This window comes from Bacillus sp. JJ1773, from assembly GCF_036962035.1.
Classification (GTDB): Bacteria; Bacillota; Bacilli; order Bacillales; family Cytobacillaceae; genus Cytobacillus.
Genome location: NZ_JBALNX010000044.1, coordinates 41,671 through 99,341, shown reverse-complemented (window position 1 = coordinate 99,341; position 57,671 = coordinate 41,671). Strand labels below are relative to the sequence as shown.

The 57,671-nt window shown below is 39.2% G+C and carries 58 protein-coding genes, 1 pseudogene, 1 riboswitch and 1 other annotated feature; of the genes and pseudogenes, 43 read left to right on the top strand and 16 right to left on the bottom strand.

The features are described 5' to 3' along the window. Window positions 1-49: 49 nt before the first annotated feature. Window positions 50-208 (bottom strand): DUF1540 domain-containing protein, encoded by a 159-nt coding sequence (locus V7127_RS13270; RefSeq protein WP_335347445.1) that lies wholly within the window; start codon window positions 206-208, stop codon window positions 50-52. Between the two features lie 141 nt (window positions 209-349). Beyond that, the gene (locus V7127_RS13265; protein ID WP_335486738.1) at window positions 350-1,330 is read right to left on the bottom strand and encodes a metal ABC transporter solute-binding protein, Zn/Mn family; all 981 of its coding nucleotides are present in this window, start codon (window positions 1,328-1,330) and stop codon (window positions 350-352) included. Window positions 1,331-1,530: 200 nt separating this feature from the next. Between V7127_RS13265 and V7127_RS13260 the strand changes: the two genes are divergently transcribed. Next, window positions 1,531-2,106, top strand: a complete 576-nt coding sequence (locus V7127_RS13260) for a beta-class carbonic anhydrase (protein WP_335347447.1) — start codon at window positions 1,531-1,533, stop codon at window positions 2,104-2,106. A gap of 43 nt (window positions 2,107-2,149) precedes the next feature. Here the strand turns inward: V7127_RS13260 and yidD are convergent, their stop codons facing one another. Continuing rightward, window positions 2,150-2,392, bottom strand: a complete 243-nt coding sequence (yidD, locus tag V7127_RS13255; RefSeq protein WP_335347448.1) for a membrane protein insertion efficiency factor YidD — start codon at window positions 2,390-2,392, stop codon at window positions 2,150-2,152. Window positions 2,393-2,555: 163 nt separating this feature from the next. Here yidD and V7127_RS13250 point away from each other — a divergent pair, with 163 nt between their 5' ends. Next, window positions 2,556-3,029: an S-ribosylhomocysteine lyase gene (locus V7127_RS13250; RefSeq protein ID WP_335353308.1), complete on the top strand. Its 474-nt coding sequence runs from the start codon at window positions 2,556-2,558 to the stop codon at window positions 3,027-3,029. An 85-nt stretch (window positions 3,030-3,114) separates the two neighbouring features. Here V7127_RS13250 and ytzI read toward each other — a convergent pair whose 3' ends face one another. Both ytzI and V7127_RS13240 read right to left on the bottom strand, forming a co-directional pair. Further along, on the bottom strand, window positions 3,115-3,273 hold the full coding sequence (gene ytzI / locus V7127_RS13245; RefSeq protein ID WP_335347450.1) for a YtzI protein: 159 nt from the start codon (window positions 3,271-3,273) through the stop codon (window positions 3,115-3,117). A gap of 232 nt (window positions 3,274-3,505) precedes the next feature. Then, entirely contained in the window at window positions 3,506-3,763 is a 258-nt protein-coding gene (locus V7127_RS13240) for a DUF6154 family protein (RefSeq protein ID WP_335347458.1), read from the bottom strand. 245 nt (window positions 3,764-4,008) lie between these two features. Here V7127_RS13240 and V7127_RS13235 point away from each other — a divergent pair, with 245 nt between their 5' ends. Next, the gene (locus V7127_RS13235; protein ID WP_438824007.1) at window positions 4,009-4,338 is read left to right on the top strand and encodes a hydrolase; all 330 of its coding nucleotides are present in this window, start codon (window positions 4,009-4,011) and stop codon (window positions 4,336-4,338) included. Between the two features lie 67 nt (window positions 4,339-4,405). Here V7127_RS13235 and V7127_RS13230 read toward each other — a convergent pair whose 3' ends face one another. Next, entirely contained in the window at window positions 4,406-5,278 is an 873-nt protein-coding gene (locus V7127_RS13230; RefSeq protein ID WP_335486735.1) for a DUF6612 family protein, read from the bottom strand. A 159-nt stretch (window positions 5,279-5,437) separates the two neighbouring features. Between V7127_RS13230 and ytkD the strand changes: the two genes are divergently transcribed. The 17 genes from ytkD to asnB (V7127_RS13150) all read left to right on the top strand — a co-directional run bounded on the left by ytkD (window position 5,438) and on the right by asnB (V7127_RS13150) (window position 24,947). Further along, window positions 5,438-5,905 carry an RNA deprotection pyrophosphohydrolase gene (gene ytkD, locus V7127_RS13225; RefSeq protein ID WP_335353310.1) on the top strand — a complete coding sequence of 156 codons (468 nt, stop codon included), beginning with the start codon at window positions 5,438-5,440 and terminating at the stop codon, window positions 5,903-5,905. 44 nt (window positions 5,906-5,949) lie between these two features. Beyond that, the gene (locus tag V7127_RS13220; protein WP_335486732.1) at window positions 5,950-6,738 is read left to right on the top strand and encodes an AraC family transcriptional regulator; all 789 of its coding nucleotides are present in this window, start codon (window positions 5,950-5,952) and stop codon (window positions 6,736-6,738) included. A gap of 502 nt (window positions 6,739-7,240) precedes the next feature. Next, window positions 7,241-7,450, top strand: coding sequence for a hypothetical protein (locus V7127_RS25905; RefSeq protein ID WP_438824006.1), 210 nt, complete (start codon window positions 7,241-7,243; stop codon window positions 7,448-7,450). 3 nt (window positions 7,451-7,453) lie between these two features. After that, window positions 7,454-8,284 carry a transposase gene (locus tag V7127_RS25900; protein WP_438824005.1) on the top strand — a complete coding sequence of 277 codons (831 nt, stop codon included), beginning with the start codon at window positions 7,454-7,456 and terminating at the stop codon, window positions 8,282-8,284. Window positions 8,285-8,500: 216 nt separating this feature from the next. After that, on the top strand, window positions 8,501-9,238 hold the full coding sequence (locus V7127_RS13210) for a GntR family transcriptional regulator (protein ID WP_335347454.1): 738 nt from the start codon (window positions 8,501-8,503) through the stop codon (window positions 9,236-9,238). Between the two features lie 418 nt (window positions 9,239-9,656). Next, window positions 9,657-10,445 carry an SDR family NAD(P)-dependent oxidoreductase gene (locus tag V7127_RS13205; RefSeq protein ID WP_335347455.1) on the top strand — a complete coding sequence of 263 codons (789 nt, stop codon included), beginning with the start codon at window positions 9,657-9,659 and terminating at the stop codon, window positions 10,443-10,445. Between the two features lie 53 nt (window positions 10,446-10,498). Then, on the top strand, window positions 10,499-11,851 hold the full coding sequence (locus V7127_RS13200) for an MFS transporter (RefSeq protein WP_335486729.1): 1,353 nt from the start codon (window positions 10,499-10,501) through the stop codon (window positions 11,849-11,851). 79 nt (window positions 11,852-11,930) lie between these two features. Then, entirely contained in the window at window positions 11,931-12,911 is a 981-nt protein-coding gene (locus V7127_RS13195) for a thiamine pyrophosphate-dependent dehydrogenase E1 component subunit alpha (RefSeq protein WP_438824004.1), read from the top strand. Between the two features lie 23 nt (window positions 12,912-12,934). After that, window positions 12,935-13,918 (top strand): alpha-ketoacid dehydrogenase subunit beta, encoded by a 984-nt coding sequence (locus V7127_RS13190; protein WP_335344409.1) that lies wholly within the window; start codon window positions 12,935-12,937, stop codon window positions 13,916-13,918. Window positions 13,919-13,933: 15 nt separating this feature from the next. Beyond that, window positions 13,934-15,205 carry a dihydrolipoamide acetyltransferase family protein gene (locus tag V7127_RS13185; RefSeq protein ID WP_335486726.1) on the top strand — a complete coding sequence of 424 codons (1,272 nt, stop codon included), beginning with the start codon at window positions 13,934-13,936 and terminating at the stop codon, window positions 15,203-15,205. 10 nt (window positions 15,206-15,215) lie between these two features. Further along, the gene (gene lpdA, locus V7127_RS13180; RefSeq protein WP_335486722.1) at window positions 15,216-16,598 is read left to right on the top strand and encodes a dihydrolipoyl dehydrogenase; all 1,383 of its coding nucleotides are present in this window, start codon (window positions 15,216-15,218) and stop codon (window positions 16,596-16,598) included. Between the two features lie 27 nt (window positions 16,599-16,625). Continuing rightward, window positions 16,626-17,393: an SDR family NAD(P)-dependent oxidoreductase gene (locus tag V7127_RS13175; RefSeq protein WP_335344387.1), complete on the top strand. Its 768-nt coding sequence runs from the start codon at window positions 16,626-16,628 to the stop codon at window positions 17,391-17,393. A gap of 40 nt (window positions 17,394-17,433) precedes the next feature. Beyond that, on the top strand, window positions 17,434-19,203 hold the full coding sequence (gene xsc / locus V7127_RS13170) for a sulfoacetaldehyde acetyltransferase (protein WP_335344388.1): 1,770 nt from the start codon (window positions 17,434-17,436) through the stop codon (window positions 19,201-19,203). A 348-nt stretch (window positions 19,204-19,551) separates the two neighbouring features. Next, window positions 19,552-20,814 carry an LL-diaminopimelate aminotransferase gene (locus tag V7127_RS13165; RefSeq protein WP_438824003.1) on the top strand — a complete coding sequence of 421 codons (1,263 nt, stop codon included), beginning with the start codon at window positions 19,552-19,554 and terminating at the stop codon, window positions 20,812-20,814. Then, window positions 20,801-21,661: a diaminopimelate epimerase gene (gene dapF / locus V7127_RS13160; protein WP_335486719.1), complete on the top strand. Its 861-nt coding sequence runs from the start codon at window positions 20,801-20,803 to the stop codon at window positions 21,659-21,661. The genes V7127_RS13165 and dapF overlap by 14 nt, the downstream gene beginning before the upstream one ends. Window positions 21,662-21,707: 46 nt before the next feature. Continuing rightward, the gene (gene glnA / locus V7127_RS13155) at window positions 21,708-23,045 is read left to right on the top strand and encodes a type I glutamate--ammonia ligase (protein WP_335486716.1); all 1,338 of its coding nucleotides are present in this window, start codon (window positions 21,708-21,710) and stop codon (window positions 23,043-23,045) included. A 51-nt stretch (window positions 23,046-23,096) separates the two neighbouring features. Beyond that, window positions 23,097-24,947, top strand: a complete 1,851-nt coding sequence (gene asnB / locus V7127_RS13150; protein WP_335486768.1) for an asparagine synthase (glutamine-hydrolyzing) — start codon at window positions 23,097-23,099, stop codon at window positions 24,945-24,947. A gap of 78 nt (window positions 24,948-25,025) precedes the next feature. Here asnB (V7127_RS13150) and V7127_RS13145 read toward each other — a convergent pair whose 3' ends face one another. The 3 genes from V7127_RS13145 to V7127_RS13135 are packed head-to-tail and all read right to left on the bottom strand — an operon-like array spanning window position 25,026 to window position 27,618. Beyond that, complete coding sequence (locus V7127_RS13145; RefSeq protein WP_335486713.1) at window positions 25,026-25,835, bottom strand: ABC transporter permease; 810 nt, start codon at window positions 25,833-25,835, stop codon at window positions 25,026-25,028. Beyond that, window positions 25,813-26,592 carry an ABC transporter ATP-binding protein gene (locus tag V7127_RS13140; RefSeq protein WP_335486710.1) on the bottom strand — a complete coding sequence of 260 codons (780 nt, stop codon included), beginning with the start codon at window positions 26,590-26,592 and terminating at the stop codon, window positions 25,813-25,815. Before V7127_RS13140 ends, V7127_RS13145 begins: the two co-directional genes overlap by 23 nt. Before the next feature lie 27 nt (window positions 26,593-26,619). Then, window positions 26,620-27,618, bottom strand: a complete 999-nt coding sequence (locus V7127_RS13135) for an ABC transporter substrate-binding protein (protein ID WP_335486707.1) — start codon at window positions 27,616-27,618, stop codon at window positions 26,620-26,622. 243 nt (window positions 27,619-27,861) lie between these two features. Between V7127_RS13135 and V7127_RS13130 the strand changes: the two genes are divergently transcribed. Then, the gene (locus tag V7127_RS13130; protein ID WP_335486704.1) at window positions 27,862-28,635 is read left to right on the top strand and encodes an alpha/beta hydrolase family protein; all 774 of its coding nucleotides are present in this window, start codon (window positions 27,862-27,864) and stop codon (window positions 28,633-28,635) included. Window positions 28,636-28,679: 44 nt separating this feature from the next. Here the strand turns inward: V7127_RS13130 and pckA are convergent, their stop codons facing one another. Then, window positions 28,680-30,266 carry a phosphoenolpyruvate carboxykinase (ATP) gene (gene pckA / locus V7127_RS13125; RefSeq protein WP_335486701.1) on the bottom strand — a complete coding sequence of 529 codons (1,587 nt, stop codon included), beginning with the start codon at window positions 30,264-30,266 and terminating at the stop codon, window positions 28,680-28,682. A gap of 237 nt (window positions 30,267-30,503) precedes the next feature. On the opposite strand from pckA, the gene V7127_RS13120 reads away from it, so the two are divergent. The 3 genes from V7127_RS13120 to asnB (V7127_RS13110) all read left to right on the top strand — a co-directional run bounded on the left by V7127_RS13120 (window position 30,504) and on the right by asnB (V7127_RS13110) (window position 34,575). Next, window positions 30,504-30,878, top strand: a complete 375-nt coding sequence (locus V7127_RS13120; RefSeq protein WP_335344398.1) for a thiol-disulfide oxidoreductase DCC family protein — start codon at window positions 30,504-30,506, stop codon at window positions 30,876-30,878. Window positions 30,879-30,972: 94 nt separating this feature from the next. Next, window positions 30,973-31,199, top strand: a riboswitch (SAM riboswitch). A 179-nt stretch (window positions 31,200-31,378) separates the two neighbouring features. After that, window positions 31,379-32,578, top strand: coding sequence for a methionine adenosyltransferase (metK, locus tag V7127_RS13115; RefSeq protein WP_335486698.1), 1,200 nt, complete (start codon window positions 31,379-31,381; stop codon window positions 32,576-32,578). 191 nt (window positions 32,579-32,769) lie between these two features. Next, entirely contained in the window at window positions 32,770-34,575 is a 1,806-nt protein-coding gene (gene asnB, locus V7127_RS13110; RefSeq protein ID WP_335486695.1) for an asparagine synthase (glutamine-hydrolyzing), read from the top strand. A 54-nt stretch (window positions 34,576-34,629) separates the two neighbouring features. On the opposite strand, the gene V7127_RS13105 is transcribed toward asnB (V7127_RS13110), so the two are convergent. Then, on the bottom strand, window positions 34,630-35,142 hold the full coding sequence (locus tag V7127_RS13105; RefSeq protein ID WP_335486692.1) for a gamma carbonic anhydrase: 513 nt from the start codon (window positions 35,140-35,142) through the stop codon (window positions 34,630-34,632). A 162-nt stretch (window positions 35,143-35,304) separates the two neighbouring features. Here V7127_RS13105 and V7127_RS13100 point away from each other — a divergent pair, with 162 nt between their 5' ends. Beyond that, window positions 35,305-36,108, top strand: a complete 804-nt coding sequence (locus V7127_RS13100) for an alpha/beta hydrolase (RefSeq protein ID WP_335486688.1) — start codon at window positions 35,305-35,307, stop codon at window positions 36,106-36,108. 250 nt (window positions 36,109-36,358) lie between these two features. Further along, window positions 36,359-37,453 (top strand): tetraprenyl-beta-curcumene synthase family protein, encoded by a 1,095-nt coding sequence (locus V7127_RS13095; RefSeq protein WP_335486685.1) that lies wholly within the window; start codon window positions 36,359-36,361, stop codon window positions 37,451-37,453. A gap of 246 nt (window positions 37,454-37,699) precedes the next feature. Here V7127_RS13095 and V7127_RS13090 read toward each other — a convergent pair whose 3' ends face one another. Next, the gene (locus V7127_RS13090; protein WP_335486682.1) at window positions 37,700-38,272 is read right to left on the bottom strand and encodes a class I SAM-dependent methyltransferase; all 573 of its coding nucleotides are present in this window, start codon (window positions 38,270-38,272) and stop codon (window positions 37,700-37,702) included. Beyond that, complete coding sequence (locus V7127_RS13085; protein WP_335486765.1) at window positions 38,269-39,237, bottom strand: TIGR01212 family radical SAM protein; 969 nt, start codon at window positions 39,235-39,237, stop codon at window positions 38,269-38,271. The genes V7127_RS13090 and V7127_RS13085 overlap by 4 nt, the downstream gene beginning before the upstream one ends. A 170-nt stretch (window positions 39,238-39,407) precedes the next feature. Here V7127_RS13085 and V7127_RS13080 point away from each other — a divergent pair, with 170 nt between their 5' ends. The 3 genes from V7127_RS13080 to V7127_RS13070 all read left to right on the top strand — a co-directional run bounded on the left by V7127_RS13080 (window position 39,408) and on the right by V7127_RS13070 (window position 41,234). Continuing rightward, window positions 39,408-39,671, top strand: a complete 264-nt coding sequence (locus V7127_RS13080) for a YtzC family protein (RefSeq protein ID WP_335486679.1) — start codon at window positions 39,408-39,410, stop codon at window positions 39,669-39,671. A 15-nt stretch (window positions 39,672-39,686) separates the two neighbouring features. Then, window positions 39,687-39,848 (top strand): glycogen biosynthesis protein GlgD, encoded by a 162-nt coding sequence (locus V7127_RS13075; RefSeq protein ID WP_335486676.1) that lies wholly within the window; start codon window positions 39,687-39,689, stop codon window positions 39,846-39,848. A gap of 204 nt (window positions 39,849-40,052) precedes the next feature. Continuing rightward, complete coding sequence (locus tag V7127_RS13070) at window positions 40,053-41,234, top strand: MDR family MFS transporter (RefSeq protein WP_335344406.1); 1,182 nt, start codon at window positions 40,053-40,055, stop codon at window positions 41,232-41,234. Window positions 41,235-41,270: 36 nt separating this feature from the next. On the opposite strand, the gene V7127_RS13065 is transcribed toward V7127_RS13070, so the two are convergent. Beyond that, window positions 41,271-41,594, bottom strand: coding sequence for a hypothetical protein (locus V7127_RS13065; protein WP_335486672.1), 324 nt, complete (start codon window positions 41,592-41,594; stop codon window positions 41,271-41,273). A gap of 162 nt (window positions 41,595-41,756) precedes the next feature. Here V7127_RS13065 and V7127_RS13060 point away from each other — a divergent pair. From V7127_RS13060 to V7127_RS13040, 5 genes and pseudogenes are all read left to right on the top strand, one after another. Beyond that, window positions 41,757-41,898: pseudogene (locus V7127_RS13060) on the top strand (SDR family oxidoreductase); the annotation flags it as partial. 154 nt (window positions 41,899-42,052) lie between these two features. Further along, window positions 42,053-42,274, top strand: a binding site (T-box leader). A 67-nt stretch (window positions 42,275-42,341) separates the two neighbouring features. Continuing rightward, the gene (gene leuS, locus V7127_RS13055; protein ID WP_335486669.1) at window positions 42,342-44,762 is read left to right on the top strand and encodes a leucine--tRNA ligase; all 2,421 of its coding nucleotides are present in this window, start codon (window positions 42,342-42,344) and stop codon (window positions 44,760-44,762) included. Window positions 44,763-44,895: 133 nt separating this feature from the next. Then, window positions 44,896-45,204: a rhodanese-like domain-containing protein gene (locus V7127_RS13050; protein ID WP_438824002.1), complete on the top strand. Its 309-nt coding sequence runs from the start codon at window positions 44,896-44,898 to the stop codon at window positions 45,202-45,204. Between the two features lie 370 nt (window positions 45,205-45,574). Beyond that, the gene (locus V7127_RS13045) at window positions 45,575-46,261 is read left to right on the top strand and encodes a phosphoribosylaminoimidazolesuccinocarboxamide synthase (RefSeq protein WP_335345149.1); all 687 of its coding nucleotides are present in this window, start codon (window positions 45,575-45,577) and stop codon (window positions 46,259-46,261) included. Between the two features lie 123 nt (window positions 46,262-46,384). Then, window positions 46,385-46,567: a sporulation protein Cse60 gene (locus V7127_RS13040; protein ID WP_335345150.1), complete on the top strand. Its 183-nt coding sequence runs from the start codon at window positions 46,385-46,387 to the stop codon at window positions 46,565-46,567. 23 nt (window positions 46,568-46,590) lie between these two features. Here V7127_RS13040 and V7127_RS13035 read toward each other — a convergent pair whose 3' ends face one another. After that, window positions 46,591-47,859: an NAD(P)/FAD-dependent oxidoreductase gene (locus V7127_RS13035; RefSeq protein ID WP_335486663.1), complete on the bottom strand. Its 1,269-nt coding sequence runs from the start codon at window positions 47,857-47,859 to the stop codon at window positions 46,591-46,593. A gap of 214 nt (window positions 47,860-48,073) precedes the next feature. Here V7127_RS13035 and V7127_RS13030 point away from each other — a divergent pair, with 214 nt between their 5' ends. Both V7127_RS13030 and V7127_RS13025 read left to right on the top strand, forming a co-directional pair. Then, on the top strand, window positions 48,074-49,684 hold the full coding sequence (locus V7127_RS13030) for a putative polysaccharide biosynthesis protein (protein WP_335345152.1): 1,611 nt from the start codon (window positions 48,074-48,076) through the stop codon (window positions 49,682-49,684). Window positions 49,685-49,699: 15 nt separating this feature from the next. Beyond that, the gene (locus V7127_RS13025) at window positions 49,700-50,419 is read left to right on the top strand and encodes a pseudouridine synthase (RefSeq protein ID WP_335486660.1); all 720 of its coding nucleotides are present in this window, start codon (window positions 49,700-49,702) and stop codon (window positions 50,417-50,419) included. Window positions 50,420-50,458: 39 nt separating this feature from the next. On the opposite strand, the gene V7127_RS13020 is transcribed toward V7127_RS13025, so the two are convergent. Continuing rightward, a complete protein-coding gene (locus V7127_RS13020) occupies window positions 50,459-50,680 on the bottom strand; it encodes a DeoR family transcriptional regulator (RefSeq protein WP_066294579.1) in 222 nt (73 codons plus the stop codon). 416 nt (window positions 50,681-51,096) lie between these two features. On the opposite strand from V7127_RS13020, the gene V7127_RS13015 reads away from it, so the two are divergent. The 7 genes from V7127_RS13015 to thpR all read left to right on the top strand — a co-directional run bounded on the left by V7127_RS13015 (window position 51,097) and on the right by thpR (window position 57,559). Next, window positions 51,097-52,371 carry a M48 family metallopeptidase gene (locus V7127_RS13015; protein ID WP_335486657.1) on the top strand — a complete coding sequence of 425 codons (1,275 nt, stop codon included), beginning with the start codon at window positions 51,097-51,099 and terminating at the stop codon, window positions 52,369-52,371. Window positions 52,372-52,468: 97 nt separating this feature from the next. After that, window positions 52,469-53,182, top strand: coding sequence for an ABC transporter ATP-binding protein (locus tag V7127_RS13010; protein WP_335486654.1), 714 nt, complete (start codon window positions 52,469-52,471; stop codon window positions 53,180-53,182). Continuing rightward, complete coding sequence (locus V7127_RS13005) at window positions 53,175-54,056, top strand: ABC transporter permease (RefSeq protein ID WP_335486651.1); 882 nt, start codon at window positions 53,175-53,177, stop codon at window positions 54,054-54,056. Before V7127_RS13010 ends, V7127_RS13005 begins: the two co-directional genes overlap by 8 nt. 23 nt (window positions 54,057-54,079) lie before the next feature. After that, entirely contained in the window at window positions 54,080-54,367 is a 288-nt protein-coding gene (locus V7127_RS13000) for a hypothetical protein (protein ID WP_335486648.1), read from the top strand. 93 nt (window positions 54,368-54,460) lie between these two features. Then, window positions 54,461-55,876 carry a dipeptidase PepV gene (pepV, locus tag V7127_RS12995; RefSeq protein WP_335486645.1) on the top strand — a complete coding sequence of 472 codons (1,416 nt, stop codon included), beginning with the start codon at window positions 54,461-54,463 and terminating at the stop codon, window positions 55,874-55,876. Window positions 55,877-55,940: 64 nt separating this feature from the next. Further along, the gene (dat, locus tag V7127_RS12990; RefSeq protein ID WP_335486642.1) at window positions 55,941-56,795 is read left to right on the top strand and encodes a D-amino-acid transaminase; all 855 of its coding nucleotides are present in this window, start codon (window positions 55,941-55,943) and stop codon (window positions 56,793-56,795) included. Between the two features lie 74 nt (window positions 56,796-56,869). Then, entirely contained in the window at window positions 56,870-57,559 is a 690-nt protein-coding gene (gene thpR, locus V7127_RS12985; protein ID WP_335486639.1) for an RNA 2',3'-cyclic phosphodiesterase, read from the top strand. Window positions 57,560-57,671 lie beyond the last annotated feature (112 nt).

The following is a 57,671-nucleotide window of genomic DNA, read 5'->3' as shown; positions in this document are numbered from 1 at the left end:
TTAAAGGAAAGAGGCGCTTCCCAATGATTGCGCCTCTTAATGCAAAGTGTTATCCAAATGATGGTTCAAATGTTTTACAATCGGTTTCTTTACTATTATCAGCTGTTTTCCCCTTATGGCTGACTACATAAATCTGCTCTGCTGCACATTTATTTCCTTTTTCCCAAAATGAACAGTTATTGACTTCGCATAAAACGTCTTTTGCCATTAGGATCCACTCCTTCTAAGTTCAAAAAATAGGGTCCTTTTTTGTAACCCTAATTTAGGTTGTGGAACTGGCTTCTCCTTCATTCCTGCCATATGAAGGAATTACAATAAAAGAAAAACCCTCCAAATGGAGGGAGAATGGCTAATTTAGTGCTTTTTCAAGTGCCTTCAAATTTTCATTCATAATGGAAAAATAGGTTGAATCATTGTTAATATCATGTTCTGTTAGCACAGATAGATTGTGTAAATATAGAGGCTCTGCACCGAGCTCTTTCTGAATGATTTCCGTTAATTTAGAGCTTACATTTTGTTCAAAGAATACATATTTTAAATCATGTTCTTTAGCTTCAGTAATAATTTTCTCCAGCTGCTTTTGTGTAGGCTCACTAGACGAATTTAAGCCTGAAACACTGATTTGCTCGATCCCATAGCGCTTTTCCCAGTAGCCAAATGCTGCATGCGAAACAATTATTTCTTTATGCTTCGATTGATCAACGATTGTCTTAAAGTCATTATTTAATTGATCGAGCTCTTTAATAAGTTCATCATAATTCGCGTTAAAGACATCCTTGTGTTTTGGCATCTTTTCAATTAGTCCATTTTTTGTTGCTTCAGCTAGATCCTTTGCATAAATAGGATCAATCCATATATGTGGATCAATGTCTCCATGGTTATGACCATCATCTTCTTGGTGTTCTTCTTCATGGCTTCCTTCATCATCATGGTGGTCTTCTTCCTCATGAGCGCTATCTTTTTCGATATTTGTATCCAAGTGCACATTTTCTCCGGCTGCGATCATTTGAACGTCTTCGCCTTTTAAAATTTCCTTTGCCTTTTCGACAAAGCCCTCTAAGCCAAGGCCGATAAAAATAAATAAGTCTGCATCAGCTAATTTCATCATATCCTTTTGTGTAGGTTCAAATGAGTGTTCATCAGCCCCAGGAGGATACACTGTTTTAGTTTCAACATACTTTCCGCCAATCCGTTCAGCAAAGTATTGCAAAGGATAGACAGTCGTATAAACAGTTAATGTATCGTTGTTCTTTTCTTTTTCTTCTTCCCCAGCAGCACAGCCTGTTAAAAACAAACTAAGCATTAAGAACAAAATAAATATCTTTTTCATGTTTTCTCCCCTTAAAGTAAAGCGTACTCGTTACGATTTGTATTATAAAAAAATTTTTAATATTGCGCAATTCGTAATCATTACGATTACAAATGTAATTTTACAAGAGAAAGAAATAAAAATCAATCAAAAATATTTGGTTATGTTATTAGTTATTTGTTATGCTTAAAATGGAATTAAAATTTTGAGGTGTAAATCAAATGAAATTAATTGATGAAATTTTAACCTTTAATCAGCAATTTGTAGAAGAAAAACAGTATGAAGAATTTACGACAACTAAGTTTCCCAATAAACGCATGGTATTATTAACATGTATGGATACTCGCCTCGTAGAACTATTGCCAAGAGCGATGAATTTGCGAAATGGCGATGTAAAAATTGTTAAAAATGCGGGAGCGCTCGTTACCCATCCGTTTGGGAGTATTATGAGAAGCTTGCTCGTAGCAGTCTATGAGCTTCAAGCTGAGGAAGTTTTAATTATTGGGCATCATGATTGCGGTATGAGCGGAATGAAACCCGATCATATCCTTGAAAGCATGAGAAAGCGTGGTAAGTCAGAAGCGGCTCTTGACACGATTACTTATTCTGGTGTGGATGTTAAGGAGTGGCTAAAAGGCTTCGATAATGTCGAGGAAAGTGTTGCTCACAGCGTCAAGATGGTAAAGAAACACCCGTTAATGCCAAATGATGTGCCTGTACATGGGTTAGTTATTGAACCGCGTACAGGTAAATTGGATGTCGTTGTGAACGGCTACGAAGATATAAAATTTTTATAAAATAACTCCTATACAACTTGTCATGAAAAAGTGACAAGTTGTTTTATTTTTCAAAAAGTGTCTTCTCTTGCTTTTGCGGAACGGGATCAAAGCCACCCGGGTGAAAAGGATGACATTTCATAATTCTTTTTATTGTAAGCCAGCCGCCCTTTAATGCACCAAATCGTTTGACGGCTTCAAGGCCGTAATGAGAGCATGTAGGGTAAAATCGGCATGTGGGCGGTTTTAATGGCGAAATGACTATTTGGTAAAATCGAATCAGGCCAAGCAATATTTTTTTCAACATGAACAACAATCCATTCTTTCATTTTGATAAAAAGATAGCATATTCTATTGCAATTGTCGAAAGTAAGGTTTCAGCACTTAAGCAATAAGCATATTATATAAAATTGATGAATATACTCGGAATATAAGTTACAATGGAAGAAATAGCTTAGGAGTGATTTGTGATGCCTTCAGTAGAAAGCTTTGAATTGGATCATAACGCTGTAAAAGCACCATTTGTAAGACATTGTGGAGTACATAAGGTCGGTTCAGATGGTGTCGTTAATAAATACGATATACGATTTTGCCAGCCGAATAAACAGGCGATGAAGCCAGATGCTATCCATACATTGGAACATCTTCTTGCCTTTAATATTCGCAAGCATTCAGAGAAATATGATCACTTTGATATTATTGATATTTCCCCTATGGGCTGCCAGACAGGGTATTATTTAGTTGTAAGCGGAGAGCCGACTGTAGAGGAAATCATTGATTTGCTGGAAGATACAATGAAGGATGCGGTTGAAATTACTGAAATTCCTGCAGCCAATGAGAAGCAATGCGGCCAAGCAAAGTTGCATGATTTAGAAGGAGCTAAACGATTAATGCGTTTTTGGCTTGAACAATCGAAGGAAGACTTGAAGCAGGTTTTTGCATAAGTATTGATAAACAAAAAGCTAAGTGTACGCTGCTGATTATGTGTACTCTTAGCTTTTTTATATTAGAATAGATTTTTTAGGAAAATTAATTATCTGACTTATTTTCCAATTCCTCTTGGTCAGCGGGAATGGAATCTATAGAATCAACTGTGTGCTTAAACATATAAGCTTTAGAAGTTGTGACAACTGCCAAAACAATAACAATGGCAACAATAATCACCGATATGGCTAAAACAGTAATCATGAAAAATCCCCCCTCTTCTTAATTAGTTTAACATGAAATTCAACGAGAAGGAGGAAGGGAATTCGAAAAATTTGCTGAGAAGCGAATCGCAAGAAAATAAGGATTTGCTATGGGGAAAAGCCTGTGCAAAAAAATAAAAGCAGGGAGCATAAACAAATCGCTCAACTGCATTTTACTTTTTATAAATGAAAACGCTCTCATTTACCTGGTGGAATTATGTATTAAAAATAAGTCAGTGTATATTGCGATGTTGAATATTGGTGCTTCGCTGTGGCCTATAGTCTTCACTTGCAAATTTTCCTTTTAAGCTTTCGATTAAATAAAGCCCCATCAGATCATAAAGCTCTTGATTATTTAATTCATGAATAATATTTAATAAATCTTCCCTGCTCATTTCCTCTAGAAAAGCGAAGGTCAGCATATCAATATCTTCCTCATCACCAGTAAGCTTATGCCGATAAAGCTCATACAGTTCATCTACGATTTTCATCATGACACCCCCAACCTAAATTGTTTTTACTGTTATTTCTTATATTTTATACTTATTGAATCCCCTTGATGATAAAAAATATTCACCATTTGTCATTAAGGTTCCTTCTTTTTGAGAATAATATGTGACTTTAAGAAGAATAATGCATTTCGGCATTATTTTTAAACTGAATATGGAAAAGATAAGAATGAATATTAGCGTAAGGCACCCGCCTGCGGCTATTTTATCATAAGGGGCTGACTACTTTGGATGAAATGAAGAAAACGTATTATATAAAGGTAAATACTGGCGAAATTACAAAAAGTGTAACTGATTCGGCTTGGGATTTTAAAATAGAAGCAACAGATGAAGAGATTATTTCATTAAGGGAATTTTTTGATAACAATTATTCGATGGAATGGAAAAACTTCTACAGAGCCCATATTCCATTCATGGAATATCATAATGATAAAGAAAATGATGCGTATGATGATACACTAAGAAAAGTATATGGAATGATTTATCAGCTTGGAGATGAGGAAGCAAAAAGCCATATTGCAAGCATGGGGATTTTAGACGAAGATCAAAACAATTAATAGATCATAAGAAGGTCAGACCCTTCACTTGGAGTGCTTGGGTCTGACACTTAGCATAACAATCATATTACATCGCCATTTCAACGGCTGAATCAATTACTTCCTGAGGTACAGTAATGGCATCAATGTTATTGTGATTTGAATATTGTCCGTTCATTTTTTGATTCATGATAATGGTTTGGTCTTCTACAGTTAGCTCCATTTCCATATTCATATCTAGAGCAACTGGTAAAAATGACTCTTTATCAATTAAAAATTTATATTCCACGGCATTAATTTTCATGCTGTTCATAAGATCCTCTTGTGCCATTTCAGGAGGAAGTGACTCTGCAGCTGTTTCTTTAATGAAGTCATTAAATTTATCACCAGAAGCTTTCAGATTTAAGATATAATTCTTTGAATCTTGCTCAAAAGTGAAATCCTCCACAAACTGCTGTAATTTCTTAAGCTCTTCTCCAGGATTCGTTTGCTTACCTGACATTTGCAAGAATGCATCAGTCATTTCTTGTGGAAACTTCATCCACTGCTTCCCAGAAGGCTCATAAAAGTACATGCCTTCCTCAGTAAAGTAGCTCTCTGTTTCAAATTCCTCACCTGTATCCCCTAAGGACATCGTCATTTTTTGATAGAAGGCCATTGGGTCTTGTACAACGTTCATCTCAATGACAGACTGAGTTTGCAAGTTCATTTCTTCTTGATCGGAAGTTATATCTTGATCCAAGTTCATTTTTACTGAGAAGCTTGCTAGATTATTAGAGGCCTCTGTTGATTTTTCAAGAACTTCTTCTAATGTCAATTGGGATGGCTTTTCAGCAGCTGCAGGTGTTTTGCTATTCTTTGCAGATTCATTAACAGGCTCAGCAGTCTGATTACATGCAGCAAGCATGAAAGTCAATAGAAAGCCCGTCAAAATGGATAATGTTTTTTTCAAAATAGACACTCCCTTTTCGTTATTCACCTATTATATACGGGAAAATTAGCCAGCGGTTTCAATAAAATGAAGATTCATACTTTTTTCACATAATAATCCATAGGAAATATGAAATTAGTAACAGAAACGATTTCGCGATATAATTTAATTAAAATGTGGAGGTTTAAAATGGAAACATTTAAAGATTTTAACGGCGGAACAGTGAAGCTTTCCTTTAAAAATCATTCATTTAATCAAAAGCCAGAGCATGTTCTTGTTATATGTAAAATGAATGATAAATGGCTATTAACCAACCATTCAAAAAGGGGCATGGAATTTCCAGGGGGAAAAGTGGAACTAGGTGAGTCTCTTGAGGAAGCGGCGCGCAGAGAAGTGCTTGAGGAAACAGGTGCAACGATTAAAGAGCTGCAATTTATTGGAGAATATGAAGTTTCTGATGCGAAGAGTACGTTCGTAAAAGCAATTTTTTACGCATCCATAGATAAACTGGATGGCAAAGAACATTACTTTGAAACTAAAGGACCAGTACTGATTGAGGGAGATCTTTTGACATTAAGATGGGGCCCACAATTTAGCTTCATCATGAAGGATAAAGTGATTGAACAAAGTATATTGAAACTGATGCAAATGCGGTAAGGAGAGCGATTAATTAAAGAAAAGAAAATGGAAAGGGGAGTAATATGCTGAATATGAATCCAGAACAATTTGTATTGAAGCCAGTATTTGCTACAATTCATTGCGAGCCCAATTGGCGCTGGAAAAGAAGAGATATTCCCCTTCCTAATTACGATTTATTTTATATATGGAATGGGGAAGGAACGGTCATTCTTAATGATAAAAAGTATCAGGTTCAAAAAGGCAGCTGTTTTCTTTTTAAGCCGGGAGACAGGCCAGCTGCAGAGCATAACCCTCAATTTCCACTTGTATTAAGCTATATTCACTTTGACCTGCTTGAGTTTCCTGAAATGCTTCCGAATACTTATCGTATAGTTGAACATACTATCTGTTTTGAGTCACTTTTAACTCGCTATGTTCGCTTATTATTAGTACAATCATTTGGCGCTGAAATTGAGGCAAAGCTTATTTTAAAGCAATTAATGATTCAATTGCTAAGGGAAGAAATAGAGCATTTAGATTATCATGAAACAGCAAGCCACAGTATTCTCGAAACCATTCGAGAAATAGCAAATTATGTCCGTCAGCATCCAGGGGATTTACACTCAGTAATAAGCTTGTCAACTCGTGCCAATCTTTCACCGCGATATTTCTCCCAAAAGTTTAAAGAAATTATTGGCCAAACGGTGCGTTCATACATTATTCGTGCACGCATTGAACGGGCAGAGCATTTACTTCACTATACAGGAATGACAGTAACAGAGGTTGCAGAAGCACTTGGATATAATGACCTTCATTTTTTTAGCAGACAATTTAAGAAATATACAGGTAAAAAACCTTCACAACTTAGATAAGAATACTATCACTCAAAAACGTCAGGTCCTCTAACTTGACGTTTTTTTATTAATTGGATCAATTTCAAAACTCTGAGCCTTACAGGTCCAAGGCTTTAAAGCACTAAAAAAGGAGTACCTCCCCAAATGTCGCAAATAAGTAAGCACCACACAAACTTATGAGACGGGAGGAATACTCCCTATGACTATAATACGACGAGGAAGCCTATTTGACCTACAAGAATTATAAAATTTAGAACCTACCCATCGGTTTGAAGCTGTTTTTTCTGCCATCGACATTGAACCAATCTTCGCTGTGGTAACGAAGAAATCCCGTTATGATAGACCTGTCGAACTGAACTATGGCTATGCAGCCATGATTTACTCTCTAGTTGCTCGATTAACGGAACGTATTTCCTTTATTAAAGATTTGGTGAAGCGACTAAGCAATGATATGGTTTTTCGACTTGACTGCGGCTTTTTGGTATCTGATTCTGTGCCATCTGAAGCGGCTTATTGAAGAATGGTCACAATCATTAGTGAATCGAACGTTCTTGAAGATTCTAATGAATCGCTTCTACATCAAGCCATTACTGAAGGCTTTATCACCGATGACACGGCTGCCATTGATGCGACACACTTTGAAGCAAAAGATCAGGCACCCCTGAAAGAGGAAAAACCAAAACCAGAACCCAAGAAGCGTGGGCGTAAATCAAAGGAAGAAAGGGAATAATGTTTGATTGAAAAAGCTGAGCGTGAAGCCAATCAGCCTCTCTTTGAAAAGAAAATTGAAGATCAGTTGGATGTTCCCTTAGATCAACTTCGTGCCGAGATTCCCCAGAATCCAGAGTGGGGAGTTAAGAAAAACAGTGATGGGAAGAACGTTTTTTGGTATGGTTATAAGGCGCATTTAGCCGTTGGAACAACAAGTCAATATATTCTTCAACCGCTTTTTTCTTCGGGTAATTTGAATGACGGAAAAGCAGCGATTCCTTTATTAAAAGGAATCCATGAGCGTCTTCAACTTTCAACTCTACGTTACGAAACGATGGACGCAGGCTATGATTACGAACCGATTTATACACAGGTTCACCGAATGGAACACCAATCAGTGATTGCCTATAATCGGCGTAATGAACCTGATCCTGTAGGTTTTGATAAACATTTCGCACCTACCTGTTTTAGGGAACACTCGTATCGCTATGATAGTTTCGATACAAAATACGAAACACTCAAATACACACGACCAAAGGAATGTAAAGATTGTCCCTTGGCCAATCAAGGACTTTGTCAAAAGATGTATAAAGTTAAAATCACGACTGAATCTCAGAAAATATACTGCACCGGCTCGAGGATCAAAAGCTTGAAAACAATCTTTAAACGCCGTACAGCAGTAGAGCGTGTAAATGCTTATCTCAAACTATATTTTCAACTAAACAATGTACGTTATCGTACTGGAAAACGCGCTAAAGTTCACTTTGATTTGGTTACTCTGGTTTATAATGCCTCGAAATTAGCTACCGATCGAATTAATGCATCTTTAAGTAATCAAAAACAAGTTGCATAATTATTAAAAATTATATAGAGCAAAATTCTATAGGGCTGTGTTTCTTTAAAATAAGGAATTATAAAATTGATTCAATATTCTAAAAAGGGTAAAAAAGATATGACTCTTTTGTGAGGTGTGCCACGGCCTTTTCAGGTTTTAAAGGGGTCTAACCCATACTAGATTTTTAAATTAAATATTGGTATATTAAGTGTACAATGTTTATTAGAAAATTTTGTGTGGGGGATTAGGAAGGGGGAGAGGGTCATTAGTTTATATCGTGAGCCTCTACATTATCAAATTAGAAAAATATTGCGGCAGAGAATTAATGACGGAGTTTATCAAAACATGCTTCCAGGAGAATTAGATTTAATGAAAGAGTTTTCCGTTAGTCGTGCTACGATTCGGGAGGCCATTTCTGGGTGTGTGCAAGAAGGACTACTTGTAAGGATTCAGGGGAAGGGAACTTTCGTATCTAAAAAGCCTGTTCAAGATTGGTTGGGATACCTTTATGGTTTCTCGGAAACAATGGAAGAGTTGGGATTTAACCCAACGGCTAAAGTGATTAAGAGTTCACAAGTTGAAGATTCGGAAATCAGTAAAATTCTTAAAACAGATAACTTATACCTCATCGAAAGACTGAGGCTGATTAATGGAGAGCCTATTGCTTTAGAGATTACCTATTTTCCTTATGAAATTGGAATTCGTATGGCAGACAACGACAATCTAGTATTTTATTCTTTCATCGAGCAAGAGCTGGGTATTACATTAGAACGAGCGGAACAGTCAATCTCTGCCATGGTGGCTACACAAAATGAGGCCAAGCATTTAAATATCTCAGTTGGTCACCCATTACTTAATATTAGCAGAGTCACCTACTCTGACCGGGATGAACTGATTCAAGTAGCGAGGATTATTTATCGAGGGGATCAATACAAATTAAACATTGATTTAAAAAGATCGAAGAAAAGTTAGTGCCCCAGTAAAAAAAAAAGAAATAAATATTGACAATTATCCGAATATTCATTAATATCTAGTTAAACATATCACCTTGACCTATGTTGTACTGATAACATACATTTTGTGAAATGAACCTTTATAACGTTCATTAGATTAACTGTCAGTTGTTTTGTATAGTTGATGTGATGCTATGTGTTAAGGGTCATGTTTTTTTTTACAGTATAATGTCCGTACAACATACAATAGCTGATTTGAAAATGAATTGATATTGGCAATAAGTTATTATCCTATGAATTGAATTTATTAAACATTCGTTTAATGAATCTATTATCCTTTTTAAGGGGGCAGGGGTTTTGAGCATTGTTATTGACGATTCCTGAAAGCGCTTTAGTTTTAGTGAAGACCCCATCTTTTTTAAGGTAGGAGGATTTTTATGGAAAGTCAGACAGTACCTTGTAATTCCGTGGCCATAGTAACAGGAGGTACCTCTGGTCTAGGGCTTGCTGTTGTTCAACGGTTTTTAGAAAAGGGAAAAACAGTGGCCATCCTCGATATTTCGCAAGAAAGAGGAGAGGCATTGGAAAAATCACTTAGAGAGGAAGGGAAGGACGTTTACTTCTTTTCGGCTGATGTCGCCAATCAGGAAAATGTGAAACAGGTTGTGGGTGAGATTTATAAGACATTAGGGCGAATTGATTTTTTAGTGAATGCAGCAGGAATCAATCGCCGTAATGAAGCGGTTGATGTGAGTGATGAAGAATTAAAATCGGTGATGGAAATTAATCTAAATGGAACGGTGTATATGTGTCAAGCAGTTCAACCGTATTTGGTTCAAGAAGGCGGCGGGTCAATTGTCAACTTCGCTTCTGTTTTGGCCCATTACGGAGGGAAGTATTTGATTTCATATTCTGCTTCCAAAGGTGCTGTTATTCAGGCTACCCAATGCCTTGCTGTTGAATGGGCAGAACATAATATTCGGGTTAATGCCGTTTGCCCCGGTTATGTAAAAACACCGATATCTGGGACATGGAAAGACCCAATGTTTCATGAGAGGGTTGTAACGAGGACACCACAGAGGCGTTTTGGAGAACCAGAAGAAATAGCAGCGGTTGTTGACTTTTTATGTTCGTCCGATGCTAGCTATATTACCGGGGCCGCGATTCCGGTTGACGGAGGACTTTTAGCAGGAGACCCTGAATTAACAGCAAGACTTCAACTATAATCCCCAAAAAATTTTATCATCATTAATTAGTATTTGAGGAGGAGTCCAAGGTCATGAGTAAGAACCCCCATAATTTATCCAATATACGAAAGATTACTTTTGCAAGCTTTATTGGTTCGTTATTAGAATGGTATGACTTTTTTCTATATGGAACAGCAGCAGCTCTCGTATTTAATAAATTATTCTTTCCCAACATCGACCCGGTAATTGGGGTGGTTGCCTCATTCGGTACCTTTGCCGTTGGGTTCGTTTCCAGACCGATCGGCGGAATCATTTTTGGGCATTTTGGCGATAAAATCGGCAGAAAGAAAGTCCTAATAACCACCCTTATGATCATGGGTGTTGGAACATTCCTTATAGGAGCATTGCCAACTTACGATTCGATTGGGATTTGGGCACCAATTATCTTGATTACTTTGCGGTTCGCGCAAGGGCTCGGATTGGGCGGGGAATATGCAGGAGCAGCTTTAATTGTCATAGAGCATGCCCCACGTAAGCAAAGAGGTCTATGGAGCGGTTTTGCCCAGTCGGCTGCCTCAGCTGGACTATTGTTGTCAACCGGAACCTTTGCCTTACTGACCTTACTTCCAGAAGAACAATTTATGTCATGGGGCTGGCGCATTCCGTTTTTAGCAAGCATCATTATGTTGGCTGTTGGTATGTTTATTCGATTGAGTATTGCCGAAACACCATCTTTCCAAAAAGTAAAAGAAACCAAAACCGAAGCTCGTATCCCCTTTTTCGAACTGCTTCGGACCTATCCGAAAAGCCTGCTATTAGCCTTTGGGGCCCGCCTTGGAGAAACCGTTTCGTCGAATATTTTTAACGCGTTTGCCATCGCATACGTGGGCACTTATTTAGGACTTTCAAAAACGATTGCGTTAAATGGTGTTTTATTAGGTTCAGCTATTGCAATTATCTTTATGCCTATATTTGGAAAGTTATCAGATCGAATCGGACGCCGACGGGTTTACATGGTGGGGCCGGCATTTCTGATTGTGTTTTCCTACCCCTTCTTTTGGATGCTTAATACGAAGGTACCAGCCCTCATTTATCTTGCTGTCATTTTAGGATTGGTGTTTGGTACCATGTTGATGTTCAGCGTCCAGGCAGTATACTTTGCCGAAATGTTTGGGACTCGGGTTCGTTACAGCGGCATTTCCGTAGCGTATCAGCTTTCGTCCATAATTGGTGGAATAACACCACTCGTAGCGACTTCCTTGCTCCCTGCAAGTGGTACGCCATGGGCAATTGCCGGGATCTTGATGGTAATCGGTGTAATTTCATTAGTATCGACCTATCTATCACCAGAAACATTCAAAAAGGATGTTTCGGAGAAGGAAGATGAAATAGTTGCCGTTGATGGACCTGATCAGCTTAATCCAGAATTAAGAGAAAGTCTATAAAGAAATTTAAGAATATTGTGAAAATGGTGGGAGAATCGAGTTGGTGGATTTCCCCACTATTTTCAAAGGAGGCAGGGAATTGACAACGATTCAAAATGTAAATAAATCTAAAACACATAACTTAGTAGAATTACTCTATCAAATGGAAGTTATTCGTAATTTTGAGGAAAAAGTAGAGAAGTTGTTTCTGCAGGGAAAAATTCCCGGCACGATGCATTTGTGTATCGGCCAGGAAGCAACTGCTGTAGGGGCATGTGCTGTCTTGGGGGAAGAGGACAAAATTATCAGCACCCATCGCGGACACGGGCACTGTATTGCTAAAGGAGCGGATATCAATCGGATGATGGCCGAATTGTTGGGGCGTGAAACGGGCTATTGTAAAGGGAAAGGAGGTTCTATGCACATTGCCGATTTGGACATAGGGAACCTAGGTGCAAATGGGATTGTTGCAGCGGGTCTTCCAATTGCTACAGGCGCTGCTTTGACGGCTAAAATGAAAAAACTAAATTATGTGGTAGTTTGTTTCTTTGGTGATGGGGCAACAAATGAAGGTGCCTTTCATGAGGCATTGAATTTAGCGGCAATATGGGATCTACCTGTTATCTTCTTTTGCGAAAATAACCAGTACGGAATGTCGGGTTCGATTAAAGAAATGGTGAGAATCGAGAATCTTGCCGACCGGGCTGCTTCCTATGGAATTTCTGGAAAGGTCATTGACGGAAATGATATATGGAATGTCATCGAAGCCATGGAAGAAGCGGTAGAACGAGCAAGAAAAGGGGAAGGACCTAGCCTGATTGAAGCAAAAACTTATCGCTGGAGTGGCCATTCCAAAAGCGATGCGCGGAAATATAGAACCCGTGAGGAAGAGAAAGAGTGGAAAAATCTCGATCCGATTGCCAGGCTTACAAAGCGTTTAATAAAAGATGGTATTTTAACAGATAAAGACTATCAAGCTATGAAAGAGCAGGTAGAAATAGAGTTGCAGGAAGCCATACAATTTGCTGTGAATAGTCCAATGCCCTCACTTGAAACATTAGAAGAGGATGTATACGCATAATTCTATTTGGAGGGGTTTGAATGATTAGAGAGAAGACTTATGTTGAAGCGATTAGAGAATCAATGTGCCAAGAAATGAGGGAAAATAACGATGTCTTTATTCTTGGTGAAGATATTGGGGTTTACGGGGGGGCATTCGGTGTAACGAACGGTATGCTTGAGGAGTTTGGACCTGAAAGGGTCCGGAGTACGCCAATATCGGAAGCAGCCATCAGCGGATGTGCGGTAGGTGCTGCGGTAACAGGTATGCGTCCTATTCTCGAACTGCAGTTCTCCGACTTCGTTACTGTGGCAATGGATAATATCGTCAATCAGGCGGCAAAACTGCGCTACATGTTTGGTGGAAAGGGCAAGGTTCCTGTTGTCATTCGTACCCCCGGAGGCTCTGGTGCCGGTCTAGCCGCCCAGCATTCACAAAGTTTAGAAGCATGGACGGCCCATATCCCGGGATTAAAGGTTGTTCAGCCTTCTACTCCATATGATGCCAAAGGGTTATTAAAAGCTGCCATGGATGATGATAATCCGGTCATGTTTTATGAACATAAATTGCTTTATGGTATGAAAGGACATGTCCCTGAGGAAGTCTATTCAATCCCATTAGGAAAGGCAGATATCAAAAAAGAGGGAACAGACGTAACGATTGTGGCCACATCTATTATGGTGCACAAATCATTAGAAGCTGCCCGTCTATTGGAAAAAGAGGGAATAAGCGCTGAGGTAATTGATCCTCGTACATTGGTTCCACTAGATGAAGAAACGATTATTAACTCCGTAAGAAAAACGGGTCGAGTTGTTGTCGTGTATGAGGCGGTAAAAAGAGGGGGATACGGGGCAGAGATTGCCAGCATGATTGCGGAAAGCGATGCATTTGATTATTTAGACGCACCTATTGTCAGGCTTGGCGGGTTACCGATACCGATGCCCTATAATCCAATATTAGAGAAAAAAGCAGTGCCCCAAGTAGAGGATATTATAGAAGCAGTAAGATCTACCATACACCATCGATAAAGGAGGGATCTTTACGTGGCAACAGAAGTGTTGATGCCGAAATTGGGAGCTACGATGGAAAGCGGAAGGATTATGAAGTGGCTTAAACAATTAGGGGAAACTGTAGATTCTGGAGATCCTCTAGTAGAGATTATGACAGATAAAATAAACATCGAAGTAGAGGCCGATACGGCCGGCGTGTTGACTAAAATTATCTATCAAGAAGACGAGGAGGCAAATGTGGGCGAAATAATTGGCTACATAGGGCAGGAAGGTGAAGTTGAGCTTTCCACAGTCTATTCAGAAACAGGTTTATTGCCCCAGGATGAGCCGACATTACATTTTCCAAAGGTAAGAAGAACTCCTGCAGCGAGAAAATTGGCGATATCTAGAGGTGTAAACCTGGAAGATGTAAAAGGTACTGGACCGCAAGGCCGCATTCAACGAAAAGACGTTGAGGAGTTTACTAAAAAAATTGTGAAACCAACACCACTTGCCAGCAAAATCGCTAAAGATCAAAATATCGACGTGGCTTCGATAAAAGGTTCGGGTGTAAATGGGAAAATTTTGCGCAGTGATGTCGTTGAAAAATTAAATGAATTGGAAACGTCTCTTCCTGCAACCGAACGTATTAAGGTGCAGGGAATTCGTAAAATTGTCTCACAGAGGATGGCTCAGAGTGCCTTTACCGCTCCTCATGTCACTATCATGACGGAAGTGGATATGTCTAATGTCATCGAGATGCGCAAGCAACTATTACCGGGCATTGAAAAACAGACAAATCTTCGTTTATCTTATACCGAAATTATCATGAAGACAGTAGCGCAAACTTTACGGAAACATCCGAAAATAAATGCTTCCCTAAATGGTGATGAAATCATTTTGCATTCACAGGTGAATATCGGGTTAGCGGTTTCGATTCCCGATGGCTTATTGGTTCCTGTAGTAAAAACTGCCGACCAAAAGGGGCTGGCAGAATTAACGAAGGAATGTAAGCGATTAAGTGGATTGACCCGTGATGGGAAGCTGCAGCCGGATGATATGGCGAGTGGAACCTTTACTATTAGTAATTTAGGCATGTATGCCGTGGATACGTTTACCCCAATCATTAACCAGCCGGAGTCCGCCATCCTCGGGGTAGGGCGTATTCATGAGAAAGTGGTTGGAGTTAACGGTAAAATTGAGCTCCGTTCGATGGTTTCGCTAAGCTTGGCATTTGATCATCGGGTAATTGACGGAGCGCCAGCAGCCGCATTTTTGACTGAGCTAAAAGAAATGCTTGAGAATCCATATCAGCTTTTGGTATAAGGAGAAGCTTATGAAAAAATTTGATGTTGCCGTAATTGGTGGAGGCCCAGGCGGATATGTTGCAGCGATTCGGGCCGCCAAGCTAGGATGCACAGTAGCCTTAGTTGAGGGTGATCAATTAGGCGGGACCTGTTTGAATAGAGGTTGTATTCCATCGAAAACTTTATTACGCCACGCTGAAGTAATTGAACAAATAGAACAGGCCAAAAGCTGGGGCATTGAAACAGGAGAACTAAGATTATCTTTTGAAAAGATGATGGATCGCAAAAATCAAGTAATCAAGAATTTGCAAATGGGTATTAAATCATTGTTGAAGGCAGAGAAAATTGAGCATTACCGGGGGTGGGGAACAGTGGGTTCTAATTTGACGGTGGTTGTGCAAAATGGCGACCATCGGGAAGAAATTCAAGCCCAAAAGGTCATTCTGGCAACGGGATCTGTTCCTTTCGTTCCCTTGTTTCCTGGAATTGAACATGTTCCAATCCATACGAGTGATACAATTTTTGATTTGACGCAATTGCCGAAGTCCATCACCATCATCGGGGCTGGCATAATTGGAGTCGAATTTGCCTGCATTTTTTCCAGTTTAAATGTCCAAGTAACAATGATAGAAATGGCAGATTGCATTATACCTAGTGAATCTAAGGAAGTATCGACCGTCTTACAGAGGGAATTAAAGAAAAAGGGGGTAAACATCCTCACAAGCACGAAAGTAAAAGGGTTGGAACAAAGAGATAACACGAAATCGATCATAATTGAAACAAAAGATAGAGTGATAGAAAGCTGTTATGCGGAGGAGATTTTAGTAGCAGTGGGAAGGAGGCCAAATTTATCCGCGATAGAAGGACTGCCGTTAGAGATGGATGGTCCATTTGTTAAAGTGAATCATCAGATGGAGACTAGTATTCCGGGGATTTATGCTTTGGGCGACCTGATTGGTGGTTGGCAGCTTGCACATGCAGCTAGTGCGGAAGGAATTGTTGCTGCTGAAAATGCGGCGAGTATAGAAAGAAAAATCGATTATCGGGTCGTCCCACGCTGCGTTTACACAATCCCGGAAATTGCCAGTGTTGGTTTATCCGAAATGGAAGCCAAGGAACAGGGATACTCTGTTAAAACAGAAACCTATCACTTTAGGGGAAATGGCAAAGCTTTAGCCATGGATGAAAAAGAGGGATTTGTTAAAATTATTGCTGATGAGAAATATGGGGAAATTCTCGGTGTGGTTATGATAGGACCCCATGTGACAGAAATGATTTCTGAGGCTTCTGCCTTTATCCATTTGGAAGGTACTGTTGAAGAACTTGCCAATATGATTCACCCGCATCCCTCTTTATCCGAAAGCCTATTTGAAGCAGCGGCATCCTGGTTAGGGAAAGGGATTCATAAGTAATCTAACTTTAGGGAAGAGAGTGGATTAATGATGAGTTTCCAGGGTCAGGTGGCAATTATTACTGGTGCAGGAAGCGGAATTGGTTTGTCAGTTGCACTAGATTTATATAAATTGGGTGCAATAATTATTGCAGTAGATTTGGATGAAGAAAAACTGGCCAGGATGTTGCCGGAAGATAAAAATATGATTCTCGTACAAGGGGACATAACTTTAAGGGAAGATCGAGAAAAAATCTTGAAGGCGGCAATCACTAAAGGAGGACCTGATCTTTTAATAAACACTGCCGGAATTATTCGAATGGAAAATATCTTTGAAGTGACTGAGAGCAATTGGGATCTAGTCATGGATGTTAATGCAAAAGCATGCTTTTTCATGTGTCAAAGTGTAGGGGATTATTGGATAAAAAATAATAAAAAGGGCGTTATTGTTAACTTTTCGTCTGCTGCCGGGAAAACAGCAAGAACTTTAGATATTGCCCCCTATAATGCTAGTAAAGCAAGTGTAATTGCCATCACCAAAAGTTTTGCCTATTCTCTTGCATCGTATGGCTGCAGAGTCAATTGCGTTTGTCCTGGTATTATTGAAACCCCTATGCAGCAGGCACTGATCCAGGGTATATCCAACAAACAGATTTCACCTGAAGAAACAGCAAAAGAGCGTTTAAAAAGGGTTCCCTTGGGAAGAGAGGGTACATCAGAGGAAGTTTCCCAGGTTGTTCTATTTTTACTATCTGAATCTTCTTCTTACATGACGGGGCAAGCGATTAATATTACAGGCGGAATGGTGATGTATTAATTGAATACTATTAATATATTAATGAAAGGTGTGCTTTAGGATGGCAAAAGTAGAAAAGGAATTACTAGAATTCAAAACAAAAAAAGTGAAAATGACTCCTAGTGAGGCAATTGTAGAAACACTGGTTGCTGAAGGGGTAACACATATTTCGGGTATTTTGGGATCTGCTTTCATGGATATGCTTGATCTTTTGCCAGATGCCGGAATCCGCTTCATTGGCGTTCGTCACGAACAAAGTGCAGCCCATATGGCGGATGCCTATACGAGAGTTAGCGGTGTTGCAGGGGTTGTCATTGGCCAAAATGGACCTGGAATTACCAACATGGTGACATCTGTTGCCGCTGCAAATCAGGCACACACACCAATGATTGTCATTTCGCCATCTGCCGGAACCCCAACTGTCGGTTGGGACGGTTTCCAGGAGTGCGACCAAGTATCGGTATTTAAATCGATTACTAAAGAAACAGTGAGAGTAACCCATCCAAGCCGCGTTGCTGATTGTTTAAGGACAGCATTCCGTATTGCCTACGCTGAACGCGGGCCTGTATTATTCGATATTCCAAGGGACTATTTTTATGGCGAAGTAGAAGATGTTATTTTAGAGCCTCACCAATATCGAGTTGATAATAGAGGATGCGGCTCTTTAGAGCTGATCGACAAAGCGGTCGAATTATTGGCTCAAGCAAAAAATCCCGTGATCATTTCCGGTCGTGGTGTTGTGGATTCAGACGGAATCGAAGCGGTAAAGGAAATTGCCGAACATCTAACAGCACCTGTTGCTGTTTCCTATATGCATAATGACGCATTCCCGGCTAATCATGGGTTAGGAGTTGGACCAATCGGGTATATGGGCTCAAAAGCGGCGATGAACACTTTGAAAGAGGCTGATGTAGTGCTAGCCTTGGGTACCCGTCTATCTGTTTTCGGAACACTGCCATGCTATGATATTGATTATTTTCCAAAAGGTGCAAAGATTATTCAAGTGGATATTAACCCACGTAATATTGCGCGTACTCATCCGGTGGAAGTGGGTATTATCGGGGATGCGAAGGCAGCTGGTGTTGAAATCGGCAAGCGTTTGAAGGAAAAGACTCCAAATTTGGCAACAAATCGTGAGCGGCTTCGCAAGGTTGCCGAGGAAAAAGTACAATGGGAAAAAGAATTAGTCGATCTTGCGATGGTAGAAGGCAATCCGATTAATCCGCGCCGTGCGCTATTAGAATTAACAAAAGTTTTACCAAAAAATGCAATCGTTACAACCGATATTGGTAACGTTTCGTCCACTGCAAATGCCTATTTGAAATTCAATCACGGACGCCAGCATATTGCTGCCTTAACTTTTGGCAATACAGGGTTTGCTTATCCATCCGCATTAGGTGCCAAGCTGGCAAATCCAAATAGCCCAGTCGTCGCAATTGTTGGTGATGGTGCATGGGGCATGAGCTTGCACGAAGTCAGCACGGCTGTTGAGCAAAATATTCCAGTGGTCGCCTGTGTATTTAACAATAATGCATGGTGTGCTGAGAAGAAGAACCAAGTAGATTTCTATAATAACCGTTTCGTCGGTGCTGATATTCAAAATCCTAATTTTGCTGAAGTAGCTAGATCCATGGGCGCAGTCGGAATTAATGTTGACCGACCTGAGGAAATAGGTCCAGCCGTCCAACAGGCTATTGAGTCCAATAAGCCAACTGTTATTGATATTCAGGTAGACGGAACCCAACTAGCACCACCATTCAGAAAAGACGCACTGAAATTACCAACCCGCCTCTTACCGAAATATGCTCATTTAGATTATCGGAAATGGTAAAGGAACACGGAGGAACATGGGGACGGTTCTCACGTTTCAAAATAGAAGACTCTGTGGAAAAGGGAATTGGACGTTTCCTGTCAAGTAGTCAGTGGGGACATTAAAAAGTGAATTAAACGGCCTTAGTCCTATATTTCCAATGGGCTGAGGCCGTTTTTTTATGAAACTTTGGGACAGTTCTCGTGTTTCCTCATTCTTCAATTTTTTCGAAGATTGTTATGTTATTTTTGTTAAAAAGTGCAAACATTTAACCATTTAATCTAAATATTACTTTCTTTTATAATGGTAAAATAAAGAAAATTCAATGAAGTCAAGTTGTTTTTGAAGGCTGAAGAAGGAGGAATCTACTTGAGTAAGGATTATATTCAGCAAATGATTGCAGACCGTCTTGGAGGTTTAACTTTCGGAAAAAAAGAAGAAATGTATAAATTTGAAAAAATTAAGCGATTGAAGAGAGAAGCAAGCCGTGCAAATCCTTATATGGAGCTTATTGATTTAGGAATAGGAGAGCCTGATGAAATGGCAGATTCTGCAGTTGTGAAAATTTTGGCTGAGGAGGCTGCCAAGAAAGAAAATCGTTATTATGCAGATAATGGAATTTCAGAGTTTAAGGAAGCTGCTGCTGCTTATATGAAAAGTGTATTTGGTGTGAACGGGCTTGATCCGGAGCAGGAGATTAATCATGTAATTGGTACAAAATCTGCATTAGCCATGCTGCCGGCTGCTTTTATTAACCAAGGCGATATAACCATTATGCCTGCACCTAGTTATCCCATTTTATCTGCCCATACAAAATACTATGGTGGTGACATTGCGTATCTGCCTTTAACTTCAGAAAATTTATTTCTTCCGGACCTAAGTACTTTAAAAAGTATTGTAGATAAAGCAAAAATTCTTTATTTGAATTACCCAAATAATCCAACGGGAGCTATGGCAACAAAAGAGTTTTTTGAAGAGGTTGTTCAATTTGCTAAGAAAAACAAGCTGATCGTAGTACATGATGCAGCCTATGCAGCGCTCGTATTTGACGGAGAAAAACCGCTAAGCTTTCTATCTATTGAAGGAGCTAAGGAGGTTGGGGTTGAACTGCATTCTCTATCAAAATCATTTAGTATGACGGGCTGGCGCATCGGTTTTATTGCCGGAAATTCAAAAATCATTAAAGCCTTTGCTGCTGTGAAGGATAACTCGGATTCAGGTCAATTCATTGCCATCCAGAAGGCGGCTGCCTATGCACTTTCACATCCTGAAATAACAAAGCGGACTGCAGAAAAGTATTCTAGGCGGCATGAATTATTAGCTAGCGTCTTAAATGAAGGCGGGATCTGGGCAGAGAAGCCAAAGGGTTCATTTTTCTTATACACTAAGATACCAAAAGGGGTTGTTGGCGGCCTACAATTTCAAACAGCAGAGGAATTCAGTCACTACTTACTTAAAGAACACTTAATATCAACTGTTCCATGGGATGATGCAGGTCATTATATTCGATTTTCGGTAACATTCCAAGCTAAGGATCAGAAAGATGAGCAAAGAGTAATGAATGAAATCAAATCGAGGCTGAGTCGAGTAAATTTTTATTATAAAGAGGAGAGTGAAAATGTTATTTACTAAAATGCATGGCCTAGGAAATAACTATGTCCTTTTCGATCTATTAAAATCTCAATTTAATAACCAAGACATTTCACAATTATCAATGAAGATATCGGATGTCAATTTTGGCATCGGATCAGATGGCATTATTTTAATTGGCCCATCATCTATAGCTGATTTTCAGATGAGAATCTTTAATTCAGACGGTTCAGAAGCAAAGAATTGTGGAAATGGTTTGCGGTGTACAGCTAAATATTTGTTCGATCACAATCATGCTAAAGCTAAGCGCTTTACGATTGAAACATTAGGTGGTGTTGTTCAGGCGGAGGTTGAAATAGATCAAGGTCAAACAGTCCAATATGTAACAGTAAATATGGGGGAGCCGAAGTTTTTGAGAAGTGAAATTCCTCTCATTGGCCATCCATTAGATAAGGCAATTAATGAACAATTTGTCATTGGCAATGAAATTTATCATTTAACCTGTGTTTCAATGGGCAATCCGCATGCCATCTTATTTGTTGATGATGTTCATGAGTTTCCATTAGAACAAATAGGTCCTATTATTGAAAATTCATATTTTTTTCCTGATAGAGTGAACGTAGGAATCGTTCATGTGGTAAATAATTGTGAGATTCAATACCGAGTCTGGGAAAGGGGTTCTGGACTGACGATGGCCTGTGGCACAGGTGCTTGTGCTGCAGTCGTAGCAGCAACAATAAATAATAGGCTAGACAAAAATATTCCTATTACTGTTCATCTCCCAGGAGGTGACCTAACAGTAAAATGGGATCATCAAAATCAAGTTTGGAAGAAAGGACCGGCAGAATACATCTGCAGCGGGGACATTAAAATTCCTACCTTATTTTAGCAAGCAAATGCGATGGAAGTACTTTAATCATTTAGGGGGATTTACAATGACGGTATCCTACACAAAAGAAAAAATTTTAAAAAGAATAAAAGAGGAAAATGTTCGATATATCCGATTACAATTTACAGATATTCTGGGTACAGTTAAAAACGTTGAAATTCCGGTTAGCCAACTATTAAAAGCACTAGAGAATAAAATGATGTTTGATGGGTCATCAATAGAAGGCTTTGTGAGAATTGAAGAATCAGATATGTATTTATATCCCGATATAGACACTTTTGTTATTTTTCCGTGGACAGATGACAAAGGAAAGGTTGCTAGATTGATATGCGATATTTATCATCCAGACGGAACGCCGTTTGAAGGGGATCCAAGAAATAATTTAAAACGGGTTTTGAAGGAAATGGAGAGGCTTGGTTTTTCAGATTTTAATATTGGGCCAGAGCCGGAGTTTTTCCTATTCAAGCTAGATGAAAAAGGCAGGCCGACATTAGAGTTAAATGATCAGGGCGGTTATTTTGATCTGGCACCAACAGATTTGGGAGAAAACTGCAGGCGGGATATCGTATTGGAATTAGAGGAAATGGGCTTTGAAATTGAAGCCTCTCACCATGAGGTGGCACCTGGGCAGCATGAAATTGATTTTAAATATCAAAGGGCATTAAAGGCTTGTGATGATATTCAAACTTTTAAGATTGTAGTAAAAACAATTGCCCGCAAGCACGGACTTCACGCGACCTTTATGCCAAAGCCATTATTTGGCGTTAACGGCTCCGGGATGCATTCAAACCTGTCCTTATTCAAAAATGGAGAAAACATCTTTTATGAAAAAGATGGTGTTCTTGGGCTTAGTGATACAGCAAGACAGTTTATTGCCGGCATTTTATTGCATGCTCCTAGCTTTACAGCTATTACAAACCCAACCGTCAATTCTTATAAAAGACTAGTGCCTGGCTATGAGGCTCCCTGTTATGTTGCTTGGTCAGCAAGAAACAGAAGTCCGCTTATTCGCATCCCGGCATCGCGTGGAGTAAGTACTCGCGTAGAGGTACGAAGTGTAGACCCGTCAGCAAATCCGTATTTAGCTGCTGCTGTACTCCTGGCAGCAGGATTAGATGGAATCACCAATAAATTAACCCCACCTCTTCCAGTTGACAGTAATATTTACAATATGTCAAAAGAAGATCGACTGAAAAATGGCATTGTGGACTTACCTGCATCTTTAGCTCAAGCTCTAGAAAACTTAAAGATGAATGAAGTGATCACAAATGCATTAGGAAATCATTTGTTAACCCATTTTATAAGGGCTAAAGAAATCGAATGGGATATGTTCCGCACACAGGTACATCCATGGGAGAGGGACCACTATATCCTACAATACTAAATTGCCCCCATACTTTGGAAATAAAAATTCATAATAGAGAGTGTGGTAAATTTGTGTGGCATAACAGGATGGGTTCATTTCCATCAAGATTTATCAAAGGAAAAAGGCATTATTGACAAGATGACAAACACTTTGGCAAAAAGAGGCCCAGACGCTACAAATGTTTGGATTTCGAGTCATGTATTGCTTGGCCATAAACGTTTAGTTGTAGTGGACCCTTCTGGCGGCGCTCAACCAATGACAATCGTTAAAAAAGAGCATTCCTATACAATCGTGTACAATGGAGAACTTTATAATACAGATGAACTAAGAACCGAATTAGTAAAACGAGGGTATATTTTTCAATCCCATTCTGATACTGAAGTATTGTTAACTTCCTATATAGAGTGGGGGGAAAGATGTGTAGATTATTTAAATGGAATTTTTGCCTTTGCCATTTGGAATGATCAAAAGAAACAGCTATTCATTGCGAGAGATCGACTTGGTGTAAAGCCCCTTTTCTATAAGGAAGTCGATGGCTCATTCATATTTGGGTCAGAGCTTAAGGCGACTCTTGCACACCCTAGCGTTAAAAATGAAGTCGATCGTGAAGGACTTCAAGAGATTTTTGGTTTAGGTCCATCAAGAACTCCAGGACATGGAATATTTAGGGGGGTCAAGGAGCTCCGGCCGGCACATGCGCTTTTATACAGCTTGAATGGCTTAAAGGTTTGGAGATATTGGAATGTTGAAAGCAGAGAGCATCCGCATTCATTGCAAGAAACCATTGAACATGTAAAAATGCTCGTTAAGGATGCTATTAAACGCCAATTAGTTGCCGATGTGCCAGTTTGTACTTTTTTATCAGGGGGCATTGATTCAAGTGCTATTAGTGCGATTGCATCTGACATTTTTAAAAAGGAAGGAAGAAGCACCCTTTATACGTTTTCAATCGATTATGCCGAAAGTAGCGAGTTTTTCAAATCAAGCACTTTTTTACCTAGTCAAGACGGTCCTTGGATTGAAAAAGTAAATCATTTTATAGGGTCGATTCACCACAATGCTGTAATAAACAATGAGCAGCTCGCCAGCCGTTTAAAAGATGCTGTCTTGATGAGAGACCTGCCTGGAATGGCAGACATTGATTCTTCTTTATTATGGTTCTGTGAACAAATTAAACAAAACTATACAGTAGCATTGTCAGGCGAATGTGCGGATGAAATTTTTGGCGGCTATCCATGGTTTTATAAGGAGGAAATACTGAATAAACAAGGATTTCCATGGATGACCTCTGAAAATGAGCGGGAGCAGTTATTGCATCCGCACTGGAAAAGTAAGCTAAGTCTTAAGAATTATGTAAGAGAGCGATATGAAGAAACAGTCAGTGAAGTACCTCAAATTGCAGGTGAAAGTATACTAGAAAAACGCCGCCGAGAAATGTCGTATTTAAATATGCTCTGGTTCATGACCGCATTGCTCGAAAGAAAAGACCGTATGAGCATGGGAGCGAGTTTAGAGGTGCGTGTTCCATTCGCAGATCATCGTCTTGTTGAATACACTTGGAATATTCCTTGGCAAATGAAAATGCTCAATGGTTATGAAAAAGGAATATTGCGAAAAGCCTTAGAAGGAGTTCTTCCTAATGAAGTACTTTACCGAAAAAAAAGTCCTTATCCAAAGACCCATAGCCCGGGCTATTTGAAGCTTGTTAAGTCGATGTTAAATAATATTCTTACAAATAAATCCTCACCTCTTCTCGAATTAATCTCCAAGCAAAAAGGAATAGAGCTCATTGATTCAAACGGCTCTTCTTTCAAAATCCCATGGTTTGGCCAATTAATGACTGGCCCTCAGCTCATCGCACATCTCGTACAGATCAATATGTGGCTTGAGCACTATCAAATCAATATTTTAGATCAATGAATGCATTATTTCTCTTTTGAAACTAATTTATTACAAAGTTGAAAAAAGGCTCATAAGAAAAGCGGTTATAAGCCTCCCTTATGAGCCATTTTTAATTAATTTCCTCTCCAACAGTTCAACGAGCTGGTACATCAACGTTGCAAATATCGCAATCACTAGCAGGGATAACATGACAAGAGTGAAGTTAAAGACTTGGAATCCGTAGATGATCATATAGCCGAGGCCTTTTGAAGAAACGAGAAATTCACCGACAATGACTCCTACCCAAGATAAGCCCACATTGACCTTTAAAGTGGAAATAATCACTGGGAAGGACGCTGGAAGAATGGACTCTTTAAACACTTGAATCCTAGATGCGCCAAAGGTTTGCAGAACCTTTATATAGTTGGGATCTACTTCTTTAAACGAAGTATATACAACAATGGTCGTGATGATGATGGAAATAATCGCACCCATGGCGACAATCGATGTGAAGCTTGGGCCTAACGCGACAATTAATATTGGGCCTAGAGCCACTTTGGGCATGGAATTTAGGACGACTAGATACGGGTCCAGTATTTTTGATAGCATAGGGGACCACCAGAGAGCTGCGGCAAGCAGGGTTCCGATCAGGGTGCCAAGTATGAAGCCGAATACTGTTTCGGATAAGGTGTAGCTTAAGTCGATGAATAATGTTCCGTCCTGAATTTTTGTTAGAAACAAAACCCATACTTTTGAGGGAGAACTAAATATTAACGGGTCCACCCACTGCTTTTGACTGGCAAGCTCCCACCCAGAGAAAAAGACAATAAAGATAATAAGCTGGTAAAAACGGACCGATTTTTTTTCGCGTTTCAATGATTTCAGATACTGTTGATGAAGGAAGTCAACGTTTGTCTGCTGGCTCAAGGGATTCCAGCTCCTTCCAAATAGATTGAAATATACTTGAATAAGTCTCATGGCTGCGTGCTTTGAATGGGGTTTCATTTCGAAGTTCTTTAGGCATTGAAAAGACCTTGTGTAGTCTTCCCGGGCTTGAAGAGAAAAGAAAAATCCGATCACTCATGGAGACGGCTTCTCCGATATCATGTGTGACAAGAATGGCTGTTTTTCCGAAGAATTTAAGTGTATTGGAGACAAGGTCTTCAAGCTTTAATTTAGTTTGATAATCTAAAGCGGAAAAAGGTTCATCAAGCATGAGAAGCTTCGGTTCAGTTGCTAATGTTCTGACAAGCGCAACCCTTTGTCTCATTCCACCGGAAAGCTGCTTTGGAAATTGTGCTTCTACCCCTTTAAGCCCCATCTGTTCAAGTAAGGATAAAGCGTACTCTTTTTTGTTGGAATCAAGCTGATTACTTATCTTTAAACCAAGCAGAATATTTTCTTCAATTGTCTTCCATGGAAAAAGATAATCCTGTTGAAGCATATATCCTATGCTCTGACCCGTTGTTTCGACTTTTTTGCCTTCAAGAGTGACAGATCCTTCCGTTGGCTTTAGCAAGCCGGCAATAATCGAAAGCAAGGTTGTTTTTCCGCATCCGCTTGGACCTAGAAAGGAAACGAATTCTCCCTCCCCGACAGTAAGCGAAACATCGGAGAGGGCTGTTGTGGCAGAGTTTTTCGTGAAATACGTATGTTGAATTCCGTGAACGTTTAAGAAATCCATACAAGCCCTCCTTTTGATTTTCTTTAACTATTTTTTCATTACACCTTCAACAATTTCCGTGTTGACCAGATTATTGTAATCTACTCGTTTTGGAAGCTCCCCAGCTTCTTCCATAATGTTTTGCAAGTTATCCCATTCTTCATTATCTAAGATTGGGTCGGTTGCATAGGAGCCTTGGCTCTTATAACGCTCGACAACCATTTCAATAATATCGAGCTCCGTATTATCAAAGAAGCCTTTTATGGCCTCAGCTGTTTCCTTGGCGCTGTGTGTATCTACCCATTGCTGTGCCTTATAAACTGCTCTAGTAAATTTCTCAACTGTTTCTTTATTATCGTTAATGTAGCTTTGTTTCGTCATGAAGGTAGTATATGGGATGTGCCCGGACTCTGTTCCAAATGAGGCGACAATATAGCCTTTTCCTTCTTTTTCAAAGACACTCGCTGTTGGTTCGAAAAGCTGGACAAACTCACCAGTGCCTGAAGCAAAAGCAGGAGCAATATTAGCAAAATCTACATTCTGGATAAGATCTAAATCCTTATGGGGATCAATTCCATGCTTTTTCAAAACAAATTCCCCAGCCATTTGCGGCATACCGCCTTTACGCTGACCTAGGAAGGTAGTTCCCTTTAACATATCCCATGTGAAATTTTCGATTTTGTTTCGTGAGACAAGAAATGTACCGTCTGTTTGTGTAAGCTGTGCGAAGTTTATGACTGGATCATTAGAACCTTGGGCAGAAACGTAAATTGAAGTTTCTGATCCCACAAGGGCAACATCAATGCTGTCGGATAGGAGAGCTGTCATCGTTTTATCCCCGCCAGCTGTCGTTGTAAGTGTAACATTCAGCCCTTCTTCTTCAAAAAATCCTTTTTCAATCGCTACATATTGTGGAGCATAGAAAATGGAACGGGTTACCTCACCGATCCGTACATTTTGAACTTCATCCTTTCCGCATGCTGCTAATGGTATAATTAGAATGGAAATGAACAATAGTGAAAAACTAACTTTTAGCCACTTTTTCATAGATAGGACCTCCCGAAATAGGAAAATAATAAGCTTTTAAGCCTACATTATCGTATGAGTGTGACAAAAATGTGTGAATGCCTATATAAAAATTTTAAATTTCTGATAAGTGGGACATAAGGATGTGAACCTAGTTAAAATATGGAGGATATCCGCCACTTTTGAGTTATATCCGCCAGTTTGGCCAAGATATCCGCTACTTTTGAGTTATATCCGCCAGTTATTAAAAAGGAGTAGAGCAACATGATAAGTAAACAGAGATTTCCATCGCCAAACCCGAATATTGAATTATCCATTGTCACTTATTTATCTGGCGATCTTAAAATAAAAGGGCTGCTTGCAGAACCGAAGGATGAAGCCATTTATGACGGGTTTCTTTATTTGCGCGGAGGTATAAAAAATGTTGGCCAGGTACGCCCTGCACGAATCGTTCAGTTTGCATCAGAAGGATTTATCGTCTTTGCCCCTTTTTACAGGGGAAATCAAGGAGGGGATGGGAATGAAGACTTCGCTGGTGAAGATCGAGAGGACGCATTTTCCGCCTTTAAATTATTGCAATCCCATCCACGTGTTAAGGGTATACATATTTTTGGCTTTTCAAGAGGAGGAGTAATGGCATTACTCACGGCTCTCGAATTTCCTAAGGTGAAATCGCTTGTCACTTGGGGCGGGGTTAGTGATATGTTCCTAACCTATGAGGAGAGAAAGGACTTGCGGAGAATGATGAAAAGGGTCATTGGCGGAACTCCGACTAAATATCCGGACAGATATGAATACCGAACACCACTTTTTCAATTGGAAAAGCTTGAAGCCCCTGTCTTAATCATTCATGGTGAAAAAGATGAAAATGTTTCTGTTGAGCATGCATACCGGCTTGAGAAAAGATTAAGATCCTTAGGTAAGAAAGTGGAAAGTTGGTACTTTCGAGAGTTTACACATTTTTTTCCACCAGCCATAAATAGAAGAGTTGTAAGAGATTTAACAAACTGGATGAAAAACAAGCAGGAAAGATCATAAAATAAAAAGGGCGTCACTCAGGACACCCTTTTTTTTACATAATATTAAGCAACTGGTCCGCCTTGCTTTTCGATTTCAGCAGGGACGTTGGAGAATTTCTTGAAGTTTTCACGGAATTGAGAAGCTAGTTCCTTCGCTTTTGCTTCATAAGCTGCTTCATCAGCCCATGTTTTGCTAGGCTGTAGCACTTCATCAGGTACGCCTGGTACATGTAAAGGAATTTCAAGACCAAAGATTTCGTCTTTAATCGTTTCTACATTATTTAATTCGCCTTCTAATGCAGATTGTACCATCGCACGTGTATAGCTGAGCTTCATGCGGTTTCCTACTCCATATTCGCCGCCAGTCCAGCCTGTATTCACAAGGAATACTTTTGCATTATGCTCATCAATCTTCTTCCCTAGCATTTCTGCATACTCTGTAGCAGGAAGCGGAAGGAATGGTGAACCAAAGCAAGTAGAAAATGTTGCTTGCGGTGACGTAATTCCGCGCTCAGTACCAGCAAGCTTAGATGTATATCCGCTTAGGAAATGGTACATTGCTTGCTCTTTTGATAGTTTAGCGATTGGAGGCAATACGCCAAATGCATCTGCTGTTAAGAATACAATTGTATTTGGGTGACCGGCAATGCTTGGGTCAACAATATTATCAATAGCTTGCAGCGGGTAAGCAGCACGAGTATTTTCGGTTAAGGAATTATCATCATAATCAGCAACACGAGAATCGCTGTTAATCACAACATTTTCAAGAACAGAACCAAAACGGATCGCATCAAAGATTTGCGGTTCTTTTTCACGAGTTAAGCCAATGGTTTTTGCATAACATCCGCCTTCGATATTGAATACCCCGTTTGGAGACCAGCCATGCTCGTCATCACCGATTAAGCGGCGATTTGGATCTGCTGATAAAGTTGTTTTGCCTGTTCCAGAAAGACCGAAGAATAACGCTACATCACCTTCAAGGCCAACGTTAGCTGAACAGTGCATTGGTAAAATTCCGTTTTCTGGAAGCAAATAGTTCATGACAGAGAAAATAGACTTCTTAATTTCTCCAGCATACTCTGTTCCGCCAATTAGAACTATACGGCGTTCAAAGGAAACAATGATAAAAGTTTCAGAAGCAGTACCATCTACTGCAGGGTCAGCCTTAAAGTTCGGAGCAGAAATAACTGTGAATTCTGCTTGATGATCTAATAGATCCTCAGCTGTTGGGCGAATGAAAAGCTGGTGAGCAAATAAATTATGCCATGCATATTCATTAATAACTTGTATGGGAAGGCGATGTTTTTTGTCAGCACCAGCGAATCCATTAAAAACAAATACCTCATCTTTTTCTTGTAAGTAGTTTAATACTTTATCATAAAGGTTTGAAAAAGCCTCTTCTGAGATAGGTTGATTTACTTTACCCCAGTCAACTTTCTCCTTCGTAGATGCTTCTTCAACAATATATTTATCTTTTGGAGAACGACCTGTATATTTTCCGGTAGTTGCACAAACTGCACCGGTTGAAGTGAGCGAGCCTTCTTTACGATTTAGTACCTTTTCCACAAGCTGTGGAACAGATAATTGTACTTGAATATTATTTCCCTTTAATAATTCAGTTAATTTATTCGGAATGCTAACAGAATTCATCTGAAGAATACCTTCCTTTTACATTAAATTTATGAAAGACATTTCAATTTACAAATAGTATAACACAATTGAATGATTAATCTATACTAATTGCCGTTTTTTTTTCATTAATTATTTTCCTCTTTTTGAACAATTATAATTCCGCCTAACGAAGAAGCCCGCTTATTACCAAACCAATTTGAATAGGATAAAATATGATAAACTAACGATATAAATATAAGATAGGGCTGGTGTTAGGTGAAAACGATTGCATTATACGATGAAACATGTAGTTTATGCAAGGAATCTAAACAATTTTTTGAAAAAATTGATAGGTTTCATAAAGTAAGCTGGGTTTCACTGCAAGAATATGAAAAAACCCGTCATTCGATACCGTTCGATAAAATCAGCTTACGGCGGGAGCTTCATATTATTTCTTCCGGTGGAAAAGTCCGTAAAGGCTATGATGCTATAAGGTATTTACTCTTGCTTACTCCCCCATTAAACCTATTAGGGTTATGTTTATATTTTCCTGGAATGTCATTTGTAGGTAATCCTCTATATAAATGGGTAGCCAAGAATAGACATAAATTTTTCAGGAAAAAATGTGACAATGGCAGTTGTTCATTATGATATTCATTGACATAAAAAAAACACCAAAATAATTGAATAATTTTATTGACTTCTTTTTATATAGTACGTTATGATTTATCCTTGAACGGATACTCTCTTATCCCGAGCTGGCGGAGGGACAGGCCCAATGAAGCCCAGCAACCTGCTAAACGATTAACTTTATTCATTCGAATAAAGTTAGCCTCCGGCGGATGCCTCAGATTTTTTAAAGGTAATTTATCGAGCGAGCTCGATAAAAATCTGGGCGCAAATTCGCCAAGGCGAATTTGATTAGCAAAGGTGCTAAACCTGACGCAAGGATTATTCCTTGAACGATAAGAGTGAAAGGCGCGAATCGATTTGCTTCAACCTTTTCACAGGGATGGAAAGGTTTTTTATTTTGCATTTTGAGGGTTAGCTTCTTGAAAAGCCTATACGCTAATCATAAAAACTCCAATTTTACTTCATACTAATTAGGGAATGAGTTCCGTATCATTTTTTATATAAGGAGGAACATCAGCATGTCAACAAAACGTCGTTTGTTTACATCTGAATCAGTAACTGAAGGTCATCCGGATAAAATTTGTGACCAAATTTCTGATGCCATTTTAGATGCCATTTTAGCTCAGGATGCAAATGCCCGTGTAGCAGCAGAAACATCTGTTACAACAGGGTTAGTTTTAATTGCAGGAGAAATCACTACATCTTCTTATGTAGATATTCCAAAAATCGTTCGCGAAACAGTAAAAGAAATCGGCTACACTCGTGCGAAATACGGCTTTGATTCCGAAACTTGTGCGGTTTTAACTTCTATCGATGAGCAATCACCTGATATTGCGATGGGAGTTGACCAAGCTTTAGAAGCTCGTGAAGGGCAAATGACAGATGAAGAAATTGAAGCTATTGGTGCTGGTGACCAAGGTTTAATGTTTGGATTTGCATGTAATGAAACGAAGGAGCTAATGCCGCTTCCAATTTCATTATCTCATAAATTAGCACGCCGTTTGACTGAAGTACGTAAAGAAGAAATCCTTCCGTACCTTCGTCCGGATGGAAAAACACAAGTCACAGTTGAGTATGATGAAAATAACAAGCCTGTTCGTATTGATACAATTGTTATTTCTACTCAACATCACCCTGAAATTAGCTTAGAGCAAATTCAGCGCAATATTAAAGAGCATGTCATCAATCCAGTTGTTCCAAAAGAACTAATTGATGAGAATACAAAATACTTTATCAACCCTACTGGCCGTTTCGTAATTGGCGGACCACAAGGGGATGCTGGCTTAACTGGCCGCAAAATTATCGTTGATACTTACGGTGGATACGCTCGTCATGGCGGCGGTGCATTCTCCGGAAAGGATCCTACAAAGGTTGACCGTTCCGCTGCTTATGCTGCACGTTATGTGGCGAAAAACATTGTTGCTGCGGGTCTAGCTGATAAAGTTGAAGTTCAGCTTGCTTATGCAATCGGAGTAGCGCAGCCGGTATCTATTTCAATTGATACTTTCGGAACAGGTAACGTAGATGAAGACGTGTTAGTTGACTTAGTTCGTAAAAACTTCGATCTTCGTCCAGCTGGCATTATTAATATGCTAAACCTGCGCCGTCCTATTTATAAGCAAACTGCTGCTTACGGTCATTTCGGACGTACCGATATCGATCTTCCATGGGAGCGTACAGATAAAGCAGATGCATTACGTGCAGAAGCTTTAAAATAATAATGAAAAAGCGGAAGCTACATTTTTGATGTAACTTCCGCTTTTTATATTCGTCATATGTTAAGGATGATTTTAAACTCCTATTTCCATTCCTTGCAAACAACCCCCATAATATTTCACTAATCAATAAACAAATAAATAGTGCAATTATCATCTAAATTAATTAAAGATTGAGATTGGGTGATAAATGAATGAGCCGCTTTAGTGGATTTGTAAAAAGAAATCATGACAATACAGATACCCCGAAATGTGAAGCAAGTTTTTATGATGAAGAGTATGGGCTTTTCCATTATCCAAGATGTGATGAGAAGCCTTTTTTCTATCAACATGACCGATATTCTATTGTATTGGATGGAGAGATTTTCAATATACAGGAGCTTAAAGAAGAACTTTCTGAAGGTGAATATTGTGATTCAGAAATATTATTAATCTTATATAGCCAATTAAAAGAAAAAATATTGGAAAAGCTGCGTGGAATGTATGCTCTTGTTATTTGGGATAAGCAGGATAAGGTCTTGTTTGGCGCAAGAGATCCTTTTGGGATCAAACCTTTTTATTATTATGACGGAATCGAAGGGTTGTATTTTGCCACTGATAAGAAGAGCATTTTACAAAGCGAAGTTTTGAATATAGATGCATTACAGCAATATTTAACCTTTCAGTTCGTCCCAGAGCCTTACACGATCACAAATAAGATTCAAAAGCTTGAACCAGGGCATTATTTTACAAAGAAAATGGATGCCCCTATGGAGATTATTTGCTATTGGAAAGCAGCCTTTCAACCGGTATTAAAACAAGAAGCTGAATTTATTCGAGAGATACAATCAGCCCTCTATCAGTCAATACAATTGCATACTCAAAGCGATGCGCCGATTGGATCCTTCCTCTCTGGGGGTATTGATTCCACTATTATTGCTGCGATTGCAAAGGAATATCATCCAGATTTAAAAACATTTTCAGTTGGATTTGAGCAGGCTGGCTTTAGTGAAATTGACATTGCGGAGGAAACGGCTAAAAGGCTTGGAGTTGAAAATATAAGCAGGATCATTCATCCTGAAGATTTCATTAAGGAGCTGCCGAATATAATCTATTCATTGGAAGACCCGCTTGCAGATCCGGCCTGTATTCCGCTTTATTTTGCAGCTAAAGAGGCAAGTAAGCATGTAAAGGTTGTTTTATCTGGAGAGGGTGCTGATGAATTATTCGGCGGCTATAATATTTATCGCGAACCACAGTCCTTAAGGCTCTTTCAATATTTGCCTAATTTGATAAAAGAAATCTTGCGGAAACTTGCTGCTTTTCTTCCAGATGGGGTGAAGGGTAAAAGCTTTATTGAGCGGGGGATTACTCCCTTAGAAGAAAGGTATATTGGCAATGCCAAAATTTTTTCCGAAATAGAGAAGAGTATGCTCTTCCGAGAATATAGGGAAGATCTAAGTTATACGAATATAACAGCCCCTCTTTACAAAGAGAGTGCTTCATATGATGCAATTAACAAGATGCAGTATATCGATATTCATACTTGGCTAAGAGGAGATATTCTATTAAAAGCTCATAAAATGACTGGAGCCCATTTGATGGATTTGCGGGCCCCTTTTCTAGATAAAGAGGTATTTGAGATTGCGTCCCAAATACCGAGCAGTCTAAACATCGCCAATGGAACAACGAAATATATTTTGCGGAAAGCAGTAGAAGGAATTGTTCCAGCTCATGTCTTACATCGAAAGAAACTGGGCTTTCCCGTCCCAATTAGGTTTTGGCTAAAGAATGAAATGAATGATTGGGCGAGAAAAATAATTCGTGAAAGCGACACGGACCATTTATTTCATAAAGATTATTTATATAAGCTGCTTGATGACCATTATAAAGATCAATCCGATAACAGCAGAAAGCTTTGGACGGTATTAATGTTTATGATATGGCATGCCATATTTGTTGAAAAAAAGTATGAAAATGAACTAAGTTCAATGAATACGGTCCTGCCAATGGGTATATAAAACGATTAGAAAGAATAAGTTATTTATAAAAGGACATGTTAAAAAATATCTTGATTATTTCTGCAGTGATTTATAATACTGCGCTTTTTCAGCGTATTCTCTGCTTATTCTTTCCATCTCTTTAATATCATCAGGTGTTAATTCACGGATTACTTTAGCTGGACGGCCAAAGGCAAGTGTATTAGGAGGAATTTTTTTACCTTGCGGAACTAGACTGCCAGCACCGATAAAGGCTCCTTCACCAATTTCAGCTTGATCAAGAATAATAGAGCCCATGCCAATTAACGCTTTTCGGCGAATAATGCAGCTATGTAAAACAACCTGATGTCCTACTGTCACTTCATCTTCAAGAATTAGAGGGTTGTTAGGGCTCTGGTGCAGTACTGAATTATCTTGAATATTAACCTTTTTCCCAATAATCGTTGGGGCGACATCCCCTCTTATAACCGTATTGAACCACACACTGGATTCATCCCCGATTTCTACATCCCCTGTAACGGTTGCAAAGTCTGCAATGAAAACCGAGTCAGCTATTTTTGGTTGCTTATCTTTATATGGGTAGATCATGTTTGATTCTCCTTGAAATGATTTAATATCTTAATTTTACCATAGAAGTCATCAATCTTCTTCATTGATCAATTAGACTTCATTAATGATGAAATAATGTTTCTGGGCTATAATTTAACTATAATGAGTTCGTTTTCAACATAAGGTTTAGGAGGATTAATAATGTGGAAATGGGAAGCTGAGGGAGAGGCTAAAGGAGTCATTGTGATGGTCCATGGTGCGATGGAGCATCATCGCCGCTACGGCTGGCTTATTGAAATGTGGCGTTTATCAGGCTTTCATGTCATTATGGGAGATCTTCCTGGCCAGGGTATGACTACTAGATCACGGCGAGGTCACATTGATTCATTTGATGAATATTTACATGAAGTGAAGGATTGGATTCAGGCAGCGTACCGATTCGAATTACCGGTCTTTCTACTGGGCCATAGCATGGGCGGCTTAATCTCTATTCGCCTTTTGCAGGAAGAGAGGCTGAAATTAACAGGAGTGATCCTGTCATCCCCTTGTCTGGGCTTAGTGAAAAGGCCTAACAAAATACTAAATGTATCTTCTTATCTTTTAAATAAAATTGTTCCAAGTCTGCGATTGAATTCAGGGCTGACTGTAGATATGGCGACAAGGAATATTGATGTGCGTGATGCCGATGCTAATGATACTTTATATGTGACAAGAGTGTCAATCAGATGGTATCGTGAACTTATACATGCGACAAAGCTAGGTTTTGAAAATCTTGATAAAATTCAAGATGTCCCGCTGCTTGTTATGCAGGGTGGCGAGGACCTAATTGTAAATAAGAAGACAGTCAGCGATTGGTTCAACCGTGCCCCCTTCTCAGAAAAACGATTTAAAGAATGGCCTAAATGCTATCATGAAATCTTTAATGAGCCTGAAAGGGAAGAAGTATTTGAGTATGCGAAGGATTTCGTATCTAGCCAGTTAAAGGCCGTTGGCTATATCGTTTAGTGCCTAGCTACAGCGCCTATCCCGACGTACAGGACGTACTAGTGTCGACAATGCGACAGGACAAGGAACGCTTCGGAAGCGTAAACATCGCACGACCAAAAGTGAAGCTTTTGGGAGGACGTCGCGTTATTGTCGACCTCGTGGTCATAAGCCAATCTTGAAAGGTAGAGCTCACCTTTCCGGGAGGCTCGTCTTATGCTTGTCGGGGGTGGGCGAGGCGCTTTCGCTTTTCTAAGGAGTGAGTTTTACTATGAGTGTCCCATCTATGCCTATCAGTCTAATGTCAAATGTTTATCGTAGGATATTGCCAATAGCTCATAAGGAATTGGAGTATTGGCGGAAGAGAGCGGAAGAAATTCCCGATCCAGAACTTAGAAAACAGGCATTAGCGAGCATAAAGCAAAAGACCTTTCATTGTGAAGGCGGCGCCATCATGGCGTTAATGGCAAAAGAAAAATATGAAAAAGCGATTAAATTTATAGTTGCTTATCAAACAATCAGTGATTATTTGGATAATTTATGTGATCGAAGTACATCACTGGATCCAGAAGATTTTGAGGCTTTACACGAATCAATGATGGATTCTTTAGTGGTGGAGGCTGCACCGAAAAATTATTACCGATTTAGAGAAGAACAGGAAGATGGAAATTACTTAGCTGACCTTGCTGCAGCCTGCAGAGGAGTTTTATCTGAAATAGGTAATTATGAAGAAATCAGCGGTTATTTATTAGAATTATGCCGGTATTATTGTGACTTGCAGATTCATAAACATGTAAAAGTGGAGGAACGCGTGCCACGGCTCCAAGGCTGGTTTGATGAATACAAGGAACAAATTCCAGAGATGGAGTGGTATGAGTTTTCAGCTTGCTCTGGATCGACATTAGGTATTTTCTGCCTTGTTTCTTATGCCATGAGGGATGATTTTAAGCTGGCCGACGCAGAAAATATTCGGAATGGCTATTTTCCTTACATACAAGGTTTGCATATATTATTGGATTATTTTATTGATCAGGAAGAGGATCGTGCTGGCGGAGATTTAAACTTCTGTTTTTATTATGAAAGTGAAGAGAAGCTTTTTGACAGGCTGAAGCATTTTGTACAAGAAGCTGACAAGCATACAGAGCACCTGCCTCATAAACGATTTCATCAATTGATTAACCGTGGACTGCTAGGGATTTATTTATCAGATGAAAAGGTCCGAAAGCAGCGAAATGTAAAGAAACTAGCTCGAGGAATGATCAAAACCGGCGGGATGATCAGTTTTTTCTTTTATTTAAATGGACGTGCTTATCGGGCTATGCAAAAATGGATGCCAGCCGGTCTTATGAGGGCATTTTTAAAGTAAATTGAAGCCGAAATGTGAAAAAACCTGCTTAAATGCAGGTTTTTTCTCTTTGGAAGGGAAAAATCGGTCAGTTTTCGGTAAATCAATCGGCACTTTTTTTAGTATCCGCTAGTTACGCAGAAATATCCGCCACTTTTGTGATATATCCGCCAGTTATGCAGAAATATCCGCCACTTTTGTGATATATCCGACAGTTACGCAGAAATATCCGCTACTTTTGTGATATATCCGTCAGATAGTCAATTATTATCTTTTTTCAATCGCCACAATGAAAGGTGGATTATTCTTCTGATTAATGAATTGATATTGAAGAACATGAGCCTTTTTTTGGTCTAGCTGTTTTACAAATTGAAGGAGTGCGTCACGTTCAATCGCACCTTCTTCGTGGCCATGGTAAACAACAAGGACAATAATCCCTTCAGGAGCCATAATTTCAAGAAGCTGCTCAATCGCTGAAATAGTTGTGTCTGGAACTGTAACAATCGATTTGTTGCCGCCTGGCAAATAGCCCAAATTAAAAATAGCACCTTTAATTTTACCGTGATTTTCTGCTGAGATACTGGACAATATATGTTCATGCCCATTATGAAATAAAGTAACACGGTCAGAAAGCTGCTGTTCTTCTATCCTTTTTTTTGTACTGAGAATTGCTTCTTCTTGTATATCAAATCCGAATACATGACCGGAATCTTCAACTAATTTTGCCAAGAATAATGTATCATGCCCATTTCCTAATGTTGCATCGACTGCAAAGTCACCAGAACCAACTGCTTTTTCTAGCAGCTTCCTAGCAAAAGGCAAAACTCCTTCTAGCTTCATGCTTGTACCTCCACACTGCTTGCCTTGTAAAATTTTCCTTGCCAGCTATTCCGTCTTTTAAGTTCAGCATCAATGGTGTTTAGAACCTCCCATTTATTAACACTCCACATCGGACCAATCATCAGCTCAATAGGACCATCTCCAGTAATTCGATGAATAATCATTTCAGGAGGCAGAATTTCAAGTTGATCACAAACTAAACTGACATATTGGTCAAATGATAAGAATTCAAGCATTCCTTTTTCATATTGCTTCACCATTGGTGTTCCTTTTAAAAGATGAAGAAGGTGGATTTTGATTCCTTGAACATCTAGCTTTGCGACCTCCTTAGCAGTTTCCATCATCATTTCCGGTGTTTCCAGTGGAAGTCCATTAATAATATGGGAACAAACACGAATTCCATGTTTTCGAAGCTTGTTGACACCGTCTACATAGCATTGATAATCATGAGCACGATTGATCAGCAATCCGGTTCTTTCATGTACAGTTTGCAAACCAAGCTCAACCCATAAATAAGTTCTTTGATTAAGCTCAGCCAAATATTCCACTACATCATCTGGAAGGCAGTCTGGCCTTGTAGCAATTGAAAGCCCTACAACATCTTCAAACTGTAAAACTTTTTCGTACATATTTCTTAACACTTCTACGGGTGCATGTGTATTCGTAAATGCCTGGAAGTAAGCCATATATTTGCCATCTTTCCACTTCTGATGCATTTTTTCTTTAATTTCTTTAAATTGTATCTCTATATCGTCAGATCGGTTTCCCGCAAAGTCACCAGAACCGGCCGCACTGCAAAATGTACAGCCTCCGTGCGCGACCGTGCCGTCACGATTCGGGCAGTCAAGGCCGCCATCAAGAGCAACCTTAAAAACCTTATGGCCAAATTGATTCCTTAAATGGTAATTCCATGTATGATAGCGTTTATTATCAGATGCAAAGGGAAAAGGATTAATCTGATTCATCATTGTAAACCTCCTTAAAGCACTATAAATAGAGAAAACCTATTTTTAAATGTAATGGCTATCAACGATTTTTGCCAGTAAAATTACGAAATAGGAAAAAGAAATATGAACAAACTAATGAATGAAGCATTTTGCTTCTGAAAAGACCGATTTATTTCAGGAGGGATATTATGGCTACTCGTGACTCCGTTGATAATCTAATGCAGCAATGTGAGGATGCTATCCGTTTCGCTAATGACCAGCTTCAGGAAGGCAGAACTCAAGAGCATTACAATGATGCTGGTTTTACGGATGCACTGTATTCTCTTGAGAATGCGTATAATGATCTGACCAAACTTGCTTTAAGTGCCAACGCCCAGCAGAGGGAACAGCTTCACCGCATGAGGCTGCAGCTTCAGCAGCTCCAAAATCAAATGATTATTCATCCCCATTAAGGAGTGATTTTCAAGGTGAAAAAACGGTCTAAACAAAGAAACCCTGAACAAAAGAACCGTAATGGCATAAATAATCAAGAACTAGAGATAGGTCAGGATTTCGACATCGTCAAGCAAGCAAAAAAGTTGTATGAAAAAAAGGGACAGCCAGTAAAATCAAAATTCCATCCTGAATAATCGAAACCCTCCAATTCTGGAGGGTTTTTTAGTTGTTCCACAGGGCTTCCGCTTTTCTAGGAATATTGTGTATTTTCTTTGTTTGGCTGCTTACATGATTCCCTATTGCAAGGACAGTAAAAAAGAAATAAAATTGCTTAGTGAACCGAACTAATTGTCGAGCAGACTTTTATATATTTTGGTCTATTTTAGGAGGGTTTTTTCATGCCACGTGCCTTATGGCTTTTAATAATTGGGATGGTGGTGAATGTTACAGGCTCTTCTTTTTTATGGCCTTTAAACACAATCTATATTCACGATCATTTAGGAAAATCATTATCAGTTGCGGGAATTGCTCTCATGTTAAACTCTGGAGCAAGTGTCATTGGCAATTTAACCGGGGGCATCCTTTTTGATAAAATTGGCGGCTATAAATCAATCCTGCTGGGAGCAGGAATATCCTTATTATCATTAATCGGGTTAACCTTTTGGCATGATTGGCCAATGTATGTTGTCTTTTTAACGATGGTTGGATTTGGGGCAGGAATTATTTTCCCATCAATGTATGCAATGGCTGGTTCAGTATGGAAGGAAGGCGGAAGAAAATCCTTTAATGCTCTATACGTAGCGCAGAACCTTGGTGTAGCAATCGGAGCGGCCCTTGGCGGATTTGTAGCTTCTTTTTCTTTTCAGCTCATCTTTATTGCTAATACGTTCATGTACTTGGCTTTTCTTTTCATTGCTGTTTTCGGATATAAAGGAATTCAAATTGAGTCAAGTATGCATACTTCTGTTCGAAAGAAAAAGTCTGTTGTTAAGGACCATTCAAAGCTATATGCCTTATTAATTTTATGTATTGGCTACAGCTTATGCTGGGTCGGATATGTTCAGTGGCAAACGACAATTGCCTCTTTTACACAGGAGCTTAATATCACCTTAAGACAATATAGTCTGCTTTGGACGATCAATGGAGCATTAATTGTTCTAGGGCAGCCAGTAATAAACTTGCTTGTGTCCCGAATCAAATCTCTGAAGACACAGATCAATATCGGCATTATTATTTTTATAGTCTCTTTTGGAGTTGTTTCCGTAGCCCATCAGTTTGCAGCTTTTCTTGCTGGAATGATTATATTAACAATTGGCGAAATGTTAGTATGGCCAGCAGTTCCTACGATCGCCAATGATCTGGCACCAAAAGGAAGAGAAGGATTCTACCAGGGAATTGTCAATAGTATGGCAACAGGAGGGCGTATGATTGGACCGCTCCTAGGGGGCATTCTTGTCGATATATACGGAATGTCAATGCTATTCTCAATCATTATAGTTTTACTCGTGATCTCTATTTTTACAACATTCATCTATGATAAAAAAATTAGAAAAACAAAGAGCGTTGCACACGCATCTTGAAGACCTGCACTAATGCTGCAGGTCTTTTAATTATGATTAGCCACTATTTCTCTGTTCCTCTACAAATACTACTTCCGAAAAATAGCTTTTTAATAATACCCATTTAGCAGGATACATATAAATAAATTCATTCACATCTTGATTCGAATAGATCACTAAATAATCCAATAGCATCTTTGCCTGATTTAAATCGTATAGAAGAGCATGAGGAAGGGTGTAATAATCATTTAGCTGGTTTGAATTCAGTTTTATAGCTTGGATCTGATTTGCCTTCAGAAATGAACTAATCATGCTTATACAGTGCGAGATCCCTTCTAAATCTTGATGCTGTCTTTCATTAATGAAGTAAATGCCTTTCATAGTTAACACTCCATTTTCTCTTTTCTCCCTTCTTTGACAAAAAATAGAGGAAAAATACTTATGTAATTAAATTATCTAACAATTGCGATAAAATAAGCTGGAATGTATAAATGATTATAAAGGGGAGTATTATGAAAAACGCATTATTAAATATTCCAATCGGAAGTTATTTTTTCATTAATCCCTCAAAAAAGGCTTTTGTCTGTTGATGAGATTGCGGATTATGCATATTCCTTGCAAGTGAATCTGCAAACGGAGTGACAGGGCAGGCCATCTGATTGATGGGGGATATACAGTTCAATAGATTTTGAGGGGACAGCTGTGAGATGTCCCTTTAAAATTTTTTAAAAATTCATTCACATAATCTTATTTCCCGCATATGCTACATATTAAATTTCCTGTCAAGATGAGCCCACTTGCATCTTGGCGGGAAATTTTATACAATAGCACTAATATATTTATATGCTAAGAAAAGGATTAGTAGTGGATTGAACCTGATTGTAGAGAGTTGACGGGTGGTGCAAGTCAGCCGGGTAAACCATGAACTCGCCTTTGAGCAGCAAGTGTGAAGGAATAGTAATGCTTGCCGTACTCCGCGTTAAGGATGAATGAAGCGAGTGACTATGTCACTAATGTGGGTGGTACCGCGGGAGATTATACATAATCCTCTCGTCCCTTAATTGGGATGGGAGGTTTTTTTGATTTTTTTCGAAATATTCTATAATTTTCATTTAGGAGGAACATGTGATGAGTTTCAATCATCAAGAGATTGAGAAAAAGTGGCAAACGGTCTGGGAAGAAAATAAAACATTTAAGACGAGCGAAGATAAAGGAAAGCGCAAATTTTACGCACTTGATATGTTTCCATATCCATCTGGAGCTGGACTTCATGTCGGACATCCAGAAGGCTACACAGCTACGGATATTCTTTCGCGCATGAAGCGGATGCAAGGCTATAATGTCCTTCATCCAATGGGCTGGGACGCATTCGGTCTTCCTGCTGAGCAATACGCATTAGATACAGGGAACGATCCAGCTGAATTTACGGCAAAGAATATTAATACATTCCGCCGTCAAATTAAAGCACTAGGATTCTCTTATGATTGGGATCGTGAAGTGAATACGACTGATCCTGAGTATTATAAATGGACACAATGGATTTTCTTAAAGCTATATGAAAAAGGTCTTGCTTATATTGATGAAGTAGCAGTGAACTGGTGCCCAGCACTTGGAACAGTTTTAGCGAACGAAGAAGTTATTGATGGAAAAAGTGAGCGTGGCGGCCACCCGGTTGAGCGCAGACCAATGAGACAATGGGTATTAAAAATAACTGCCTATGCAGATCGTTTGCTTGAGGATCTTGATTTACTAGATTGGCCTGAAAGCCTAAAAGATATGCAGCGTAACTGGATCGGCCGTTCAGAAGGGGCAGAAGTAACCTTCCAAATTGAAGGCCATGAAGGAACATTCAAAGTATTTACGACTCGTCCTGATACACTTTTTGGTGCAACCTATGCAGTACTTGCTCCAGAGCATGATTTAGTCGACAAAATTACGACTGAAGAGCAGCGTGCCGAAGTTCAAGGCTATTTAGATAAAGTAAAAATGAAAAGCGATTTGGAAAGAACTGATTTAGCAAAAGAAAAGACAGGTGTTTTCACAGGCGCCTACGCAATAAACCCGGCAAATGGCGAAAAGATGCCGATCTGGATTGCCGATTATGTATTAGCGAGTTATGGAACCGGTGCTATTATGGCTGTACCTGCTCATGACGAGCGTGACCATGAATTTGCAAAACAATTTGACTTGCCAATTGTTGAAGTTGTTGCTGGTGGAAATGTTGAAAAAGAAGCTTATGCTGGCGATGGCGAGCATGTAAATTCCGATTTCTTAAATGGAATGAATAAAGAAGAAGCTATCGGTAAGATGATTGCTTGGCTTGAAGAAAAAGGACTTGGCACGAAAAAGATCACTTATCGCCTTCGAGATTGGTTGTTTAGCCGCCAACGCTATTGGGGGGAGCCGATTCCAATTATTCATTGGGAAGATGGCACGAGTTCAGCTGTACCTGAAGACCAACTGCCATTAATTCTTCCAAAAACAACTGAAATAAAGCCGTCTGGAACGGGTGAGTCACCGCTCGCCAATATTGAAGAGTGGGTAAATGTGGTGGACCCAGTAACAGGCAAAAAAGGCCGCAGAGAAACAAACACGATGCCGCAATGGGCAGGCAGCTGCTGGTATTACCTGCGCTACATTGATCCACACAACAGTGAAGCGCTTGCGGATGCAGATAAACTGAAGGAATGGCTTCCAGTTGATATTTACATCGGTGGGGCAGAGCATGCCGTTCTTCACCTTCTATATGCTCGTTTCTGGCATAAAGTTCTGTATGATATCGGTGTTGTTCATACGAAGGAACCGTTCCAAAAGCTATTTAATCAGGGAATGATTCTTGGAGAAGGCAATGAAAAAATGAGTAAATCAAAAGGTAATGTTGTCAATCCTGATGACATTATTGAAAGTCACGGGGCAGATACGCTTCGATTATATGAAATGTTTATGGGACCGCTTGATGCATCCATTGCTTGGTCTACAAATGGTCTTGACGGATCCAGAAGATTCCTTGACCGTATATGGCGCTTGTTCATTGAAGAAAACGGAAGTCTAAATCCGAAAATTCAAGAGAGTGATGAAGCAAGCAAACTTGAAAAGGTATATCACCAAACAGTGAAAAAGGTAACAGAGGACTATGAAGGTTTACGCTTCAATACTGCTATTTCTCAAATGATGGTATTTATTAATGAAGCTTATAAAACAACAACAGTTCTTCCTAAACATTTCATGGAGGGCTTTGTGAAATTGCTTTCACCTATTACTCCTCATATTGCTGAAGAGCTATGGGGAAAGCTTGGCCATAGTGAAACAATCGCTTACGAAGCTTGGCCAGCATTCGATGAAGCAAAACTAGTCGATGATGAAGTAGAAATTGTTATCCAAATCAATGGAAAAGTAAAAGCGAAATTACTTGTCCCATCAGATGCCCAAAAGGATGCACTTGAAAAAATCGCTATGGATGACCAAACAGTAAAAGAGCAAATCGATGGAAAAACTATTCGTAAAGTCATCGCTGTTCCAGGAAAACTTGTCAACATAGTAGCCAATTAAAAAGGATTATTGTGCATGGCCTTCTCTAAGTTTCTAAATAATAATTTTACGTCCTCCGATTGCCTTTTCGGAGGATGTTTTTTAATATTAGCATAGGGGAAAACTTAAGGTTGATGAAGAAAGGGAGTTTTTGATGAGTATCGAGATTATTACTACGGAAGAATTGGATATGAAGCTGCAAGCCGGTGAGAAGCTTGAGCTAGTTGATGTTAGAGAAGATGAAGAAGTGGCTCAAGGGATGATTCCGGGAGCCAAACATATTCGAATGATGACAATCCCTGAAAACTTGGACTATTTTGATAAAGAAAAGGAATATATTTTTATTTGCCGGTCAGGAAACCGCAGTCAAAATGTATGCCATTACATGCAGGACCAAGGTTACAAAGTCCGCAACATGGTTGGCGGCATGCTGGACTGGACAGGTGAGGTTGAATTTAAATAAAACGCAACTTACTGGACAGGTTTAGGTGATATTCAGAAAACCTGTCCAACAAAAGTGATTTACTGGACAGGTTTCGCGGTATTTCTGGAAAGCTGTCCAAGAAACCCGAGTTACTGGACAAGTTTCGTAGTTTTTCCGTAAAGCTGTCCAAGAAACCCGAGTTACTGGACAGGTTTCGTAGTTTTTCCAAAAAGCTGTCCAAGAAACTTGGATTTCTAAACATTTCCTTGCATTGTCTAAAACCTGCGATAGGGCGAGTTCACTTCTGAATACGGGGAGTGAATTGTTTTTTTTGAAAAATAAATGTTGATTCCTTTTTTAAGAATAACTTATAGTTAAAGACGTACAGAAGCTTTAAGGAGGACTAACAGTGAAACCTATTTATAAAGGCAAAACAAAAGATGTATATGCACTAGAGGACGGAAATTATTTATTAAAGTTTAAAGATGATGTAACAGGAGAAAATGGAGTATTTGATCCAGGTGCCAATACGGTAGGTTTAACACTGGAGGGTGCAGGTCGTGCGGGATTAAGCCTGACTAAATTCTTTTTTGAAATTTTAAAGGAAAAGGGAATTCCCACTCATTATATTGATGCAAACATTGAAGAGGCTACGATGACAGTGAAGCCTGCTACCGTTTTTGGCAACGGCCTTGAAGTCATTTGCCGCTATAAGGCAGTCGGAAGCTTTCTTCGTCGCTACGGGATGTACGCTGAGGAGGGACAAGCCCTTGATGCGTTTGTAGAAGTAACGATTAAGGATGATGACCGACAGGACCCGCCAATCAGCGAGGATGCACTTGATATGCTGGGAGTCCTTTCGAAAGCTGAATATTCCGTACTAAAGGACTTAACAAAGCAAATCGGACAAGTGGTAAAAGATGAGCTTGAGAAAAAAGACATTGAATTATATGATATTAAATTTGAATTTGGCAGAGTCGGCGAAGACAAACAAATCGTTTTAATCGATGAAATTTCAGGTGGAAATATGAGGGCTTATAAAAATGGCAACTATATTGAACCGCTGGAATTAGAAAAATTAATGTTAGAAAAATAATAGATTTTATTTAGTAAAAGTGGCTGGCATAAAGTTAGCCGCTTTTTCTTATGCCCATTATTCAGTTTTAAAAACAGATTATTCTGTCAATAATGATAAAAAAGCAGAAAGGATGGGCCCCTTATGATTAAAGTGAAATTATTTGACCACGAGCATGAGAAGGATTTGGAGCTTGAAATGAACCGTTTTTTAGAAAAGATAGAAGAAAAAAAGCTAATGGATATAAAATACAATGTAGCCGCCGTACATGAGGATGAAGATGAGCAGATTTATTGTTTTTCAGCGATGATTATTTATAGAGCCTGATAGAATCTCAGGCTCTAATTTCATTAGAGGGAATTTGCAGTAAGAGCCGCATTCACACCTGCTAGCCTTCCTGTTACAAGTGCAGAAGTAATATTATATCCCCCTGTATAGCCGTGGATGTCAAGAATTTCCCCGCAAAAGAACAATCCTGTCATTAGTTTAGAAGCCATTGTCTTCGGATCAACCTCTTTTACTGAAACTCCACCTCCGGTCACAAAAGCTTTTTCAAGCGGAAGGGTTCCATTGACGGTAAACTGAAACATTTTACAGTTCTTCACAAAGGTTCTTACTTTTTCATTGGAAATATTAGCTCCCTGTGCTGAAGGGTCAATCCCGCTTTTCTCAAGTAAGAAAAGCAGATACCTTTCCGGCAGCAGCCCTTTTAATAAATTTTTGATGCTTTTTTTCGGTTCAGACTTAATTCCTAACAAGATTTCCTGATATAAAGGTTCTTCCATTTTATCAGAAAGGGCATCAATACTCATGGTGACTTCTTTCAAATTCCATTTCTTCATTGCTTTTACAACGAATTGACTGCATCTAAGAACCGCAGGCCCGCTAACGCCAAAGTGAGTGAAAATCATATCCATTTTATGAGTAATTAATGCTTTTCCTTTAGGATTTAACACACTTAATGCAACGCTGCGAAGAGAAAGTCCTTGCAGAGATTTGTCCTTAATAAATGCCTCTGCCGAAGTAACAGGGACCTCTGTCGGAAATAACTCAGTAATCGTATGCCCCGCCTTTTCAGCCCACGCATATCCGTCTCCAGTTGAACCTGTATGGGGCACAGATTTTCCTCCGACTGCCATCACAACTGCTTCCGCCTCGAAGATTTCTCCGCTTCTTAGCTCAACCGCCTTTACGGAACCATCTGAATAATGGACATTTTTAACAGGACTGTTTGTTTTAATATCTACTTTTAGTTCGCTAAGTTTTGAAAGTAAAGCATCCACAACCGATTGTGCCTTGTCTGTCACAGGAAACATCCGACCGTGATCCTCTTCCTTTAGCTTAATGCCCAGATTCTCGAAAAACTTAATAATATCCTCGTTGCTAAAAAGAGAAAAGGCACTGTATAAAAATCGTCCATTCCCCGGAATATGTTTAATAATTTCATCAATCGGCAGCCTGTTCGTCACATTGCATCTACCGCCGCCTGAAATGGCAAGCTTTCTGCCAAGCTTGTCCCCTTTATCGATAAGCAGCACTCTAGCTTTCTGCTCAGCAGCCCCAATCGCAGCCATTAAACCGGATGGCCCGCCGCCAATCACAATTACATTATATTTCATTTATTCACCAACTTAGCCTTCAGTCTTAAAATCCTATTCATTATATACGAAATGTGGGTAGTTTCATAACCCTACAACAATAGGGACTTATTTGCGAAAAAATTATTGCCATAAACTATCTCTAGGTAGCAATCCTTCTTAAAGAAGAGTAAACTACAAATAGTGTGCAAATTTCGTTTTGCGCTTTTTCTTTTAAAGGAAGGGATAATAATTTATGTCATCTAAGCTTTTAAGGGGGACCTTTATCTTAACCCTTGGCACGATTATTTCAAAGGTACTGGGGTTATTTTACGTCATACCGTTTTATCATATAGTTGGGGATGAAGGGAATGCCCTTTATACCTTTGCATACATTCCTTATACGATATTTATTAGTATTGCTACTGCCGGGGTACCGTTAGCAGTTTCAAAATTTATTTCAAAATATAATGCTTTAGAAGAATATGCTGTTGGCAGAAAGCTTTTTAAATCCGGTTTGCTTGTCATGATGGGAACGGGGCTTATCGCCTTTATAGCATTGTATCTATTAGCTCCATTGATAGCAGAAATTAGCCCCCATAATGAGTCTGTCACTGCTGAGAACGGGGCAACTGTCATTCGAGCAGTGAGCTTCGCACTTATTCTTGTTCCTATTATGAGTCTCATCCGAGGCTTCTTTCAGGGGCATCAGTCAATGGGACCTTCTGCTTTATCACAAGTCATTGAACAGATTGTTCGAATTACTTTCGTACTTGTAGGTGCGTATATCGTTTTACATATCATGAAGGGAAGTCTTGTTACCGCGGTTAGTGTAGCAACTTTTGCGGCCTTTATTGGCGCTATTGGAGGATTAGCCAGTTTATTATGGTACTGGTATAAACGGAGACCTTATTTAGATGAGCTGCTCTTGAATGATAAAGGTACAATGGAAATTTCTCTAAAGGAAATGTATAAGGAAATCATCGTTTATGCAGCACCTTTCGTTTTTGTCGGAATTGCAAATCCGCTTTTTCAGTTTATTGATCAGCTGACCTTTGATAGAGCGATGGCCTCGATTGGATTAAAGGATGAAGCAGTTACAGCTTTTGCCGTATTAACATTCCAAACGCATAAGCTTGTCATTATTCCGGTATCTTTAGCTACAGCCTTTTCGTTAACATTGGTGCCTAGCATTACAAAAGCATTTGTGGAAGAGGATCGATCCAGTTTAAATCATCAATTAAATCAGGCTTTTCAGGTTTTATTATTTTTAACACTTCCGGCGGTTGTTGGTCTCTCTTTACTTGCAGAGCCGATTTTTACACTATTTTATGATCATAAGGAATTAGGTACAGAAGTGTTAAGGGCTTACGCACCTGTAGCGATATTATTTGCTTATTACCTAGTAACAGCGGCGATTTTACAAGGAATAAATGAGCAGCGCTATACTGTATTAAGTTTGCTCGTCGGTTTACTGATAAAATTGAGCTTAAATATTCCGCTTATTAAGGTATTAGAAACAAATGGAGCTGTTCTCGCAACAGCTATTGGCTATGCAGCAGCTATATTAATTAATTTATTTGTTATTAAAACATATGCGAAGTACCCATTTAAACTTGTGTTAAGAAGAGGGCTTTTAATAGTCCTATTTACGTTATTCATGTTCTTAGGCACAGGAATTGCGTATAAGATTCTTACACTCTTCTTATCTCCTGCATCCAGTTTTCAGGCTTTAATCATCGTCCTTATTTGTGCAGCAATTGGTGCTGGTATTTACTTCTATTTAAGCTTTAAAACAAGATTAGTGTATTTCTTATTTGGCCAAAAGGTCGATCGTGTCATGAAAAAATTAAGACTGCGTTCATAATAGGGGGCTACTTAAATGCGCATAGATAAAATGCTAGCCAATTTAGGCTACGGAAGCAGAAAGGATGTTAAGAAGCTGCTTAAAGATGGGGTTGTTGAGGTAAATGATCAAAAAGTGAAGGACCCTAAACAACATGTTGATCCAGATAAAGATACAGTAACGATAAACGGAGAAGTTGTAGAATACAAGGAATTCATTTATTTAATGCTGAATAAGCCTCAAGGCGTCATCTCGGCAACCGAAGATTCTGAGCATGAAACGGTTTTAGATTTGTTAGAAATGGAGGATCTCGTATTCTCGCCTTTTCCGGTCGGGCGTCTCGATAAAGATACAGAGGGACTTCTGCTGTTAACAAATGATGGCCAGTTGGCCCATCGCCTTCTTTCGCCTAAAAAGCATGTCCCGAAAACTTATTTTGCTGTTATTAATAGTGAAGTAACGGAAGAGGACGTTGCTGCTTTTAAAAGGGGTGTCATCCTTGATGACGGATACCAAACGAAACCTGGGGACCTAAAAATACTTAAATCTGGAATGACTTCCGATATTGAGCTTACGATTACTGAAGGGAAATTTCATCAAGTAAAAAGGATGTTTGAAGCTGTGGGGAAGCGGGTTATGTATTTACAAAGGCTCTCCATGGGGCCGCTCAAGCTAGATGAAACATTGGAGCTTGGAGAATACCGGGAATTAACGGATGAGGAAATTACGCAGTTAATGGAATATGAAGCCAAATAAAAATCGCCACGACAGGCGATTTTTTTTATGTGCATTATATTAGGATGATATTTTTACTTTTCGTTTGGTCGTTGTCCATTTTCCTCGAGTTGGACTTTTGACAAGGTCGTTATAAACAAGAACATTTAGATCTCTTTGAATGGTGCGAGGAGTAATACCAAATTCCTCTACAAGCTCTTGAGTTGTTACAGTTCCGCGCTTATTAATAAACATGTAGACGGATTTGATACGGTTTAACATCCGGTTAGTTGAAGGTTTCAAAGAACCACTCCCTATCCTTTTTTCAAACCAATGGCAATTACCTGCAACCGACAGCTTCGTTTGAAGAAACATGTCCTTCAAGCAAATGTAGTTTTCTTTTCCGCAGCCATCTCCTTTTCTAATTTCAGTTTTTTTCCAAAATATCATCCTTTACAATCATTGTACCCCTATTTTTTGATAATTTCTACTTTATTGCAGAATTTACGAAAGATTAATAAAACCGCCCCTCTCTGAATTTCTTAATTAAACATATGGATCTTTGAGTTGTCCTATGTTTGGAAAATTCGAAATGGGATAAACTTCCCGTATCCTGTTTGAATGAATTTTTATATAATCAAACTTTGTTAGGGTTACGTATTTGAGCTGGTGGGACAAGGAACCTCTGTCCTAAATAAAATTGAAAGGATGTAAGGCATTTGCAAGAACAATCTTTGCGGGATCAATTGGTGTATCCGAAAGAAAATATATATTTTGCCTTTGTTGCTTTATTTAGTATTCTCGCGTATATCTTTTTAGCGTTTTCCGTTGTTGGAATTATTTTTATTATCGTTCTTATTTTCTTATCGGTTGTACTCCATGGAATTATGATGGGTGGCATTAGACGGAACGGTGTGAAAATCAGCAGGAATCAGTTTCCTGATCTTTATGAAAAGGCTGAAATGACTGCAAAGGATATGGGGCTTACAGTGATGCCTGATATTTATGTCATAGAATCAGAAGGAGTCTTAAATGCCTTCGCAACCCGTTTCTTTAGAAAAAATATGGTCGTTCTTTACTCCGGAATATTCGAATTAATAGAAAGAAATGCTGAAAAGGAAGTATTATTTGTCCTTGCACATGAATTTGCCCATTTAAAAAGGAAGCATATAATCATAAGCTTTCTGCTTTTGCCAGCGATGTGGGTTCCGTTTCTCGGCAATGCCTATTTAAGGGCTTGTGAATATACGTGTGATCGTTATGCAGCATTTTACATTGAGTCGTTCGATGCGGCAAAGGATGCCTTAACGATGCTTGCGATCGGCAAGGAATTATATCCAAAGGTCAATAAGCAAGCCTATATGGAACAGCTTCAAACCGAACATGGATTTTTTGTCTGGCTGAATGAGAAATTATCCACACACCCTCATTTGCCAAAGAGAATCTATGCTTTATCCCGATTTTTTTCCGAGGATTCAACATTTGAATTGAAGGAGCCTAAGGGGAAGGTTTGGCTTGGTATAATTGGTGCAGGAGTAGCTGTTGTCATTTTGTCAGCAGGCATTTTTGTCGGAATGAAAGCAATAGAGAAAATGGATTTTTGGTCTGAAATGACATCGGGAATTGAAGGGGCTACCCCTCTCATGAATGCAGCCAGTGAAAATGATACAGAAACCATTCAGTCTTTATTATCAGATGGCGTAGAAATTGACGCACAAGATTTAGAAGGTTCAACGGCACTACATTGGGCTGTGTACAATGGGAGCCTGGAAGCGGCTCAATTGCTCCTAGAACATGGGGCAGACCCTAATTCCATTGATACTTATGAATCTAGCCCGCTTATTAATGCAGTATACAATGATGATGTTGCAATGGCAGAGCTGCTTTTACAAAATGGAGCAGATCCTAGTTATCAGGATTCAGAGGGCTATACAGCCTATGATTATGCAGTTGATTTTGGCAATGAAGACTTGATCAAATTATTAAAACAATAAAGTGGAAACTGCTCTTCAGTTGGAGAGCAGTTTTTATTTTGTTCATAAGAAACTTTTTCCATTATTTATTCGTACTAAATAAATGGGAGGAGAAGGGATGAACCTATTAAATGTAGATATTAAACAGGCAGGCTATGAAAAGGATTTAGCAATTATACATAATATACAATTTGAAGTTGGAGCAGGAGAACTTATTGGGATGATTGGTCCAAATGGGGCAGGGAAGAGTACAACTATTAAGACCATTCTTGGCTTACTAGAAAATATAAAGGGTGAGGTAACCTTCCAGCCCGAAGCTAAATATTCTTATATTCCGGAAAGGCCTATCTTTTATGATGAGCTCACTTTATGGGAGCATTTAGACTTTATTTCATCAGTGGAAGGATTAAGTGATAAAAACTATAAAGACCAGGCAAAGGAATTGCTAGTGCAATATAAACTGGCTGAGCATGCACATGAGTTTCCAGGTAAATACTCCAAAGGAATGCAACAGAAGGCGATGCTGATATTATCCATGATTACTAATCCAGATATATATATCATTGATGAGCCTTTTATTGGATTGGATCCAAATGCAATGAAGCTTTTTCTTGAATCGATTCAGCGTGAACGTGAAAGAGGAGCAGGTATTCTTATGTCTACTCATGTTTTGGATACAGCAGAAAAGGTATGTGACCGTTTTTTAATTGTCCATAAGGGAGAGCTTAAAGCAGCCGGGACTTTAGATGAAATTAGAACTCAATGTCATCTACCTAATGGTTCACTCTATGATTGCTTTCATTTAATTGCGGAAGGCCATGAAGATGAATAGCTGGAACATATTTGCAGATCGGTTAGTTAGAGGGTGGAAATATCAATATGGTGTGATCCGTTCGATTGCCGATTGGACAATCATCCTTTACTTAATTATCCCGGCTAGTGCCATCTTTTTGATGATGTACCGTACATGGTGGCTGGAACCGCCTGCGTGGATTGCAAACATTCCATTATTCTTGCTGTTCTTTGTCCTTTATTTATTTTCATGGAGCGGAAACATTCGTACGTTCGTACAGGAAGCAGACAAAGTATTTTTAATAAAAAATCAGCCAATCTTTCTTGGAATGAAAAAATGGGGGTATGCCTACTCAATCCTTTCACAAGTTATACAAATAGCTGTTTCCATCTTTGTTTTTCTTCCATTCTTAAGAAAACATTATTTTCTCGATTGGCAGCAGATCATTTCGCTATTCATTTTCTTTATTGTACTGAATACCATGATTTTATTTTTAAAATTCTTAATGAGAAAAATAGAGACAAGGCTAAAAAGGATTGCAGCTGGAATTCTATTATTCATTCTTTTAAGTTGGTCTAGTCAACTTATATTTTTACTTTGGGAAAAAGGTTTGCTTTTTCCAATCTATTTATGCAGTGCCTTATTAATGATTATTTCCATTTTTCAAAGCTTGCGATCGATCCAAAAAGTCTCATCCATCGATCAAGATATTTCCCAGGGCAATGAAGCCAAAATGAAGAATATAGACTTAATCTTTAAGCTTTCACATGATATAGAAAAGCCGGTTATCGTTTCTATAAGAACAAAGCCCCTTTTATTCCGCCGTTCAAAACGAATTTTTAAAAATCGTAAAGAGATTAACGGGTATATAGAGCTATTTATAAAAATCTTTATTAGAAACATTTATATATAGGGGGATATTTACAGATCATATCCGTGACAACAGCAGCAATTGTCATTATCCCGCCACTTTGGATAAAAGCTCTTATTTTCATAGGCTTTCTTATTATGATGTATTCATGGCTTTCATTAGTTTGGGATAGGGTGACAACATCCAATCCGATCAGCAAGAAATACAGTGAAAGTACCTATTATTTTGCTGCTAGAAAAAGGACAGTTACAGCCTTTTTCGTTTTAGCCATTCTTCTAATTGGGATATTCATTACTTGTTGGCTTTTCGTTTTCATGCAATTCGGATTTAGACCAGGGATGTTTGGTCGTTAATTCACCAAGTGTGTTCCATTTAAAAGAGAGATATAATAAATCAGAGGTCGCACAACGATACATTTCTTAGCAAAGAACAAAGGAGGAAGAGCTATGAGTGCTATTAATTGGCAGCAAGAAGTCGAAAACAGAAAAGAAGCTCTGCTTGAGGACACAAAAAAACTTTTACAAATAAAAAGTGTGTTAGATGAAGAAAACTCAACAGAGGCGGCTCCTTTAGGTGAAGGGGTAAAGGAAGCACTTGATTTTATGCTGAAGCTTGGAGAAAAAGATGGGTTTACTCCTAAGAATGTGGGTAACCTTGCTGGTCACTTGGAGTTTGGACAGGGGGATGAGATTGTCGGGATTCTCTGCCATGTCGATGTTGTACCTGAAGGAGACGGATGGTCGAGCGATCCATACGGCGCCGAAATTCGTGACGGAAAAATGTATGCGAGAGGAGCAATTGATGATAAAGGGCCAACAATGGCAGCTTATTATGCGATGAAAATTGTGAAGGAGCTCGGGCTTCCGTTGAATAAGCGAGTACGTATGATTATAGGTACAGATGAAGAAAGTGATTGGCGCTGTGTAGAGCATTATTTTAAACATGAAGAAATGCCAGTAATGGGATTTGCGCCGGATGCTGATTTTCCGATTATTTATGCAGAGAAGGGAATTTCTGACTTTGACCTAGTTCAAGGAACTGTAGAGATTCAAGAAAAAGATTTTCAAGTAGAGGTACTAAGCTTCCAATCAGGCAGAAGATATAATATGGTCCCTGATTTTGCTCGGGCAGCTCTTGGCGTACAATATGAGTCTATAGAAATTATTCAAAAATATACCGGCTTTCTAAGTCAGTATGAGCTTAAAGGGAAGTATTACATAGATAACGGTGAATTAATATTGGAAACTGAAGGAGTTTCCGCTCATGGAATGGAGCCTGACCACGGGAAAAATGCCGGTCTATATTTGGCTGAGTTTCTTACACAATTGAAATTGGATTCCAGGGCAGACCAATTTTTAAAATTTGTATCTACCTATTTTTGGGAGGATTCCCGTGGGAAAAAGCTTGGGATCGATTATAAGGATGATATTACAGGAGATTTAACAATTAACGTAGGAAAGCTTGTTTATACGCAAGCCGAGGGCGGAAGGCTAGGTCTAAATCTGCGCTATCCAGTAACAAACAAAATGGAAGAAACAAAACATAGGCTTGAAAGCATTCTAAAGGAAGAAAATGTTTCAATAGAGAATTTTACAGATTCGAAGCCACACCATGTGGAAGAGGATGACTTCTTAATCCAGACATTAAAAAAAGTGTACGAAGAGCAAACAGGCAAGGGAGCTGAGTTGCTTTCCATCGGGGGCGGAACATATGCCCGTTCCTTGAAATCAGGTGTTGCATTTGGACCGTTATTCCCTGGGAGAGAAGATGTAGCTCATCAAAAGGATGAACATATCTATATTGAAGATATGTTAAAAGCTGCTGCTATATATGCTCAGGCCATCTATGAGCTTGCCAAGTAAGAAAAATATTTGTTAAAATTGCTCCGAAGTTACGAAATACTAGGATGAGGAAGAGGCGACAAGCATGGAGTATGTCATCATTAATGGGGAGTTTATTAACCGTACTGAGGCCAAGATTGATATCGAGGATCGCGGGTATCAATTTGGCGATGGAGTTTACGAAGTCATTCGGGTCTACAACGGGAAGATGTTTACAGCCAAAGAGCATCTAGAGCGTCTGATTGAAAGTGGAAAAAAGATTAACATGAAGATAGCCGATTCCGTAGAGGAATTAAGGAATATGCTCTCTGAATTGATTGAAAAGAATCAACTTACAATGGGTACGATCTATATGCAGGTTACTAGAGGAATCTCTCCAAGAAGTCATGCTTTTCCAAGTTCTGATATTCACCAAACATTTGTAGCAAATACGAAAGCAGTCGATAGACCGGTTGAAAACATGAAAACAGGTGTGAAAACGATTTTGGTAGAGGACATTCGCTGGCTACTCTGTGACATTAAAAGTCTTAATCTTCTAGGTAATATAATGGCAAAGCAAAAGGCTGTAGAAGAAGGCTGTTTTGAGGCTATCCAGCACCGCGGGGACACCGTAACAGAAGGAAGCTCATCGAATGTTTCCATCATTAAGGATGGAAAGGTGATTACCCATCCAGCCAATAACCTTATTCTAAATGGGATCACGAGACAAAAGGTTATAGAAGTTTGCCGGAGCAACGATATTCCTGTTGAGGTAAGAGCTTTCACATTGGAAGAACTGAAACAGGCTGATGAAGCATTTATCTCAGGAACAACGGTTGAGGTCACCCCAATTATTGAAATTGATGGAGAGAAAGTAGGTAATGGTGCACCGGGTGCATTAACTAAGCATATTCAAGAGCTATTTAATCAAGCCATTGAAAAGGAATGTGGCAGTCTTTAAAATAGGAAAGAACCAGTATATGAGATGCTGGTTCTTTTTTAACTTCATTCGGCAGAAGTTTTCCTCTTCTATAAGTGGGAGTTCAAACTCCGGCGGATGCCTCAGATTTTTTAAAAGGAAATTATCGAGCAAGCTCGACAAAATCTGGGCGCAATTTCGCCAAGGTGAAATTGATTAATGGAGGGATAAGAATGGGAAGTCAGGCACATTTTTTCTATGCTGTCAGTTTGCCAAGTACAACAAAGCTAAAGATAAAGGAAGAATGTTCGATATTAAAGAGGAATCTTCCATTTCAACGGTGGGTACACCATGAGGATCTTCATATCACTTTGGCGTTTCTCGGGTCGGCTGAAAAAGAAATGCTTCAAGCCTCACAAGTTCTAATTGAAAAGGGATTAGAAGACCAAAAGGCTCTTACTCTTCAAATAAATAAACTAGGTGTATTTGGCAGAGAGGATTCACCAAGAATTTTTTGGGCAGATACATATAAGGAAGAGAGGCTGAATACCATTCGGGATATCGTTTTTTCAGCATGTGCTGGAGCCGGCTTTGAATTGGAGACAAGACCATTTAAGCCGCATATTACACTGGCTAGAAAATGGACAGGGGATTCCCCTTTTCATACAAGCCTGTTGAATGAACACAATCCATATAATGATTCACCTCTATCCTTTACAGCTAATGAAGTTGTTTTATACCAAACACATTTAGACAAATCACCAAAATATGAAAGAATCGCCAGCTTTCCATTGGCGGATGAATAAAATAGGCATACAATAAGAAAAGCGGAAGCTCCTTCGGAACAATTAAAGGACAATTGTTCCTGCGATGAATATTCGCAGTAGCTTTCCTTTGTGGTCACCCCCGACAAGCACA

Bases quoted from the DNA above. Each gene is read 5' to 3' on its own strand.
- V7127_RS13270 (WP_335347445.1), bottom strand. From the start codon at position 208: ATGGCAAAAGACGTTTTATGCGAAGTCAATAACTGTTCATTTTGGGAA.
- V7127_RS13265 (WP_335486738.1), bottom strand. From the start codon at position 1,330: ATGAAAAAGATATTTATTTTGTTCTTAATGCTTAGTTTGTTTTTAACA.
- V7127_RS13260 (WP_335347447.1), top strand. From the start codon at position 1,531: ATGAAATTAATTGATGAAATTTTAACCTTTAATCAGCAATTTGTAGAA.
- yidD (WP_335347448.1), bottom strand. From the start codon at position 2,392: ATGTTGAAAAAAATATTGCTTGGCCTGATTCGATTTTACCAAATAGTC.
- V7127_RS13250 (WP_335353308.1), top strand. From the start codon at position 2,556: ATGCCTTCAGTAGAAAGCTTTGAATTGGATCATAACGCTGTAAAAGCA.
- ytzI (WP_335347450.1), bottom strand. From the start codon at position 3,273: ATGATTACTGTTTTAGCCATATCGGTGATTATTGTTGCCATTGTTATT.
- V7127_RS13240 (WP_335347458.1), bottom strand. From the start codon at position 3,763: ATGAAAATCGTAGATGAACTGTATGAGCTTTATCGGCATAAGCTTACT.
- ytkD (WP_335353310.1), top strand. From the start codon at position 5,438: ATGGAAACATTTAAAGATTTTAACGGCGGAACAGTGAAGCTTTCCTTT.
- V7127_RS13220 (WP_335486732.1), top strand. From the start codon at position 5,950: ATGCTGAATATGAATCCAGAACAATTTGTATTGAAGCCAGTATTTGCT.
- V7127_RS25905 (WP_438824006.1), top strand. From the start codon at position 7,241: ATGGTCACAATCATTAGTGAATCGAACGTTCTTGAAGATTCTAATGAA.
- V7127_RS13205 (WP_335347455.1), top strand. From the start codon at position 9,657: ATGGAAAGTCAGACAGTACCTTGTAATTCCGTGGCCATAGTAACAGGA.
- V7127_RS13200 (WP_335486729.1), top strand. From the start codon at position 10,499: ATGAGTAAGAACCCCCATAATTTATCCAATATACGAAAGATTACTTTT.
- lpdA (WP_335486722.1), top strand. From the start codon at position 15,216: ATGAAAAAATTTGATGTTGCCGTAATTGGTGGAGGCCCAGGCGGATAT.
- V7127_RS13175 (WP_335344387.1), top strand. From the start codon at position 16,626: ATGATGAGTTTCCAGGGTCAGGTGGCAATTATTACTGGTGCAGGAAGC.
- xsc (WP_335344388.1), top strand. From the start codon at position 17,434: ATGGCAAAAGTAGAAAAGGAATTACTAGAATTCAAAACAAAAAAAGTG.
- dapF (WP_335486719.1), top strand. From the start codon at position 20,801: ATGTTATTTACTAAAATGCATGGCCTAGGAAATAACTATGTCCTTTTC.
- glnA (WP_335486716.1), top strand. From the start codon at position 21,708: ATGACGGTATCCTACACAAAAGAAAAAATTTTAAAAAGAATAAAAGAG.
- V7127_RS13140 (WP_335486710.1), bottom strand. From the start codon at position 26,592: ATGGATTTCTTAAACGTTCACGGAATTCAACATACGTATTTCACGAAA.
- V7127_RS13135 (WP_335486707.1), bottom strand. From the start codon at position 27,618: ATGAAAAAGTGGCTAAAAGTTAGTTTTTCACTATTGTTCATTTCCATT.
- V7127_RS13130 (WP_335486704.1), top strand. From the start codon at position 27,862: ATGATAAGTAAACAGAGATTTCCATCGCCAAACCCGAATATTGAATTA.
- pckA (WP_335486701.1), bottom strand. From the start codon at position 30,266: ATGAATTCTGTTAGCATTCCGAATAAATTAACTGAATTATTAAAGGGA.
- metK (WP_335486698.1), top strand. From the start codon at position 31,379: ATGTCAACAAAACGTCGTTTGTTTACATCTGAATCAGTAACTGAAGGT.
- asnB (WP_335486695.1), top strand. From the start codon at position 32,770: ATGAGCCGCTTTAGTGGATTTGTAAAAAGAAATCATGACAATACAGAT.
- V7127_RS13105 (WP_335486692.1), bottom strand. From the start codon at position 35,142: ATGATCTACCCATATAAAGATAAGCAACCAAAAATAGCTGACTCGGTT.
- V7127_RS13100 (WP_335486688.1), top strand. From the start codon at position 35,305: ATGTGGAAATGGGAAGCTGAGGGAGAGGCTAAAGGAGTCATTGTGATG.
- V7127_RS13095 (WP_335486685.1), top strand. From the start codon at position 36,359: ATGAGTGTCCCATCTATGCCTATCAGTCTAATGTCAAATGTTTATCGT.
- V7127_RS13090 (WP_335486682.1), bottom strand. From the start codon at position 38,272: ATGAAGCTAGAAGGAGTTTTGCCTTTTGCTAGGAAGCTGCTAGAAAAA.
- V7127_RS13085 (WP_335486765.1), bottom strand. From the start codon at position 39,237: ATGAATCAGATTAATCCTTTTCCCTTTGCATCTGATAATAAACGCTAT.
- V7127_RS13080 (WP_335486679.1), top strand. From the start codon at position 39,408: ATGGCTACTCGTGACTCCGTTGATAATCTAATGCAGCAATGTGAGGAT.
- V7127_RS13070 (WP_335344406.1), top strand. From the start codon at position 40,053: ATGCCACGTGCCTTATGGCTTTTAATAATTGGGATGGTGGTGAATGTT.
- V7127_RS13065 (WP_335486672.1), bottom strand. From the start codon at position 41,594: ATGAAAGGCATTTACTTCATTAATGAAAGACAGCATCAAGATTTAGAA.
- leuS (WP_335486669.1), top strand. From the start codon at position 42,342: ATGAGTTTCAATCATCAAGAGATTGAGAAAAAGTGGCAAACGGTCTGG.
- V7127_RS13050 (WP_438824002.1), top strand. From the start codon at position 44,896: ATGAGTATCGAGATTATTACTACGGAAGAATTGGATATGAAGCTGCAA.
- V7127_RS13040 (WP_335345150.1), top strand. From the start codon at position 46,385: ATGATTAAAGTGAAATTATTTGACCACGAGCATGAGAAGGATTTGGAG.
- V7127_RS13035 (WP_335486663.1), bottom strand. From the start codon at position 47,859: ATGAAATATAATGTAATTGTGATTGGCGGCGGGCCATCCGGTTTAATG.
- V7127_RS13030 (WP_335345152.1), top strand. From the start codon at position 48,074: ATGTCATCTAAGCTTTTAAGGGGGACCTTTATCTTAACCCTTGGCACG.
- V7127_RS13025 (WP_335486660.1), top strand. From the start codon at position 49,700: ATGCGCATAGATAAAATGCTAGCCAATTTAGGCTACGGAAGCAGAAAG.
- V7127_RS13010 (WP_335486654.1), top strand. From the start codon at position 52,469: ATGAACCTATTAAATGTAGATATTAAACAGGCAGGCTATGAAAAGGAT.
- V7127_RS13005 (WP_335486651.1), top strand. From the start codon at position 53,175: ATGAATAGCTGGAACATATTTGCAGATCGGTTAGTTAGAGGGTGGAAA.
- pepV (WP_335486645.1), top strand. From the start codon at position 54,461: ATGAGTGCTATTAATTGGCAGCAAGAAGTCGAAAACAGAAAAGAAGCT.
- dat (WP_335486642.1), top strand. From the start codon at position 55,941: ATGGAGTATGTCATCATTAATGGGGAGTTTATTAACCGTACTGAGGCC.